Source organism: Ruegeria sp. HKCCA5763 (assembly GCF_013034545.1).
Lineage (GTDB): Bacteria > Pseudomonadota > Alphaproteobacteria > Rhodobacterales > Rhodobacteraceae > Ruegeria.
Genome location: NZ_WQGF01000002.1, coordinates 338,070 through 393,468, shown reverse-complemented (window position 1 = coordinate 393,468; position 55,399 = coordinate 338,070). Strand labels below are relative to the sequence as shown.

The following is a 55,399-nucleotide window of genomic DNA, read 5'->3' as shown; positions in this document are numbered from 1 at the left end:
AAGCACGATCCGCCCTGCCTTGGAAAAGGCTGCGGGTGGCTAAATACCTGCAAGCGGCTGTACTGGTTATTACAATCGATAGCCTCCGGTGACGCCGAGGACTTCACCCGTTATGAAACCCGCCGCGTCAGAGGTCAGAAACCGAACGACCTGCGCGATATCCTCTGGTACGCCGACACGCCCAAGGGCGGTGTCTTTGACGAACAATTCTGTCAGATCATCCGGGCGTGGGGCCTCGGGGATGTTGATCGCGCCAGGGGCAATCGCATTGACGCGAATACCCTGCGGGCCCAGTTCCTTAGCCATGGCACGGGTCCATAGGTTGAGCGCAGCCTTGCTGGCCCCATAGGTCGCGGCATCGCGCGGCGGAAGGGTCGCATTCATGGAAGAGATATTCACGATGGATGCCCCAGCTTGCAGTTGGGGCAGGGCGGCGGTCAGAAGGGCCACGGGCACAAGCAAATTCAGGTCAAGAATGTCCCTGTGGTCCTGTTGATTGAACGCCTCTTTGGGTGTCGCGCGCACAAGCCCCGCATTGTTCACAAGAACGTCCAGCCGTCCGAATTGTGCGATGACCTGTTCAATAACCTGAGCCGGTTGATCTGGCTGAGTCAGGTCTGAACGGATCGCCAAAACATCGCTGTCCAACACATCCAGCTCAGGCGCGCTGTTTAACCACGTGAACGCAATTTTGTGATCTCGACCAAGGTCTTCGACGATTGCCCGGCCAATCCCTCGGGCGCCGCCGGTTATCAATGCAACTTTGTCCATAGGCACACCAAATCTGTAAAGTGGATGTGTTTCAACGCTTAATCTGATCGCCTTGGAATAGCGTCAGCTGCGCAGCAAAATCCAGATCATCGCCGCGATGAACGCAAAGGTTACCAGGTTCATCAGAGTATCTGTGAGATCACCGATCAGCATCGTGCTGGCCCTCCTCTCTGAGACCGCGGAACAGGCAGACCATCAGCAGGACTGAAATGAAGACAAAGGGCAAAGCACCCAGTGAAATCAGGATCTTGACCGAGTCCACTGACCCAGAAAGGATCATCGCCACGCTCAGCAGCCCCAGCAAGGCCCCCCATATCAGGCGCACGCGCGGAGGAGGGTTCTCGTCTCCTCCGGTCGAGAAGGTGCCCAAAACAAATGCAGCGCTGACGACACTGGTCACAATGAACAGAAACGCAGCCAGTACCGTTGCAAGTGTTGTGATCAAGGACAGCGGCAGCCGGTCGAGCAGAGCAAAGGTCACGCGTTCAATGTTTGTCTGCGTATAGGCCAGAAGTTCGCCTGCGCCGTTGAGTGCCTCGAACAGGCCAATGCCGCCAAAAGCGCCGAACCAGAGTATGGAAAACAAAGTGGGGGCGAACAGTACCCCGATCACGAACTCTCGTATCGTTCGACCACGAGAGATGCGCGCCACGAAGACACCCACAAAAGGCCCCCAGGCGATCCACCAAACCATGTAGGTGAGGGTCCAGTCGCTGAACCACCTGGTGACGTCGTCGCCAAAAAACGTGAAGGTTTGAAAGCCGCGTGGGATGACGTTTGTGACATAGTCGCCAAAGCCCTGAACCACAGTATTCAAAAGGTATTCAGTTGGGCCAAGAATAATGGTGTAGGCCACGAGGCCGATCGCAATCAGCATGGCCGCGTTAGACAAGCGCGCCATGCCTTGCCCCAGATCAATCAAAAGCGCAGGGATGTAAGCCGCGACCATTGCAAGAAACACAACAGCGATCAGAAAGGCACCAACTGTTTCCCGACCTCCCAACACGGCAATTCCGTCTGCGACCTGAAAGACGCCCATAGCCATTGAGCCCCCGACACCAATGGCAATCGCGATGATCGCCATGAAGTCTGAAAGCCATCCGACACGTTCGGCCCAGCGTTCACCGGGAAACAGGCTTTTGATCGGGGCGCTGACCATCATCCCGGTGCCGCGCCGGAAGCTGAAATAGGCGATGGTCAGCGCAGTCGATCCGTAAATGGCCCAGGCGTGTAAACCCCAATGGAAGTTTGTTGCCAGCATTGCCTGTTGTGCGGCGATGAATTCCGGTGCCATGCCTGAGATGAAATTGAAGTGGGTTAACGGTTCGGCCACCGCCCAGAACAACAGACCGACCCCCATCCCAGCTGAGAACAACATCGATATCCAGGTGGCAGTCGAGAATTCTGGTTCTTCGTCATCGCGACCAAGGCGAATGTTCCCATGTTTTGAGAATGCCAGAACCAGACACCCGATCAACATGCCCGAGGCGGCGAGCATCACGAACCATCCCCGGCTGTGGAAGGTCTGTTGGACAATACCACTGGCCCAAGTCACCAAACTCTGGATGTCGATGACACCCCATATCCCGATGACCGCAATGACGCTGAGAGAGCAAACCAGCAAGGCGTTTGGTTTTTGCATGGCGAACGGTTTCCGTGAGTGACTTTACCCAACAGTTTCAGGTTTTCGAATGAATGGCCAGAAAACAAAACCCCCGGCGCTTGGCCGGGGGGTTAATTCGCACGTTATGCTGTCAGGTCACGATGCCTTCGCAAGATTGCGCAGTACATAGTGAAGCACGCCGCCGTTTTCGATGTACTCAATCTCGGGTGCGGTATCGATGCGGCACTTCAGGGTGATGGTCTTCTCACTTCCGTCGCCATAAACGATTGTGCAGGGCACCTCTTGCAGGGGCTCAACCGAATCCAATCCGTGGATTGAGACGATTTCATCCCCTTTCAGGCCAAGGGTCTTGCGTGTGTCACCCCCCGTAAATTCGAACGGAATGACGCCCATTCCAACCAGGTTTGACCGGTGGATACGCTCAAAGCTTTCGGCGATGACGGCTTTCACACCCAGCAACGCGGTGCCTTTGGCCGCCCAGTCGCGCGACGAGCCTGCACCGTATTGTTCGCCACCAAAGACAACCAGCGGTGTGCCCTGTTCCTGATAGGCCATCGATGCGTCGTAGATCGATGTTTGTTCGCCATCCGGGCCTTTGGTGTAGCCGCCTTCGACGCCATCCAGCATCTCGTTCTTGATGCGGATATTGGCGAAGGTGCCACGCATCATGACCTCGTGATTGCCGCGGCGTGAGCCGTAAGAGTTGAACTCGCGCGGCTGCACTTGACGTTCGATCAGATACTGGCCAGCGGGCGAGGTCGACGCAAATGACCCGGCAGGCGAGATATGGTCGGTTGTGACCATGTCGCCCAGAATCGCCAGCACCTTGGCCCCTTCGATATTCGAAATCGTGCCTGGCTCTGCGCCCATACCTTGGAAATAGGGCGGGTTCTGGATGTATGTCGAGGTTGGTGGCCAGTCATAGGTTTCCTGTTGAGGCACCTCAACTTCGCGCCATTTCTCGTCGCCTTTGAACACGTCGGCGTATTTCGATTGGAACGCCTCGCGGGTCACGGTCGCCTCGACCAGTTCCGCGATTTCGCTCTGGCTTGGCCAGATGTCTTTCATGAAGACATCGTTGCCATCCTTGTCTTGACCAATCGGTTCGGATGTCAGGTCGATATCCATTGTTCCCGCCAGTGCGTAGACAACCACCAGCGGCGGTGAGGCCAGATAGTTTGCGCGCACATCCGGCGAGATTCGACCCTCGAAGTTGCGGTTGCCGGACAGAACCGACGTGGCAACCAGATCGCCTTCGGAAATTGCCTCGGATATTTCTTTCTGGATCGGGCCCGAGTTGCCGATACAGGTGGTGCAGCCATATCCCACAAGGTTGAACCCGATCTTGTCTAGATCGTCTTGCAATCCTGCAGCTTCGAGATAGGCCGACACCACTTGCGATCCCGGCGCCAGAGAGGTCTTGACCCAGGGCTTGCGATCCAGTCCCAGTGCCGCGGCCTTGCGGGCCACCAGACCCGCGCTGATCATGACGTAGGGGTTCGACGTGTTGGTGCAGGAGGTGATCGAGGCAATCACGACTTTGCCCGACTCCATGCCATAGTTTTCGCCCTTGACTTCGACCTGCTTGCCCATCGGGCGTTTGAAAGTCTCTGCCATTTCCTGCGTAAAGGCCGCCTTGGCGTCGGTCAGCGCAACATAGTCCTGCGGACGCTTCGGGCCCGAGATCGCCGGAACGATCGTGCCCATGTCTAGCGTCAGGGTATCGGTGTAGATCGGAGCGTAGTCCGCGTCACGCCAGAGGCCGTTTTCTTTGGCATAGGCTTCAACCAATGCCAGACGGTCTTCGTCACGCCCGGTGTTGCGCATGTAGCGTAAGGTTTCTCCGTCAATAGGGAAGAAGCCGCAGGTCGCGCCATATTCCGGGGCCATGTTGGCGATAGTGGCGCGGTCGGCCAATGGCAGGCGGTCCAAACCTTCGCCATAGAATTCAACGAACTTACCGACAACGCCCTTTTCGCGCAGCATCTCCACGACTTTCAGAACAAGGTCGGTGCCGGTGGTGCCTTCGACCATCGAACCCGTCAGTTCAAAACCCACAACCTCGGGGATCAACATCGAGATTGGCTGACCCAGCATCGCGGCCTCGGCCTCGATCCCGCCAACGCCCCAACCCAGAACGGCCATGCCGTTCACCATAGTGGTGTGGCTGTCGGTGCCAACCAGCGTATCGGGATAGGCGACTTCTTCGCCGTTTTGATCCGTGTCGGCCCAGACGGTTTGAGCCAGATATTCCAGGTTCACCTGATGGCAAATCCCAGTGCCGGGAGGCACCACGCGGAAGTTGTTAAAGGCATTCTGACCCCATTTCAGGAACTGGTACCGCTCCATGTTGCGTTCATACTCGCGGTCCACGTTCATCTGGAATGCACGCGGATTGCCAAATTCGTCAATCATGACCGAATGGTCGATGACCAGATCAACCGGGTTCAGCGGGTTGATCTTTTGTGCGTCGCCACCCAGCGCCTTGATACCGTCGCGCATCGCGGCCAGGTCGACGACAGCTGGAACGCCGGTGAAGTCCTGCATCAACACGCGGGCAGGGCGGTATGCGATTTCGCGTGGGTTCTTACCGCCGTTTACACCCCATTCAGCAAAGGCCTTGATGTCGTCGGTTGAGACAGAAAATCCGTCATCCTCGAACCGCAGCATATTTTCCAGAACCACTTTCAGTGCGGCAGGCAGTTTTGAGAAATCCCCCAAACCGGCCTCTTGCGAGGCGGGGATCGAGTAATAGGAAATGGACTTACCATTCACGCTCAGGCTGCGGCGTGTCTTGGCGGTATCCTGTCCGACTTTGATGGGCATCAGTGGCCTCCCTCTCAAATGACTTGGATAATAGGATTTGCTGTCTGTTATCTGCATCACGAAGGCCCTTGGTTCAAGGTTGAACGGGCACAAAGGAGTAAATTTTGTATACCATTGCACACATTTGCGAAGGTAAACATGTATTCCAGCCTCAAGAAACCTTGATTGGTCGTCGAATGCCAAAGCAGCTATTTCTGAAAATCAACCGCCCAAACCGAGAGTCCACATGTTCAGATCCGCCGCTGTAACCGCCCTGATGTCCTGGCTTATGGCTGCCTCTGCTGCGGCTGAGAGCGACCCTGTGGTGGTTGAGTTGTTTACGTCGCAGGGGTGCTCCTCTTGCCCTCCGGCAGACCGGTTGATGCACGACCTGGCCAAGCGGGACGATGTGATTGGCCTGGCGTTGCACGTGGATTATTGGGATTACATCGGTTGGAAGGACGAATATGCCGACCCGGATCATACTTTGCGGCAGCGGGCGTATGCCCGGGAAGGCGGTCGTTCGATGATCTACACGCCACAGATGGTGATAAATGGGCAGCATGATGTTGTGGGCGCGCAGTCCCGTGAGCTCGACCGCTTGATTGACGCTCATCTCAAGGCGGCACCCGAAGCGTCGGTGACTGCAACCCGGACAGCAGATGAAGTAACCGTGAATGTGACGCCCGTAGAATTGCCGGAGGGCGAGACCTACGACGTGCGTATCGTACAGTATTCGCCGATGCGCCACGCCTCGATCCGCCGCGGAGAACTGGCTGGGCACGATCTGGACTATGCCAACGTTGTCGAAACATGGCAGATGGCAGGGCAGTGGGATGGGGCTGCACCACAAACCTTCTCAGCCCAGCTTGGGTCAGACCTGCCGGCGGTTGTTTTGGTGCAACGTGCGGGTCATGGTCCCATTGTCGCCGCAACGCGGGTTAAGTGATCAGGGCATCTCGTCCGGTGCAATGCCAAGCCCGTTCCAATGCTTCCAGCGGCGGTGGATCCAGAACCACTGACCCATATGCTGACGTACCATCTTCTCAAGGTCGTCATTGGTGAATTGCGTCATCGTTTTCGGGTCAGTGTGCGGAACCGGATCGTGCAGTATGATTTCGAAATCGATGCCGTTTGGCTGGCGCACGGCATAACATGGGATCAGTTCCGCGTTGTATTTCATCGCCAGTTCCGCGTTCAGCACAGATGTGACAGCGGGTTTGCCGAAGAATACAAGCTCTTCCCCGCCCATCGCATGGAGATCGGACACAATTGCAATGATCCCGCCCTTTTTCAGCGTGCGCACCATCTCAACCATTCCGCGCCGCCCCTGCTCGAACATGGGCGCACCGGTCTTATAAAAGGCCTCGACATAGGCGTCGTTGAAGTAAGGATTCGCCATGCGGCGGTACAGGCAGCCAATCGGTTGGCCGCTGTGTTTTTGCAGGGCAATGCGCGCGGCCAGATAGTGCCCAAAATGCGCAGTGATCATCATGACCGGACGCCCTGCAGCAATGGCCGCATCAAATGCTGCAATACCAGGGCCGGAAATTTTCGCTGTACTTTGACGCTCAGTAAATCCTTCTGGCGAGAAATGCTCCATGATCGCCCGACCTGCGTTGTCGGGCACGTCACGGCAAATCTTTTTGACCTCGGCGTCGGACAGGTCAGGGCAGGTGAGCTTCAGGTTCCGCCGGATGCGTGTACGAAACCCCACGACCGGGGCCAAAACGCGCATAATCGCGCCCATGGTTGAGATGCGCCGCTCATACGGGAGAAGGCGCATAGCACCGATAACCCCCTGAAGGAACAGATTGGCGACATAGTATTTTCCAAGCTCAAACTTGCTGAGCTCCGACTTTTCGACGGGCATGGAGGCGTCTCACCGCGTGATGGGTATTTCCGTGCCAGACATACAGGCCGATCTTGGCAAGCTCAAGCGTTCAGCAAGATGATGGGCAAACTGAGCATGTTAAGGGGCAAATCTGCTAACCTGATGCTACTCAGTCTCTTCCTCAGTTTCGACCAGAGCAATTGTTCCTGCATCAACCAGTGTTCGAATGGCGCCAACGACCTGAGTCATCGCTTCTTCGGCCTCGGATTGTTTGACTCGTCCGCGTTCACCCATTTCCTCACGCAGGTTTTCCGCCATGCGTGACGAGATATTTGTCAGCAGAAATTCAACCGATGCCTTGTCGTCATCTGCCGCAGCTCCGGCCAGGGCTGTTACAAGCACGGCTTGGTCCACTTCGCGCAGGATGGCCGGAACATCGCGGGCTGTAATGCGGTTCGAAATATGCGCAAAGGTGAAGATCGACTGACGTACGAGTTCTGCAAAGGCGGCATCGTCTTCATCCAATGCGTTCAACAAGTCGTCGCGGGTGGCCGCGGCTGACTGGTTTAAGATCGCGCCAACGCGTGCGCTGGGGCCGTCATCAAACGCCTGCACCGGGCGCTGATCCAGTTGCGCGGCCAGAGACCAGCCGATCCGCTCGACCGCCTCTGGGGTAACGTTCGCTGTTTTCGAGACAGCAAAGGTGATCCTACGCGCCACCGGGCCGGGCATTTGTCCAAGCATCTGAGCGGCTTGCGCGGTATCCATCTTTGACAACATCACTGCGGCCACTTCGGTGCTTTCCGCTTGGGCCATGGCTGCAAGATCTTCGACAGGGATGTCGCGCAGCCTTTGCCACGGGTCACCAACCTGTCGTATCCCGGCCACCTTGCGCAGGCGTGCCGCTGTTTTCGGGGCAATCTTGCCGGTTACCGCATCCAACGCCCCAGCCAAGCCATGCGGAAAGGCCAGGCCGATGTTATCCAGTGCTTCGCCGAACTCCTGCGCCACGGCATCCAGTGTCACGCGGTCCACAAGACCCATTTCGCCAAGCTGATGGGTTAATTTTTCTTGCAGATCGTCAGGGAGTTCCTCAAGCGGAAGATCCGCGCCTTCGCTCAGCAGAAGGCGGACGACAACCGCTGCTTTTTGTCGGTTGCTCAATGTCCGGGGAACAAGCCGTGGTTTATCGTCATTCCCCTTGGCAAGCGGAGCAGCTGCTCCGGGTGCCGTGTGTATCAACGCGTTTGTGTCCTGCATCTGCCTGTGGTGCCAAAATTTCTGAACCACAGGCAGATTACGGAGAATCGGGTTAAATAACCTTGAAGTTTAGTAGTTATAGGTCAGCCCGGTGCGAATGGCTTCGCGCAGGGATGCCTCGGCCCAGGTTCCTTCGCCGCCACGAGCTTTGATCTCGCGCCATTGCTCGATCGCCAGATCGGTTCTGCCTTCGGCGACAAAGCCCTGTCCCATATAACTGCGGGCGAGGATGTTGTCGGGGTTGGACTCGATGGCGTTGGTGTAGAAGGCGTTTGCCAGCTCAAGCTCACCCATTTTGCGGTATGTAAAACCCCAATATGTCAGGACGCGATCATCGTTCTGATCCATGATGCGCAGAATGTTCTGAGCGTTCTCGAATTGCCCATCATAAGCCAACTCGCGCACGGCGTCATACAGTTCATCATCGGTGAAATTGGTCTTGTTCGGTTTGACACAACGCCCCGCGTCCTTGTCGTAGACGCGGCCAAAAAGGCACCTCTTGGTCGTGTTCGTTGGTTTTGGTGGGGTCGTGGTGCTGCCACCGTCGCCGGCTGCATACAAAGCCGGCGCAAAGGCAAAAGCCTGAAGGGCAATAGCTGAAACTAAAACAAGGCGCATTTTCCTACTCCGTTCTCTGGGCTGCTCTGATCAAGCATAGCGCGATTTGATAAAAGGCTAACAATTGCGCTGCCTCTTTTATTCACAAGTAGGAAAGAAAAACCTCAGCTATTGACAGTTTTTACGCAGCTATGGGCTTCGGCGTCCCATTGTGTTCCCGGCGCGCAGGACTGCGTTTGTTCAGTATGGGCGCTGCAGGCCAAGGCGACAGACGCTGAGCAGCCAAGGGCCAATGCGCAAATCAAAGTCCGGATCATCAAGCTTCTCCTGTTCGGGAATGCGCGGACAAGATAACCGATTTTTGATGATCTGGCAAAAGAACAAGGCCCGGATCGCTGCGTACGAACCGGGCCCCTGAACTGTTTGATCTGCTTGATTTTTACTCGCCAAACACACGGGCAAAGATCGTATCGACATGCTTGGTGTGATAGCCAAGGTCGAATTTTTCTTCGATTTCTTCAGGGCTGAGCGCAGCGGTGACATCCGCATCTGCCAGCAACTCTTGCTTGAAGTCGGTCCGGTGTTCCCAGACCTTCAGCGCGTTGCGTTGGACCATGGCGTATGCGTCTTCACGGCTGACACCGGCTTGGGTCAGTGCCAACAAAACCCTCTGGCTCATGACAAGGCCGGGGAACTTGTTCATGTTCTCGAGCATGTTCTCGGGGAAGATCAGCATCTTGTCGATCACACCTGTCAGTCGTGCCAGCGCAAAGTCCAGGGTGATTGTCGCGTCCGGTCCGATCATGCGTTCGACTGAAGAGTGCGAGATGTCGCGCTCGTGCCAGAGCGCCACGTTTTCCATCGCCGGGATCACGGCCGCGCGCACCATGCGCGCCAGACCTGTCAGGTTCTCGGTCAGAACAGGGTTTTTCTTGTGGGGCATGGCCGAGGAGCCTTTCTGACCCATCGAGAAGAACTCGGCACCCTCCAGCACTTCGGTCCGCTGCATGTGGCGGATTTCTATGGCGATATTCTCGATGCTGCTGGCGATCACACCTAGCGTAGCAAAGAAGGCCGCGTGGCGGTCGCGCGGGATGACTTGTGTGCTGATCGGTTCCGGCACAAGCCCCATCTGGTCGCAGACATGTTCCTCAACACGCGGATCGATATTGGCGAAGGTGCCAACTGCGCCGCTGATCGCGCCGGTGGCGATTTCCGCGCGAGCGTCACGCATCCGAGACAGGTTGCGATCCATCTCGGCATAGAACCGGGCAAAGGTCAGGCCCATGGTGGTAGGCTCTGCGTGGATGCCATGGCTGCGACCGATGCGAACGGTGTTTTTGTGTTCAATCGCGCGACGCTTGAGCGCGGCCAGAAGGCCTTCGAGATCGGCGATCAGCAGGTCCGCAGCACGGGTCAGCTGTACGTTCAAACAGGTATCCAGCACGTCCGAGCTGGTCATTCCCTGATGCACAAAACGGGCTTCTTCGCTGCCCACATGCTCGGCCAGATGGGTCAGGAAGGCGATGACATCGTGTTTGGTGACGGCCTCAATCTCATCAATACGGGCTACGTCGAACTCCACATCCTTGGCTTTCCACACGGCCTCGGCATTTTCGCGCGGGATGACGCCCAGATCGGCCATGGCGTCGCAGGCATGTGCCTCGATCTCGTACCAGATGCGAAACTTGGTCTGAGGCGACCAGATGGCGACCATGTCAGGGCGGGAATAACGGGGAATCATTGGCGGCAGCACCTTTATGTGGTTGGGATGAGGCGTTGGCGCGGGGTTTAGCCCCGAGCGCGTTAGGGAACAAGACGTGAGAGCGGGTATGAGACGGTTTGCCCTGATTTTGGCCCTTTGGCCGGGTGTTTTGGCCGCAGATGGCTTCCAGAAATTGTCCGGCTAGGAAATCCTTGCAGCTTTGACGGGCCAGAAATTGGAATATGGCAGCGGGGTCTGGCAAACTTTCGACTCCAGTATGGTCACGCAATATTTCTCGGGTGGGCCGAGTGCAGGTCGCTGGGTGGTGCGCGAAGACCAGTATTGCTCGATCTGGCCACCTTCGGACCTTTGGGCTTGCTACGACGTTTTTCGGAACGAGGATACGATCCGTTTCGTCGACGATGCCGGGGGGCGGACAGATGGCACATTTGCCCAATAAGCGGGCGTGCTGACCTAACGCGTTCAAGACCTGTTGGCACTGGCCGCAGCGCCAGGAAAGTGGATATGCGCGGGTTCAATCCACCTGATCACGACGCGCCAGCACTGGACAAACCGCGCCTTGAAAGTTCAAGCTGTGCGTGAGGAAACTATCAGGTTATTGAGATATGCGTTTATTTTCAGGTCCATTGCTTGCTGCATGCGCTGCCATTTTGTTGGGTGGGGTAGGGTCCGCAGCAGCTGATACCCCGGTGACTTATACTCAGGATGGCCGCGCACTGTTCGGCTTTCATGTTCCAGACTTTTGGGCGCTGCGTACAGGTGGCCCGCGCGAAATCGAAGATACCGAGTTGGGGGATACGCGTGCCGTGTCCCGCGTCATGGGGATGCGCCCGGTTACTGATGATACTGTCTGGATGGGCTTTGTCTCGCCCGCTGGTGTCGCGACCATTGAGGATGGTGTCCGCTATTTGCAGGATATCGACAAGTTTCTGGTCAAGGACCCGACCATCACCAGCACCAGCGACACCCGCATCGGTGGATTGCCGGCGCGTGTTTTTCGGGGAACCGGGCGTCGGGAAAGCAAAGGAGTCAGCTTTACCGCGGCCCTAATTGATCTGCCAAAAAACCGCGTTGCAGTTGCCGTGGCCATCCTTCGTGACGGCGCTAATCCAGATTATGCCGACGATCTGAACGCGGTTTTCGCGTCGTTCCGGTCGTTCCAGTAAGGGGAGGGTGCTATGAGTTTGCGAAACATCAGACGGATTTCTCTTGCGCTGGGGCTGGGGGCTGCGACGTTTTCACTGTCGGCCTGTGATGGTGTCTCGGTCGGGGTCGGTTATGGGTATGACCCGTTTTATGACTCGATGCTCTGGAACGATTACTACCGTCGTGACGTCAATATCGACATCGATCGGCCAGATCGACCAAACCGTCCAGATCGGCCAACGCGCCCTGATCGGCCACAGCCGCCGGTTGCCAAACCGCCTGCACGGCCAAGGCCGCCAACGGCGCGCCCGCCCGCTGCACGGCCGCCTATTCACCGGCCATCGCCGCGTCGTTGATCGCAAAGGCCGCACAGGGGCGGCCTTTTTCTATGGCAGAAGCTCAGTTGTTATATGGGCTGAACCCTCAAGCGTCCGGTGCACAGGGCACTTGTCCGCAATTTCCAGCAAGCGTTGCTTTTGCGCTTGATCCAGCGGGCCTATCAATCGGATTTTGCGACGGAACTGATCCACCTTTCCTTCATTCGCCAGCCCGGCGTCCTGAGCGTGAACCTTGTCGTGACAGACATCCACGCTCACCTTTTTCAACGGCCAGTTCTTTCGGCGCGCATACATGCGTATGGTCATGGATGTACAGGCACCCAGACCGGATGAGACAAAGCCGTAAGGCGACATGCCCTTATCCGTACCGCCGTAAGAAGCTGGTTCATCCGCGACCGCGTGGTGATGCGGACCGGCCTGAATATCCTGCATATAACCGCTTGGGTCTGCTTCGGTCACACGGACGACGCCTTCCGGGGCGCCTGGCGGCGGGGCGGGCGGGCACAGTTTCACATACCGCGAAACCCAAGCTGATATCACATCGGCTGCGTATTCGGCATCGGCCGCGCGCGTGATCAGATGATCGGCATCATCAAGGGTCACAAAGCTTTTTGGATGCTTCGCCGCCAAAAAGATGGTGCTGGCATTGTCTATGCTGACCGTTTCGTCGCGTGGCGCGTGCAGGATCAATAAAGCGGCTTTTAGGTCGGTGATCGCTGCGGTCAGGGCGGATTGGGCAATGTCATCCACAAAGGCCTTGCCGATGCGGAACGGGCGCCCACCCAAAGTCACCTCGGCGCTTCCGTCCTGTTCGATCTGAGGCAGCGCCTCTTCGAAGTGATGTGAGACGTGACCGGGATCTGCTGGCGCGCCCAGTGTCACAACAGCCTTTACCGTTGGAATGCCAGCGCGTGCACGCAAAACCGCCGCACCGCCCAGCGAATGGCCGATCAACAAGGACGGTGCCATGTTCCGCCCCGCCAGAAATTGCGCAGCAGCGATCAAATCCTGGACATTCGAGGTGAAGGTCGTATTGGCAAACTCGCCCTCAGAATGGCCCAGCCCCGTAAAGTCAAAGCGCAGTACTGCAATCCCCATCGCTGCCAAGCGCGCCGAAATGCGCCGGGCTGCGGGGATGTCTTTGGAGCAGGTAAAACAATGGGCAAAGAGCGCTGTCGCCAGCACCGGGCCGTCAGGCAGATCCAGTCGTGCGGCCAATTGGCTGCCGTCATGTCCGGCAAAGGTAATGCGTTCCGTGGGCATGTCGGCTCCTTGAATGGGTTGGGGGAACACGAACAATACTGTGTTCATGTTGCTCTGGTCTCAACCCTTATGTCAGTCGCGTCACGGGAAGGTGAGAACTGAGCACGTGTCGTTTCACCCGAATATCATCACTACGCTGAAGGTTTGAAAGGCGATTTGCATTTCTGGGAGTCACATCAAGTATTGTGAAGTAATGTCGGCCAAACATTCATTTCACTTATTCTCGGTGTGAACACAACTATGCAGCGAAGATGTTGCATTAGGAGATATACATGTCACACGCAGAATTCACCGCCCGCCCGAGACGCGCCCGCTGTGGGTCATCGCGCGGCTGCTGGCCGGTCTCATTGGATTTGCAATCGGACAGTCCTGGCCCGCAAATCTAACAGGGCCACAGGTTCAAGACGAACCAGTTCTTGAAGACTGGCACGGAAATGTCCGCAGATCGCACTGGTCAGAGTGAGGCTTAGGTCTCACTCCAACCCCATCAAGCGGGGATCAAATGGGTACTTGGTCAGGTTCTCGTACCCGTCTTCGGTAATGAGAACCTGATCTTCTAGCTTGATGCTAAAGTCACCACCGACCTCGCCAACGCAAGCTTCGACACACAAAACCATTCCCGGTTCCAGCGCATAGTCATAGGATCCTTCGACGGCCTTATCCGGATAAGCCACAAGCGGCCATTCGTCACAAAGGCCAACGCCGTGCATCAGGCAGCCGTATTTCTGCGCCTGAAACTTGTCGTCCAACCTGTGAGAGTTTGCTGTCAGTTCCGGAATCATCACGCCGGGTTTGAGCATTTCCATGTTGGTCATGATGTGTTCATGCGCGTGCTGCATGGCATAGATCATGTCTTCACGCGGCTTCTGATCGCCAATCCACCAACTGCGGGAAATGTCGATGCAAATCCCGTATGACCCAATCAAGTCGGTGTCGAACGAGATGATCTCGTTCTGCTGGGTGATCCGAGGGCCGCATTCCTGAAACCAAGGATTGGTCCGCTGGCCTGAGGCCAGAAGGCGCGTTTCGATCCATTCTCCGCCACGTTTGATGTTTTCTGCATGCAGGACAGCCCAGATGTCGTCTTCCGAGGTTTTCCCGTCGCCCACATTGGCACGCGCGAACTTTTCCATTTCAGCAACGGCCGTCTCGCAGGCATGGCTGGCACAGCGCATGGCGAGGATTTCGTCAGGCCCTTTGATGGCGCGGGTCTTTTCGGTCACCTCTTCGCCTTCCATGATCTCGAACCCTTGCGCCTCAAGTGCGCGCAGGCCGTGCAGCATGATCTTGTCGACGGCCAGTCGCTTGTTGCCGCCACTGTGTTCTTCGATCAGCACCCGGACTTCGTTCGAGAACACATCCGCAGCCACGTCGACCTTGTCACCCCGGTCAAAGTAAAACAGATCGGCGCCCGAACGTTGTTCACGCACCAGCGGGTTGAATGTGCTGAGGAAGGGCGAATTCTTGTAGTCCCAAATCACCATATAGCCATCAGCGCACAGCAGAACCGCGCGAAACGGGTTATGCGTGTTCCAAAGCTGCATGTTGGTGCTGTCGGTGGCATAGCGAATGTTCAACGGGTCAAACATCAGCAAGCCGTCATAGCCGCGATCTGCAATGGCCCGTGTCAGTCGCTTCCAGCGGTGTTCCCGCATCCGCGTCAGGTTGGGCAGCTCAAGCCCCGCAGCGGCCCATTCGTCAAAGGCCAACTGCGTTGGTCCGATCTCAATCCGATCATTGTCGTTCGGAGTACCGTCACCCAACGTCGCGCCTTTGCTGGGGTCAATCTTGCGCGTGTCTCGGTAGTGTTGATTCATGGCGGGCCTCTTTAAATGCTGCGGCAAAACTAAAGAGCCGACCCGTATCGTCTGACAAAATTGCGACGGCGAGGCTGTCGTTTTCGACCGACACGTGGCTCCGTGCGTGCTAAGTCTTTGTCATGAGGCAGATTCTACAAAACACAATCCCGTATGATGTTGGTAATCCACGTGCTCTGCCCGGGATACAGCCCACAACACTTGAAGGTTGGCTGCATCAGGACGAGGCGTTTTCCGGTCAAATGCAGCGCCGTGAAGAGCTGCTTTGTGATCACCGAGATGACGTTCTGGCCCTTGATCCGCAAGCCGAACATGCCGCCCAAGAGCTGCTGGATATGGTCTTGGCGCGCGTTTACCCGTCAGCAGCTGAGGCAGTTGTCCGACCCGATGGCGCGACGGTCCTCATTGATCGCAGCCAGCCGTTGGATACGTTGTGCAAATTGGTGCAGGAAGACTTCTGCATTCTCCAAAAACTCGGTGAAGAGCATGTTTTGACCGGGGCGATCCTGTGCTTTCCGGCCAGTTGGCGCTTGTCGGAAAAATTCATGCGGCCTCTGGTCGATATTCATGTGCCGGTTCAGAGTTACGACGCCAATATTGCAAAGCGTGTGCAAAGACTGTTCGACGGAATTCAGCCCGGTCGTCCGTTGTGGCGTTTCAATGCTCTTTGGTACGAGGATCCCGAGCTGTTCCAGCCCCGCAGAGCCCATGCCCGACGAGAAATCCCGGATCGGCGCGAGAACTCGTTTTTGCGGAGCGAGCGGCAAACTTTATTGCGTCTGCCCGAAACAAACGCGGTCGTGTTTTCCATCCACACTTATGTGCTGGCCGCGCACGCAGTTGCAGACATGGAAAACCCCGCCTGACGGCGGGGCCTCCAAGGAGGGTCTTGGTAATTCAGTTACATGCCCAACGCATCTGCAACATCGGCAAACGCATTGCTGGCGTTCAGTGCTACAATGGCAAAAGTGAACACAAGCACCTGGGTATTCAGGCGGAAATCTTCGCCTCGGATCAGGTTGACGGCGGCCATTGACACAGCGATTGGCGCTGAAACGCTGGCCAGAACACCTGTCATGCACCAGCTGCTCAGCCGCAAGACATCGCTTGGGCGTTCACCATCTTCTGTTATTTTGGCTCCAGGCGCGGTCTGGTCAAACGGGGGCGTGTCTTCGCTGCGGAACGCGATGCTGAGCAATTGCTCATCTGTAAGCTGGATCGGACGTGCCGTCGGGGCGTGAAGTGCACTAACAGTGTCGTCCAGCTCGGGCAGGTTGACGCCGGTGAACTGACCGGTCAGTGACTGAAAAATCTGTTTTCGGTCGCGCGTTGCGGGATTAGGCGCCAGGGTGTCGAAGGCGCTCATGAATTGTTCGACCGTTAGCACCGTGCTCGGCGAAAGCCATTCGACTCGCCGGGTCGAGCAGATATCGACCATGCGATACAAAATGACCACCAGCATCAGTTCCGAAATCTCAGTATCATCCAATAACGGGGACACGGGGGTGACTGATAGCACGAGCCGGTTTTGAGGATGTGACACGCGGGGTTTTGTTATGGTTTTTAACCCCGCGGCACGGTCCATACGCTCGTAACGGTCTTCCTGCTCGGGTGTGCCTGTATCCAGCGTAAGGCGAACCAAGTATTGGCTCGATACGATGCTAGATTCGGAATAACTGAGCAACGCTTTGCGTTCGACCAGATGGCCATAATCTTCAAGCGTTGTGGCAACGATGGTTCCAAAGCGCTCAAGAGCGCCGTTTGCGTCACCATCAAATTGCAGGCCGCCATGGTAGCTGTGCTTCCGAGCCACTGCTTTGTCCTTATTCAAGCTTTGTTCGAAAGACACTTTAGCAACCGTTCTGGGGGAGAATTTGGCGAAAAATGCAAAAAACCGAAATTTTCCCGCGATTGATTACGCTTTGGAAACCAAGAAACTAAAGGCTTTTGTTTGTCACTGTGGCGGAAATGTGGCGAAAACGGGTGCTGCGCATGTTTTCCGTGCGGCGACGTTATTGATCGATTCGGGAGGCCATGATCGCGATGGATTGCTGATACACTGAGGCTGCGTTCCACTGCTGCAATACACGGAAATTTGGCTCTCCTGGCTGATAGCCGCGCCCCGGTTTCCAGCCCTTCTTGCGAAGAAAATTTGCGGTTGAAGCCAGTGCGTCCGTCATGTTGTAGAAATCCACACGCCTGTCGCCGGTGGCATCGACCCCATAGGTCAGAGCATTGCCTGGCAGGAATTGCGTGTGGCCCAACTCGCCATGTTTTGCCCCTTTTGTCGCCATTGTGATACTCCCCTTGTCCACCAATTTCAGCGCCCCAATTGCGTGCGGAATAAAGAACTCGGATCGGCGACAATCATAGGCCAAAGTGGTTATTGCGGACACAACCTGGCTGTCGCCCATGAAGTTTCCAAATCCGGTTTCCATGCCATGAATGGCGATCAGCACGCCTGCTGGTACACCGTATTGGCGCTCAAACGCAGCATAATAGTTGGGGTTGGCGGCTTTGCGTTTGCGCCCTTGAGCGACGATAGTGTCGGCCCCTCGGACCCGCATGAATTTGTCCAGTGAGTATTTAAAGCTTTTCTGATTGCGGTCCGCCGCGATGGTGCGCGTTGCGTATTGCGTTTGCGACAGCGCACGTAATCCCTTTTTTTTCACCCCGGCCTTTCGTGCCTGTTTCGCAAAATCGGTTTTCCACGCCTCAAAGCCAGCGCTGGTATTCCCGCATGGGGCGGCCAAAGCGGGGGCGGTTAGAGACAAGGCAAGGATAGCAGCGAGGCGAAACATAGGTTAAATCCAACGAAGAAGAAATCTGACTTCAGCGTAGCGCGGGTGTCGAGATCGGAAAAGAAGCTAGTAGAGATCTAGCTCTCCTTTTTCCTTTAGCGTCTCAAACCATTCATCCGGGGTGGCCTTGATGCGGGCATGTTTTACCATCATGGCGTTCATGTTTGGCAGGTTGGACGCATCTGGCCAATCCTCTGGTTGCCAAAGGTTCGCGCGGATAACGCATTTGGGGCAATGCGCAAAAGCGGTTTCAACATGAATCAGCAGCGCCAGTTTTGGGGGGTGGCCACCTACAGCCATTTCTGCCAGCAGGTGAGGGTCTGCGCAGATCCGGGCCTCGCCCCTAAGTCTGAGTGTCTCCATCTTGCCAGGCACAAAGAAGATCACGCTGACACGCGGGTCCTTTAGAACGTTGTGAAAGGTATCCACCCGTTTGTTGCCCGGCCTGTCCGGGATGGCGATCAGTGTGTCAGACACTACCTGAACAAAACCAGCCGGGTCCCCCCTTGGTGAGATGTCCAGGTATCCGTCAGGGTTGGCCGAGGCGATCAAGCAGAACGGTGACGTTGCGATGAAGTCGCGGCACATCCGGTCCAGCGCGTTCAGTTCTTTGGCGAGGATCTGAGGCAGAGGGGAGCCTGTGATACGCTCAAGGTCCTCTGCCGTGGTCACAATGTTGGAAAACTTTGAAAAAGCGTTCATGCGATCTCTCCTGCATTGGGATCGATGGGCAGAAGTGTGAAAGATCAGCACTAACGAAACAAGGGCGCCCGATTGGACGCCCCTGCAGATTTAAACCCAAGCCCAGCTTAGCAGCTGTAATACATGCCGTATTCAACCGGGTGCGGGGTGTGCTCGTAGGTTTCGACCTCTTCCATCTTCAGTGCGATATAGCCGTCGATCTGGTCTTTGGTGAAAACGTCGCCCTGCAGCAGGAAGTCGTGATCAGATGCCAGAGCTTCCAGAGCTTCGCGCAGGCTGCCGCAAACGGTCGGAATATCGGCCAGTTCTTCGGCAGGCAGATCGTACAGGTTCTTGTCCATGGCTTCGCCCGGATCGATCTTGTTCTTGATGCCGTCCAGACCAGCCATCAGCAGTGCGGCAAACGCCAGATAGGGGTTCGCAGCCGGATCCGGGAAGCGGGCCTCAACGCGCTTGGCTTTGGGGCTTTCGGTCCATGGAATACGGACACAACCCGAACGGTTACGGGCCGAGTAGGCGCGCAGAACGGGCGCTTCGAAGCCGGGGATCAGACGCTTGTAGCTGTTGGTCGCCGGGTTGGTGAAGGCGTTCAGGGTCTTGGCGTGCTTCAGGATGCCGCCGATGAAGTAGAGTGCTTCGTCTGACAGGTCGGCGTATTTGTCACCTGCGAACAACGGCTTGCCGTCTTTCCAGATCGACATGTTCACGTGCATACCAGTGCCGTTGTCACCCGCGATCGGCTTCGGCATGAAGGTCGCCGATTTGCCGTAAGCATGCGCAACGTTGTGGATAACGTATTTGTACTTCTGCAGCTCGTCCGCTTGTTTGGTCAGGCTGTCGAAGATCAGGCCCAGTTCGTGCTGGCACGAGGCAACCTCGTGGTGGTGCTTGTCGACCTTCATGCCTAGACGCTTCATGGTCGACAGCATTTCCGAACGCAGATCCTGCGCTTCGTCAACCGGGTTCACCGGGAAGTAGCCACCCTTGACGCCCGGACGGTGGCCCATGTTGCCCATCTCGTACTCGGTGTCGGTGTTCCACGACGCGTCGGTCGCATCAACTTCGTAGGATACTTTGTTGATACTGTTCGAGAAACGAACATCGTCGAACAGGAAGAACTCGGCTTCCGGACCCATATAGGCAACGTCGCCGATGCCGGATGCTTTCAGGTAAGCTTCGGCTTTCTGAGCAGTACCGCGCGGGTCACGCTCGTATGCTTCGCCAGTGTCGGGTTCAACAACCGAGCAGTGCAGGCAGATGGTCTTTTCCGCGTAGAACGGATCGACATAGGCGCTGCCTGTGTCGGGCATCAGTTTCATGTCCGAAGCTTCGATCGATTTCCATCCCGCGATGGACGAACCGTCGAACATAAAGCCTTCTTCCAAGAAGTCCTCGTCGACCTGATCGGCCATGATCGTCACGTGCTGAAGCTTACCGCGCGGGTCGGTGAAGCGGATGTCGACGTATTCTGCGTCTTCTTCCTTGATCAGCTGAAGAACTGCGTCCTTGCTCATTCTCTTGTTTCCTCTGACTTGAAGATTTGAGTTTTACAGCGCGTCCGAACCGGTCTCGCCGGTACGGATACGGATGGCTTGTTCAATTGGTGAGACAAAAATTTTGCCATCACCGATTTTGTCGGTTTTTGCGGCCGAAACGATGGCTTCGATGGCGGCATCGACCTGATCATCGTCCAACACGACCTCGACCTTCACCTTGGGCAGAAAGTCGACGACATATTCTGCGCCACGGTAGAGTTCCGTGTGTCCTTTCTGGCGGCCGAAGCCTTTGACTTCGATCACGCTGAGGCCCTGGACGCCGACGTCCTGTAATGCCTCTTTCACTTCGTCCAGTTTGAACGGCTTGATGATCGCTTCGATCTTTTTCATCCCGGCTCACCTCGCATGGTTGTCAGACCCGCAGTGATCACGTCTAAGATCAGGCGGCAATGTGATTGCGGAATTGTTGTGCGGCGGGCAGGGCGAATTTCGAGGCTGGGTGAGATTTTGGGCATGTTGCACAAAAAGTAATCGAAATTGAATCGCGGAAAGGATTGAGATGACAGAGTTGCTGACAGCGGCCCAAATGCGGGCGATTGAGCGGGCCGCCATCGAGTCCGGTAAAGTGACAGGTCTGGAACTGATGGAACTGGCCGGGCTGGGCGTTGTCGACGCGATCTTCGAGGAATGGCCGGAGTTGCGGGATCGAGGGGCCAGCCCCTCGAGCTCCCCGAGGTATTTGGGGCCAGATGAAGGGGATCCCTGGCGCGCGGTGGTTTTGTGCGGGCCTGGGAACAATGGTGGCGACGGGTTTGTTGTTGCGCGTCTTCTGCGAGAGTTAGGATGGGAGGTTGAGGTTTTTCTGTATGGGGAACCAGAAAAGCTGCCTCCGGATGCGCGGGTGAATTATGAGCGGTGGGCCAAGCTTGGCGAAACGCATTCCAGGGTGATCGATCCTGCGCCGTTTCATGACGATTATTTGCGCTTTCCCGACAGATTTGACCTGATTGTTGATGGGCTGTTCGGAACCGGGTTGACGCGTCCCTTTAGCGGCGTGTTTGCTCTCTTGGCTCTCGAAGAAACAAGATCTCTAGTTCGAAAGAAGGGCGCGCGCATCGTCTCGATCGACACCCCAAGTGGTCTGTGTGCAGACAGCGGTCATGTGATCGGGAATGCGATTGAAGCCGATCTGACGGTCACCTTCCATGCAAGAAAGATTGGGCATGTGGTGGCCGATGGACCGTTGAAGTGCGGCAATGTCAGAAACAAGTCCATCGGTCTTGCTCATTCTGAGCTCGACCGAGTCGTACGCTTGATGTCTTCACAGGATGTTTTGGTCGCGAAAGATGTCTCTGATCACAAATACACCCACGGTCACGCCCTAATCCTTTCGGGCGGTTCCGGAAAAACAGGCGCGGCGCGGTTAGCGGCGCGGGGGGCGCTACGAATTGGGGCCGGGTTGGTAACATTGGGGGTACCGCCCTCGGCACAGATGGAAGTGGCCAGTCAGATCACGGCTTTGATGATGCAACGGGTTGAGGGGGCGGAGAGTTTGGCTGAGGTCCTGAGCGACACGCGCCTGAATGCGCTTTGTCTGGGGCCAGCGCTTGGATTGCAGCGAGCTCGTACGTTGGTTTCTGTGGCTTTGGCGGCGAGACGGGCGACAGTGTTGGATGCCGATGCCTTGTCAGCTTTTGCAGACGATCCGGGCGTCTTATTTGAGCAGATTCACGAGAAATGCGTTCTGACACCGCATGGTGGAGAGTTTGCGAGGCTTTTCCCGGACATTGCAGAGAAGCTGAATGCGGTGCCAACCAAAGGCCCGGCTTATTCCAAGGTTGACGCTACGCGGGCCGCGGCGAAACGGGCGGGGTGTGTGGTTCTCTTCAAAGGGCAGGATACGGTGATTGCGTCACCAGATGGACAATGCTCGATCAATGCGGCGTGTTACGAAAGGGCGGCCCCTTGGCTGGCAACCGCTGGGTCCGGCGACGTGTTGGCGGGTTTCATCACGGGTTTGCTGGCTCGTGGGTTTGCACCGATGCAAGCAGCCGATACGGCGGCGTGGCTGCATGTGGAATGCGCGCGCCAATTCGGGCCCGGTTTGATCGCCGAAGATATTCCAGAGCAACTGCCCGAAGTGTTTAGAAAGATGAATATTTGAGTGTGTTGGCGGGGAATGGCTCAATCCACACAAAACCGGCAAAATTCCGCCGATCGCGTCTGTATGATTACAGAGCGAGTGTTTGCCAGACACACATTCGGACGGCACAGTTTTTCTGAGCACCTCCGAAACGGATTGGCGGTGATGTGTTTAAGTTAATGAAATACATTGTAAAACTTTCACGACCGCTGTGCCCAGTGTTGCGAATTTGCAATTCCTTTACAAAACAGCGCGCTGTTATCTGGAACGTCGATGCTCGGTAATCAATTAGACGGGGTGAAAGACCCGAACCATTCATGGTGAGTGAAATGACTTTTAAATTCAAAACCCTATCCGTTGCCGCCACGTTGACAGCGACGACGGTCATCCCGGCTGCGGCAGAACTGAAATATGAAAACAACACTGGTGGTTATGTTCTGCTGTACGGGCAACTGCACCCTGCGCTGATCTCGGTCGATGACGGACAAGATACCGAGACCCGCGTTTTGGACAACGATTTGTCGAACAGCCGCGTGGGCCTGCGCCTGATGCAGCCATATGGCAGCAATGAGTTCCAGTTTTGGTTTGAAACGGGTCTTGGTTTGCCGGGGTCCGCGTCGGCCGATCAATTTGGAACCAACGCTGATGGCTGGAATCGCGAAGACATTCGCCACGTGGATTTCTCGCTCAAGGGCGGCTATGGCAAGTTCTCAGCCGGTCAGGGCAGTATGGTCGCTGATGGTGCCGCTGAGGTCGATCTGTCTTATGTCGGAACTGCGCTTTATTCGTTTACCAATGATGAAAACGCAGGCTTCTTTTATCGCGATACGACCGGTTTGCTGAGCGGAATTACTGTCGGAGACAGCGCAAGCAACTTTGACGGCGGGCGCCGTGGGCGTGTGCGGTATGATACGCCATCGTTGAATGGGTTTTCGGCTGGTTTTGCGTACGGTCAGAATATCCTGTCCAGCAGCGACGATGATGACTATTACGACATTGGCCTGTTCTATGAAAACACCTTTGCCGGTGGTGTGAAATTCGCAGCAGCCATTGCTTATGCGGTGAGAGATCGGGATGACAATTCCGGGGATAGCAAAGACACGATAGGCTCTGCGTCGGTTCTGCTGCCGAGCGGTCTGGGATTTACGATCGCGGGTGGTACGCGTGACGATGATCAGGCTGGTGCAACGGATCCGAATTACTGGTACGGCAAAATTTCGTACGAAGGAAACTGGATTTCATGGGGAAAGACGGGTGTCGGTATTGATTACTATGACGGTTCGGATTTCGACAGCAACGGGTCGGACACCAAGGCCTGGGGTATCGCGGTGGTTCAGAAAGTCGACGCGATCGATACAGACGTTTACCTGAAATACCGCAACCACGACTTTGATGACGGATCATCCTTTGACAACAACGAAGCCTGGGTTCTGGGTGCGCGTTGGAAGTTCTGATCGACGTGACAGCGCCAAACGTAAACGCCCCGGTTTCCGGGGCGTTCTTTTTTGCGGTTTAGGCGATCAAATGCTGTTGGATTCCGCCTTTGCCCCTTGCACGTAAGCTGCTGGCCAAATAGAAGGCGTCAAATTTGCCCGGCGCGCCCTTTTTGCGCGCCCCGAATCCTATGGGGACTACCATAATGCAGGTTACCGAGACGCTGAACGAAGGTCTGAAACGTGGCTACAACATCGTTGTGACCGCAGCCGAGCTGGACGACAAGGTCAATGAAAAGCTGACCGAAGCGCAGCCGGAAATCGAAATGAAAGGTTTCCGCAAGGGCAAGGTGCCGATGGCGCTGCTTAAGAAGCAGTTTGGCCAGCGCCTGCTGGGTGAAGCGATGCAGGAAAGCATCGACGGTGCGATGAACCAGCACTTTGAAGACAGCGGTGACCGCCCTGCGCTGCAGCCCGAGGTCAAGATGACCAACGAGGATTGGAAAGAAGGCGACGACGTTGAAGTGGCGATGTCTTATGAGGCACTGCCTGCAATTCCCGAGGTTGACCTGAAGTCGGTCGAGCTTGAGAAGCTGGTTGTCAAAGCTGACGATGCTGCTGTGGAAGAAGCACTGAACAACCTGGCCGAAACTGCGCAGGATTTCAAAGCGCGTCGCAAAGGTTCGAAAGCCAAAGATGGCGATCAGATCGTATTCGACTTTGTCGGCAAGGTTGACGGCGAAGAGTTCGAGGGTGGATCGGCCGAAGATTATCCTTTGGTTCTGGGCTCGAACAGCTTCATCCCTGGCTTTGAAGAGCAGTTGGTTGGTGTGAAGGCTGAAGAAGAAAAGGACGTCAACGTCACTTTCCCCGAAGAATACGGTGCCGAGCACCTGGCTGGAAAAGATGCCGTTTTCACTTGCACCATCAAAGAAGTGAAGGAGCCGGTGGCCGCAGAAGTAAACGACGAACTGGCCATGAAATTCGGCGCCGAAGATCTGGACGCCCTGAAAGCGCAGATTTCCGAACGTCTGGAAGCAGAATACGCCGGTGCATCGCGTGCGGTCATGAAGCGCACTCTGCTGGATGTGCTGGACGAGAAAGTCTCGTTCGACCTGCCGCCGTCGCTGGTGGAAGCCGAAGCCAAGCAGATCGCGCACCAGCTGTTCCACGAGGAAAACCCGGACGTGGAAGGCCATGACCACGGCGAAGTGGAGCCCACGGAAGAGCACACCAAGCTTGCAGAGCGCCGTGTACGTCTCGGTCTGCTGCTGGCCGAGTTGGGCCAGAAGGCCGAGGTTGAAGTGACCGACGCGGAAATGACACAGGCGATCATGAACCAGGCGCGTCAGTACCCGGGTCAAGAGCGTCAGTTCTTTGAGTTCGTTCAGCAGAACGCTCAGATGCAGCAGCAAATGCGTGCGCCGATCTTTGAAGACAAGGTTGTCGACTATGTGTTCGAGCTGGCTCAGGTCAGCGAAAAGGACGTGAGCAAAGACGATCTGCAAAAAGCCGTAGAGGCTCTGGAAGAGGAGTAATCCTCTTCCGCCCATTCCCAATGGGCACAAAGCAACGGAGCCGCCTGTTGATCAGACGGCTCCGCATGGGTGGCTTTTGTATCTATGAGGTGAGGGGGTCAGGCCTCATGAGCAAAAGCGCGGGGGGTTTCTAACAGAGCGGTTCTCTGCTCTGGGGTGAACGTGTCCATCAGCGTCTCTATCAGCTTAAGGACATCCTGCCGCTCAGCTTCGGTTTTTGCGGCGTTCATCTGTTCCACAAAATACTTCTCAAGATCGGTGAGCGGTTGGTGGTTGGTGTTGGCTGGCGCTTCAGTTTTGCCCTGAGCAAACAGTTCCAGCGCCTGTTCATCGGACATAAAGACATCGTGATCGATGCCAGCATAGTCGCGGATGCCCGAAATACGCTCGTCTGAGCAATCCATCAGAGCTGCCATTGCCACCACTTTACCCATAGGTTTGGCTGAGCCAAGGTAGTCATATGGAGCGTTTCCTGATCGCTGGAGAACGCGGTTCATGACCGGGTCGATGACGGCGATCGAATCCAGCACGCCAGCGGTTTTTGCATATTCGAACGATCCGATCATGACCTCGCTGGTGACATAGGACACAGAGTTTTTGCCGCGGCCGCGGCCCAGTTTCTTGGTGTCGACGCAGAAACGGGTTGCTTCCCAAACCTGCGAACTGCGGAGTGGTGGCTCTCCGTCCAAGATCGAGTTGAATACGTCCGACAACATGTGTGGACCAGTTGTCTGCAACAGGCGCATACAACCGACGACTTCCCCCTCGTCGTCGATGCTGACCACATACGCAGGATTTAGGTCGTCGAACATGTCGCGCTCGCGACCGTCCACGATATTAACTTCCCAGCCCAAACGATCCCCGAACACACGAGCCCGAAGCTTGAACATATCGTCCAGGACGTCTTTGAATTTATGTTGGTTGATACCATCAATTACGATGATCATTTCCATCCCCCTGCAGTCTGGTTACCGTGACACAACATTTAACCATATTGTGATCGGGGACTATTGGGGATTTCCCGTATTTTTGCGATTTTTTACTTAACCCGGTGCTATTAAGCCCAGACCTATTGCCCGTCCGATGGCTTGGGGAGTGGTCAGCGCGCCCAGTTTTTCCCGACCCGACCGCATGTGAACCTCAACCGTTCGGTGCGAGATAGACAAAATATCGCCGACATCTTGTTGGGATTTGCCTTCGGCAACCCATTGCAAAATCTCTTTTTCGCGCGTGGACAGGGCAGGGAGGTAAAGCGCTTTGGCCAGAACGCCAGACTGCATAACCATGTCATGAGCATGCACAGCCGCCATTTGCAGATCGCCCATAACATGCTTTTTCAGCTTTTCCCACTCACCGTCTGAACAATCGCGTGTCACGCTGAGAATCCCGCACTCGCCATAAGGACCACGAACAGGGACAGTCAACCCGCGTGGGGTAATGCCAAAGTCATGCGCGTCGCGAAAAACAGCGTTGAAGTTTTCGTCCTGATTAAAGCGGCTCCAATCGACCGGGGCGATGCTTAGAACGGATTGATAGATTGTGGGATCGAAATGGTGATACCCGTGGCTGCCATAATGAATCTTCCACTCGTCAGGATAGTTTGCATATCCTTGCACATCCCCTTTGACAGGGTTCATCGTGGCATAGGACGCGTAGTCGAATCCAAGCTCCTCGCAGACAGAATTTATAACGTCTGCGGTCGACTTTTCCTCGTGGTCAAGCGCGGCCAAGTCTATCAGTTTCACCTGTCCAACCTTTGTTTAGCCCTTCCCATCCCTCAAGAAGTGCCAAGTTTGTCCGTATTCAACGCTACGTTGCGTCAACCGATGCGCAAAGCGCAAGGGAAGTGTTCATATCTCGCAGTTTGGTGCGTGTTTTGCGCAACATTAAACCTCGAATGCGGCTGAATATGGTGATATTGCGGGGGATTTGACGTGAATTCGCGTCGAATGTCCATAGTTAATCGCTAGATTGTGCAGACTGCTACTGCGATTTCAATCCAGTTTCTACCAGCAATCCGCGAGCTTTGGCCTCGGGCCAATACCCTTTGGCATACAGAAAGATCGCGCGTTGCTGGTCTCCATCAGACAGCAACCATGCCCCGCGCAGGTATTTGCCTGCGAATTCTAGGTTGGTATCCGCGTCCAGCAATCCTTCGGCATTGCCTTTGTATCCCATGGACCGTGCTGTGGCTGGGAGGATCTGCAATAGCCCATAATATGGGCGGTTCACTGCCCATGGGCGGTGTGTGCTTTCGCGGATGGCCAGTTTATGCACAAGCTCACGGGGCAGCTCGTAATGGTCTGCCCATTTGTTGATCGACGCTCTGAGTTCAGGGGTTTCGTTTGGATATAGCGGTGGGTTGTATAGGGACGTGTCCGCTTTGGAGACTTCTCCGCCACCACAGGCAAGCAGTGGCGTTGCGAACAAAAGAGCAAGAATGCTGCGGCGAGGGTAAACAGGCATCATGAATCTCCGGTCAATAGGGCGCTATGATATGGAACGTTTGTCCGGTCGCAACACTAGCGATCAATTTGGGCCGAAATTTGCTGGTGTGACTGCGGCGCCCAAAAAAGGCCGCACAAATTGCGCGGCCTTTGGATTGGTAGGTTCGAAACCTGATCAGGCTTTCGCTTCGTCTTCCTCAGCAGGAGGGACTTCGGCAACCAGGTCATCATCATCTGACGCAGCCGAGCCGATGTCGTCGAACAGTTCGGCGATTTCGAATTCAGCAGCGGCTTCTTCTTCAGCAGCCAGTTCCTGGATCGATTTACCCGATGCCTGAAGTTCAGCTTCTTCTTCCGAACGAGCAACGTTCATCTTGATCGCGACTTCGACCTCGGGGTGGAGACGAACACCAACGGTGTGCAGACCCAGTTCCTTGATCGGAGCAAGCAGGACGACCTGTTTCTTGTCGACGGTGAAACCGGCCTCAGTCGCAGCGTCTGCCGCGTCACGCGGGGTGACAGAGCCGTACAGAGCGCCAGCATCGGATGCCGAGCGAATCACGATGAACTGCTGACCGTCCAGCTTTTCAGCCAGTGCTTCAGCTTCTTTCTTGGTTTCCAGGTTGCGGGCTTCCAGCTGCGCTTTCTGGGCTTCGAACGAGGCGATGTTCGCATCGGACGCGCTCAGCGCTTTGCCTTGGGGCAGCAGGAAGTTGCGGGCATAGCCGGGCTTGACGTCAACGACGTCGCCCATCTGACCCAGTTTCGCAACGCGTTCCAGCAGGATAACTTGCATGTCAGTGTCTCCTTACTTCACGGCGTAGGGCAGCAGGGCGAGGAAGCGGGCGCGTTTGATAGCACGGGCCAGTTCACGCTGCTTTTTCGCCGAAACGGCGGTGATGCGCGAAGGAACAATCTTGCCACGCTCAGAGATGTAGCGCTGCAGCAGACGGGTGTCCTTGTAGTCGATTTTCGGCGCGTTCTCACCCGAGAACGGGCAGACCTTACGACGGCGGAAAAATGGTTTTGCGGCCATGGTTTAGTGTCCTTTCCTCAGGCGGTGATCAACGACGCTCGCGGCGGTCGCCACGTTCGTCACGCTTCTGCATCTGAATCGACGGGCCGTCTTCGTGGCCGTCGACCTTGATGGTCAGAACACGCATGACATCGTCATGCAGGCGCATCAGGCGTTCCATTTCCTGAACCGCACCCGAGGGGGCATCGGTCTTCAGGAAGGCATAGTGGCCTTTGCGGTTTTTGTTGATCTTGTAGGCCATCGTCTTGACGCCCCAGTACTCGCTGTCGACGAGGCTGCCGCCATTGTCGGCCAGTACGGTGCCAAAGTGTTCGACGAGGCTTTCCGCCTGCGCGTTGGACAGGTCCTGACGCGCGATCATTACATGCTCATACAGTGGCATGTGCACTCCTGTTTATATCAAGGCGCATTTCATAGGCGGGGCCATCTGGTCCTTCGCGACCCTGCCACGAGAGGCTGCGCGATTCATATGACTGCGAAGGATGGCCCCGTATACACGTTTGAGCGGGCGGGGCAAGCCCTGCCACATATGCCTTTGAGACGCCGCCCAATTTCCTTTGGGGTGCCCAATTGCTGACGCTTTTCGGCTCAAAGTTGTTTTGCATACCGGACGATACCCGGAGCCAATTTTTATTCGACAGTAACCTGACAAAAGGTGAAATGTTATGACCGCGATGAACACAAACACATACCGGGAAGATGCGGCGGGATCGCGTTTTGAGCACTCGGTCCCGGTACTGATCACTTTCGCGCCGAATTGGAAGGCGCGTTTGATCCTGGCGCGGATGGTTGGCGCTTTTCTGATCGTATCGGCGTTTTCCATGTGGCTGATGCCGGGGTCCGTCATTGGGGCTGAAGTCTGGCCCATCAAGATGGCCGCTTCGATGCTGTTTTTGATCGTTGGTGTCAGCCTGCTGACAATCGAGGTTCTTGATCCTCGTCCTGATGCCTATTTCGACCCAATTCGCCGCGAAGTACGAGTGCTGCAGAAGAACGAGGACGGGCGTCCGCAGACTGTTTTGCGCCGCAGCTATGACTCTTTGGGTGGTGCGCGTTTTGAAGAGAATGAAGTTCATCTGTTTGACGTGGACGGAAGCTTGTTGATGAAGCTGCCGCTTGAATCGGCGGATGTCAGCCGAGCCCTGAAAGGACAGCTGAGCAAAAGCGTAACAATTTTCGGCTGATATTTATTCTGTTCAAAAAGGAACAGAAATTGTTAGCCAACAGAGGTTGTGTGCCGCCCTAGGGCGGCACATCTTGTTTTTGAGCAACCCCATCGGCTTGCATTCACAAAAACGCGGAGATTGTTATGAAATCCACCCTTCTTGCTGCTGCTTTGGCCGTTTCGGCGACTGCTTCGTTTGCCAGCGCTGAGAAATACGTGCTGGACCCCAGCCACAGCCAGGTTCTTTTCAGCTATGACCACCTTGGGTTTTCGACCACCTATGGCATGTTCTCGGGCTTTGAGGGCGAGATCATGTTTGATCAGGAAAACCCTGCGGCGTCCAGCGTCAGCGTTTCGATGCCAGTCATGGAGATGTTCACCGGCTGGAAGCCGCGCGAAGATCACTTTATGACCGAGGATTTCTTCGGCGCTGCCGAGGGCGATCTGATCACTTTCACTTCGACCGGTATCGAGGTGACGGGCGACGACACCGCCAACATCACCGGCGATTTGACCATGAATGGCGTCACCAAATCCGTTGTTCTGGACGCCAAGCTGAACAAAGCGGACAGCCACCCGATGGCCAACAAGCCTTGGGCCGGCTTCAACGCAACGACAACTTTGGTTCGCAGCGATTTCGATCTGGGTCAGTTTGCACCGTTTGTCGGTGACGAAGTTCAGGTTCAAATCTCGATAGAGGCCCAAAAGGCCGACTAAAGCCCACATTGCTAAAGACGAAGCCGCCGGTGAGCATTTCACCGGCGGTTTTTTGTTGAACCGTCCTTATTCCGCGTGGATAGCCCTAGGATCATTCCGCGCGGGTAGCTGTAAGGTCGACGGAAACAGAGACGGCAAAACCCAGGGATTCCTCGGTGGGCTGTGACGTGCCGACATCAAATTCCAAGCGGTTCAAATCAACCGAGCCAGACATTACGGCTGTTTCACCCTCAACATCCAGCGAGAAGGGCAGCACGATATCAATCGTTTTGTCGCGAATTGTCAGGGGGCCGCGAGCTTCAAACCCGGTTTCGGTCCTGAAGAGGTCAGCAGTGAATTGAGCAGTGGGGAATTGCGCCGTATTGAAGAAATCGGCACCCATGGCCTGCTCGGTAACTGTACCAAGATTGAGCGAGCCAATGGCAATGGTGACGTCCACTGATCCCGCAGGTCCGACTTGCGCCGGGTCGTCGAATGTGATGGCCGCCGTCCAGTCTGTAAAGGAACCGGTGACGGGGCTGCCCAGTTGCGAGATCGTAATCGACAGAGTGCCTGTCTGAACTTGCCAGTCCGATTGAACCTCGGCCAGTTCGATGTCGGCGTCTCCAGCTTCCCGAGCGAATTCACCCGTGACCCAACCGCCCGTCAAAACCATAGCCCAGACCGCCAAAGCGGCAACTGCGGGAACGAGAGAATGGTGTTGTCGCGGGGGTTCAGGCGCATCCGAACGTCCTGGCAGCATTCTGCGCAACGTGCTGTCTTTATCGACGACATGGTGTTTCAACGCGCCAGCGATGTGCAGAATCAGAGAACCGACCAAAACCCACATGAACAGCCAATGAAGCACGCCTGTAACCTCGGCCAGTACGTCGGACTTGGGAACAAAGGGCAAGTTTTGCCCAAAAGGCCATAGGATCGGAGCAAAGCCTTCTGTTGCGGCGTGGTGAACCCACCCGCTGAGAGGAACAAGAACCAAGGATCCATAAAGAAGCCAGTGAACGGTCTCTGCGGCGAAGGCCTCGGGCTTGTTTTCGGCATTCAAAAGGCCGGGCTTTGTTTGGGTGAGGGCCCACAGGATACGCGCCAATGCGACGAAGAACACTGCGATCCCGACTGTTTTGTGCAGCGAAAAGACGCGCGCTGCGCGGGCGATCTCGGCTTCGGTTGGTGCGGTGTCTGCGTGAAGAACCGCATATGCAAGGTTGTCTGCGACCCAGCCGAGCGGCAAGGCCGTCAGGATCAGCAGGGCTGTGAGCCAGTGAAACGTCTTTGCAACGCTTCCGTAGCTGGAAAAGGAATTGGTCGCGGCCATGGGTCGTGGACTCCGAGATTCTTGATCTTGTCCAACGTAAAGCTGACAGAATGAGACACAAGTAAGCGCGGGCGCACAGCAACAGTGCCAGAATGCAGAACGCAGGCAGCGCTTGTGCCAGACGAGCAGTCAGTTTACACCCCGCCGCAACCTAACAGCATGCATGAGGTTGCAATGACACTCGCGTTCGTTTTTCCGGGGCAGGGCGCCCAGACAATCGGTATGGGCAAAGCGCTGGCCGAGGCTTACCCGGCGGCGCAAGCCATCTTTGATGAGGTGGACGACGCTCTGGGTGAGAAACTGAGCAGCCTGATCTGGGATGGCGATATCGCTGAGTTGACGCTGACACAGAATGCGCAACCCGCGTTAATGGCAACGTCAATGGCCGCAATGCGTGCCTTGGAGGCCGAGGGTGTTTCAATCAGCAAGACCGCTTTTGTGGCGGGGCACTCGCTTGGTGAATATTCCGCTTTGGCCGCTGCTGGAGCGTTGTCGGTTGCCGACACCGCGCGCCTGTTGCGCACGCGCGGGCAAGCCATGCAAAGCGCCGTGCCCGTAGGCGAGGGAGCCATGGCCGCTGTTCTCGGGTTGGACCTTGAAGCGGTTCGCGCCGTTGCCGAAGAGGCCGCGCAGGGCGAGGTATGTCAGGCGGCCAATGACAACGACCCAACCCAGGTTGTTGTGTCCGGTTCAAAAGCCGCCGTTGAGCGTGCAGCTGAGATCGCCAAAGAAAAAGGGGCTAAACGTGCAGTTATGTTGCCTGTAAGTGCTCCATTTCACTGTGCGCTGATGCAACCTGCTGCAGATGTAATGGCGGAAGCCCTTGCTGCAGTCGAAATTAAGGCACCTGCAGTGCCGTTGGTCGCCAATGTACGCGCTGAGGCGGTCAGTGACCCTGATTTGATCCGTCAGTTGCTTGTCGAACAAGTGACGGGCTCGGTGCGCTGGCGCGAAAGCGTGCAGTACATGGCTGCGCAGGGTGTGACTGAGACATGGGAGATTGGCGCCGGTAAAGCACTCTCTGGAATGATCCGTAAAATCGACCGTGCCATCGCCGGCAAAGCTGTGGGTGCGCCGGAAGATGTTCATAAGGCCCTTCAGGCCGAATCGTAAGCTGAATGCGCGTCTTTGCCGACGCACCAAGAGGGAAACTGTATGTTTGATTTGACAGGTAAAAACGCACTGATCACTGGTGCGTCAGGGGGCATCGGTGGCGACATTGCACGTGCACTGCACGGCGCGGGTGCAACGGTTGGGTTGTCCGGTACACGGGTCGAACCGCTGCAAGCCCTTGCTGATGAGCTTGGCGAGCGTGCACATGTACTGCCTTGTAATCTGAGTGATCCCGAAGCTGTGGAGGCGCTGCCGAAGCAAGCGGCCGAGGTGATGGGATCGGTCGACATTCTGGTCAACAACGCCGGTATAACGCGCGACAATCTGTTTATGCGTATGTCAGACGAGGAATGGCAGAGCGTCATTGACGTGAACATGACCTCGACCATGAAACTGTGTAAAGGCGTGATCCGGGGCATGATGAAGGCCCGATGGGGGCGCATCGTGAATGTCTCGTCCATCGTGGCGGCTATCGGTAATCCGGGGCAAACTAACTACGCCGCTTCAAAGGCCGGAATGATTGGTTTTTCCAAGGCCTTGGCCCATGAAGTTGCAACGCGCGGTATCACCGTAAATGCCGTGGCGCCGGGTTTCATCACAACGGCAATGACAGAAAAGCTGAGCGAGGATCAGAAAAAGGGTTTGTTGACCAAGGTTCCGGCGGGCCGCATGGGCGATCCCAGAGAAATTGCTGCGGCGGTTCTGTACCTCGCAAGCCCCGAAGCAGGCTATGTCACCGGAAGCACCTTGCATGTGAACGGCGGTATGGTCATGTTGTGATCGCATCAGGGGCGAGCGCGAAAGCGTTTGCCTCTTGCGTCGACTATGCTATAGGCGGCGCATCTATGCGGGGCCGGTCTTTCAGGTCGGCCTTCTACTTTCCCGGTTTCCCGGGACCCAAACCGCCCGAAACGGGCAAATCAAAGCCAACCCGTGCGGGCAAGGGCAGAATCGGGCAGACCGCCCTGTAAAGGAATGAGGAATAGATATGAGCGACGTCGCAGATCGCGTTAAGAAGATCGTTGTTGAGCACCTGGGTGTTGAAGAAGATAAGGTCGTTGAAAACGCGTCCTTCATCGACGATCTGGGCGCAGACAGCCTGGACACTGTTGAGCTGGTTATGGCCTTCGAAGAAGAGTTCGGCATCGAGATCCCCGATGACGCAGCCGAAACCATTCAAACATTCGGCGACGCGGTTAAGTTCATCAGCGAAGCGTCCTAAGCGTTTCTATCTGATCAAAAGCGGCGCTTCCGAGCAACGGAGGCGCCGTTTTTTTGTGCCCGATCAAATTTCGGTCTTGCGTGGTCATTTTCCACTGCGCACTGTTTCCATTGAGGCAAAACTCAAAGTGGACAGGGCATGATAAGATCCACTCCAATGATAAATACCGCGCGTTTGACGCTTTGCGCCATGCGCCCCGAGGATTTTGAGCGGTTCGCCGAAATCTGGCGTGACCCTTGCGTCGTTCAGAATATTGGCGGGACGCCACGGTCACGTGGCGAAGCGTGGGATTCGTTTCTGCGAAATGCTGGGCATTGGCAAATGGCCGGATTCGGCCAGTGGGGCGTAATGCAGCAGTCAACGCGTACGCTGATAGGGCAGGCAGGGTTCTTCTACGGCAACCGACGTATGGGGGAGGATTTTGACGGTTTCCCCGAAGCCGGTTGGATCCTAGCCCCCGAAGCTCAGGGCCAAGGGTTGGGATATGAAGCGGCCAAGGCCGCCCATGATTGGTTTGATCGGGTGATTCCCGGACCTTTGGTTGCAATGGTGAACGCGTCGAATACGTCTTCGCAGAAGCTCGCGAAAAAGCTGGGCTATGTTCTGATCCGTGAAGGGGTATATAATGAAACCCCGGTGCATTTGTTGCGGCGCAACGGACCACCCGCCCGCGCGTAATTCCGCCAGTTCGCCTATATGCCGCAAAATGGCCAAACTGTGCCGATCCCGGTAAATCGGGTTTGGAATGTGTGATCTATGCTGCCGGGGATTTTCAGAGCGATTGAGCGGAGGAGCAAGCTCATGAGGATTTACCCCACGATGGAACTGCAGAACGGCCGGTGTGTCACGCTGGATAAAGGCCGTCTGGATAACGCGATGATCTGGCATGTGAATCCGGTTGAAACCGCGCGGGGCTGGGCCGAGGCAGGTGCCGAATGGATGCATCTGACTGATTTCGACGCGATTGAAGGCAAGGACACCAACGCCCAGCTGATTGAGGAAATCATTCGAGGAGCAGAGATTCCCGTGCAACTGGCCGGCGGTATGCGCACACGTGAACAGGTCGAATACTGGATCGACAAAGGGGTGGGGCGTGTCGTTATCGGCACGTTGGCCGCGCTGGAGCCGAATCTGGTCAAAGAACTGGCCAAGCTCTATCCGGATCAGATCGTGCTGTCTGTCGACGTCTGGCAGGGATTTGTCATGACGGATGGCTGGCGTAACCAGAGCGCCTTTACACCCGAGGCATTTATTGACGCGTTTGAGGGCGTTCCGTTTGCAGCGATTGTCGTCACGGATATCGATAGCGACATGGAAGATGTAGACGCGCAGCTTGGTTTGATTTCCGGGATCGCCGGGCATTCCCGGACCCCGGTGATTGCAAGCGGAGTCGTGCGCACGGCGGACGATATATCCCGTCTGGCCTATATCCCGAACATTTCGGGCGCAATTGTCGGGCGGGCGCTGTTCCGCAAGTCGCTGGAATTATCAGATGCTCTGGAGATGGCTAAGGCCGCACATGAGCCAGTGGCGCAGTTCCAATAAGCCGAATAAACAAACCATCCCGCCCTTTCTGCTGCGCGCGTGAAAGGGCGGGTACTGTGTTTTCCTTAAAATACGCGTTTCTCTGGGTGATCGGCGGCTGGATGCCGGTTCGGAAATCGCCCTTGCTCTTGCCCCCGGACCCCGGGCCGGGGTATGAGCGGTTCTCATAACAGGAAGCAGGCAAGAGGCACTTCATGCGCAGAGTCGTTGTAACCGGTCTTGGATTGGTCACTCCTTTGGCCAGCGGGGTCGAGGAAACATGGTCGCGGTTGCTGGACGGGGAATCCGGCGCAGGCCCCATCACGCATTTCGACGCTGAGGCAAGCGGGGTCACGACGACCTATGCCTGCGAGGTGCCGCGCGGGGATGGTACCAACGGAACGTTCAATCCTGACGATTGGATGCCGCCGAAAGAACAGCGCAAGATCGAAGACTTCATCCTGTATTCGATTGCGGCCGCGGAAATGGCCTGCAAGGACGCCAACTGGTTGCCGGAGGATGAGGAAGACCGTCTGCGAACAGGTGTTCTGATTGGTTCGGGTATCGGCGGGTTGGGCTCGATTGCCAACACCGCTAATCTGATCCGCGACAAGGGTCCGCGACGGGTGTCACCGTTCTTTATTCCGGGTGCTCTGATCAATCTGGCCTCGGGTCAGGTGTCGATCCGCCACGGTTTCAAAGGGCCGAACCACTCTGTTGTGACCGCATGTTCGACTGGTGCCCATGCGATTGGCGATGCCAGCCGTATTATCCGCGCGGGTGATGCGGACGTCATGGTTGCAGGTGGCGGCGAAGGCTGCATCTGCGAGATCGGGATTGCAGGTTTCAATGCCTGTAAGGCGCTGTCGACGAAATATGCAGACGACCCGAAGAAAGCCAGCCGTCCCTATGACGTCGACCGCGACGGGTTCGTCATGGGCGAGGGTGCGGGCATCGTGGTGTTGGAAGACTACGAACACGCAAAAGCACGTGGAGCCAAGATTTATGCCGAAGTTCTGGGTTATGGCATGTCGGGTGATGCGTATCACATCACCGCGCCGTCAGAGGATGGCGATGGGGCCGAACGTTCGATGAAGGCCGCGCTGCGCAGTGCCGGGCTGGAGCCGAAAGATCTGGACTATATCAACGCGCATGGCACCTCGACCATGGCGGATACGATTGAGTTGGGTGCTGTGGAACGCCTGCTGGGCGATCATGCGTCAAACGCCACAATGACATCGACAAAGTCAGCCACTGGGCACTTGCTGGGGGCTGCGGGCGCGATTGAGGCAATTTTCTCGATTCTGGCAATCCGTGATCAGGTTGCGCCGCCGACGATCAACTTGGACAACCCGGCGGTCGAAACACCGATTGATCTGGCACCGAATGCCAAGCGCGAGCGTGAGATCAACGTGGCTCTGTCAAACTCGTTCGGGTTTGGCGGTACCAATGCCAGCGTGATCTTTGGAAAGGTCAGCTAAATGTGGCGGGCCATTGCTTCGAATGCTCTGACCATGTTGGTGGTCGGCTTGTTCCTGATGGGCGGACTGATCCTTTGGGGGCAATCTCAATACAAAGCGGAAGGCCCGCTGGAAACCGCGATCTGCCTACAAGTCAGAAGCGGATCGAACATGACGCGTGTCAGTCAGGAACTGCAAGAGCAAGGCGCGATTAGCAATGCGACGCTGTTCCGGATGGCAGCGGACTACACCGACCGCGCGCAGCAGCTGAAAGCCGGTAGCTTTCTGGTGCGCGAAGGCGCGTCGATGGAGCAGATCATCGCTGAGATTACCAGCAGCGGTGCCAGCACCTGCGGATCCGAGATCGAATACCGCATCGGCGTGAACCGTGCCCAGACACGGGTGCGCGAGCTGAACCCCGCGACGTTGGAGTTTGATGAAATCGCGTCTTTCGATGCGTTGGAGGAAGAGGCGCCAGAAACCTATACCGAAAAACGCAACGAGGCCGATACCAGGTATCGTGTGTCGTTGGCCGAAGGCGTGACCTCGTGGCAGGTGGTTGAGGCGTTGAAGTCCTTCGAGGCGCTGGCCGGAGAAGTGACTGAGATTCCGGCCGAGGGGATGTTGGCCCCAGACAGCTATGACATTGTGGCCGGTCAGGACCGCAATGATGTCCTGCAAGCCATGCAAGATAAACAGCAGCTTCGGATCAATGCGGCCTGGGAAAACCGTCAGGATGGCTTGCCGCTGGAAAGCCCCGAAGAGATGCTGATCCTTGCTTCGATCATCGAAAAGGAAACCGGAGTTCCCGAAGAGCGTGGTCAAGTAGCCAGCGTGTTCGTGAACCGCCTGAATCAAGGGATGCGGTTGCAGACGGACCCGACGGTCATCTACGGCGTGACCAAGGGTCAGGGCACTTTGGGTCGCGGTTTGCGTCGCAGCGAGTTGAATCGCCCAACGCCCTGGAACACGTATCAAATCGATGGGTTGCCGCCGACCCCGATTGCGAACCCAGGTTTGGCAAGTCTTGAGGCTGCTGTTGCGCCGGATGACACCAGCTTTGTGTTCTTTGTGGCCGATGGTACCGGTGGTCATGCGTTTGCAGAGACGTTGCAGGAGCACAATCGTAACGTAGCCAAGTGGCGCGAGATTGAAGCCGAGCGGAACTCGGGGAATTAATCCGAACCTTAAACGCTTTCAAAAGAAACGCCGACGTCAGAGGGTTGTCTGACGTCGGCGTTTCATTTTGAATTCGGTGTGGGCGCTACGCAGCAGGACGCCTGCGGCGGGGACGTCGACCTTTTGACCCTGAAGGTTTGCCAGCACCATTTGCCGGTTTGGGCTTGAACCCCCGGCGGCGGTTGTTCTGGCGACGCGCCGGTTTTTGAGTTTCTATCCTTTCGGGCATGGAGCCGCTTGCCACTGGAATTTCGATCTTCATCAGCTTCTGAATCTGAAGCAACAAATCGACTTCTTCCGGAGAGCAGAAGGCAATAGCCTCACCTTCGCGCCCGGCACGGGCTGTGCGGCCGATACGGTGGACATAATTATCTGGCACTTCGGGCAGGTCGAAATTGATGACATAGGCAACACCGGGGATATCGATACCACGGGCTGCGACGTCGGTGGCCACCAGGACATTGACCTCGCCTGCGCGAAACGCCTTGATCGCGCGGTCGCGTTGCCCCTGGCTTTTGTTGCCATGGATCGAAGCGGCGTTGTAGCCGTCGGCCACCAGTCCCTTCATCAACCGCTCGGCCCCGTGTTTAGTGCGCGAAAACACCAGCGTTAGGGCATTGCTGTCTCGTGAGAGAATCTCGCGCAGTTTGGCTGGTTTTTCGGGTTTTGAGACGAAATGCACGGACTGAGTAATTTTATCGGCGGCCTTGCCCGGAGGCGAAACCTGCACCCGTTGTGGGTTATTCAGATAGGCTCGGCTGAGTTCTTCCATTTGCTTGGGCATGGTCGCGGAAAACAGCATGGTTTGACGCGGCGTTCCCAAAGCGGGTGCAATGCGACGCAATGCGTGAATAAAGCCAAGATCAAGCATCTGGTCTGCCTCGTCCAGCACGAGATGCCGGACTGCGCCGAGGTCAACCGCGCCTCGGTCCATTAGGTCAATCAAGCGACCGGGGGTTGCGACCAGAATATCAGTGCCACGGGACAGGAACATGATCTGCTTGTTGATCGATTGTCCGCCCACAACGGTCGCCACACGCAGCTTGGAGCCTTTGGTTAGGACGCGCAGGCTGTCGGCGATTTGGTTCACCAGTTCGCGGGTCGGTGCAAGGATCAGCGCTTTGGCTGTCTTTGGATCAGGTTTTCCCGGCTGAGCCAGCAGGTGGTCGATCAGAGGTAGGCCAAAGGCCAGTGTCTTGCCTGTACCAGTTTGGGCCAGTCCGAGGATATCGTGCCCATTCAGCGCCAGCGGAATGGCTTGATTCTGGATCGGGGTGGGTTGTGTGAAATTGGCGCTTTTCAGTGCTTTGTTGAGTGTGGGGGCAAGGCCCAGCATGTCGAAGTCGAACAAAAAATTATCCTTATTGTCCGGAGCTATCGCCCACGGACAGATCGTGACGGGTCGCATGTGGCGACCAGCAGGGTTGTGCGAGACCTCGGGACGGGCAGGCGCACCCTGCGCTATCCGGTCGTCGCGTCAAGAACCCTGCGTGATGGGGAACTGTAATGTGGATCGGGCGCTGTAGGGCGGAAGAGGTCCGCGCAAGCTCACGCAGCAGCGCTTTGATTGGCGGCAAATGGGGGTTGAGGGAAGGATTGTCAAGCTAGCATTTGTAAATGGAGCCATGCGTTGGCAGCGAGGGTGTCAAATTTAACGCGTTTCTTAGCCCGGTTTTGAGTGACGTCCTGAAGCAAGAGGGTGGTTTTGATGGTTTTTCAACGAGAGCAGTATTCGCGAAGCAGCTATGCTGGGGGCTGAAAGTCTTACTTCTGCGTACGCTCCCTGTTGCGTTCGTGTTGCGTAACTAATTGACATTGCGAACTTAAATCCATATAAGTTGTGTCATGCTAGAAGAAGTGGGCAACGGCCACGGGGAAACCCAGCGGCCGTTTTTCGTTTCTCTCGTGCGGAGAAAACTCACGCATGAGGTCACAGGCAAACATGACTTTGATTACCCCGGAAGAGCGGATTTCCCAGACGGCTGATTTGTTGCAGTCGCTTGAGAGGTCCATTCGCGATCTGCGGCAAGCGGCGGAAGACCTGCGCAAACAGATCGGTGCCGGGGAGGATGCAGATCTTGCTGGTTCAGCCAGGCAACTCGGGCAGTTAGAGGGGCTGATCCGAAGTTGTCAGAAAGTGGAGACAAGCTTTGTCGAACAACATCACAGACAAGCCGGAATTGCCCAAGGGGGGTACGCGCTCGACCTTGAGCGCGCTCGATTTGAAATCGGGTGCAGGTTGGCTCGCCTCCGCCGATGCTGCGGTGCGGGAGAGATTTCTGAGTGAGATCGGGGAGGGGGGGCTGTGTGCCCTCCCTTTCCTGTTCGAGTTCTGGGCGCTGCCGCATCAGTTGCCGCCCGAGGGCGATTGGCGGTCATGGGTGATCATGGGCGGGCGCGGCGCGGGCAAGACGCGCGCCGGGTCTGAATGGGTGCGGGCGATGGTTGAGGGGGCCAAGCCGTTGGATCGTGGCGAGGCCAGTCGCGTGGCGTTGGTTGGCGAGACCTTCGATCAGGTGCGCGATGTGATGATCTTTGGCGACAGTGGAATTTTGCAATGCTCGCCGCCGGACCGGCGGCCTGTGTGGAAGGCATCGGAGCGCAAGTTGATCTGGCCCAACGGGGCCGAGGCGCAGGCGTTTTCGGCGCATGACCCGGAGGGGTTGAGGGGACCACAGTTTGATGCGGCCTGGGTGGATGAGCTGTCCAAGTGGAAAAAAGCCGGGGAAACCTGGGATATGTTGCAATTTGCGTTGCGGTTGGGAGAGCGGCCTCGGGTCTGTGTGACCACGACGCCGCGCAATGTGAAGGTTTTGAAGGATTTGTTGGCCTCGCCGTCCACGGTGCAGACCCATGCGCCGACGGAGGCAAACCGTGCCAATCTGGCGGAGTCGTTCTTGCAGGAAGTGCGCGCGCGATATGCGGGCACGCGGCTGGGGCGGCAGGAATTGGACGGGGTGTTGTTGTCGGATGCTGAGGGTGCGTTGTGGACGGGATCGATGCTGGATGCTGCGCGGTGTGCGCAGGTGCCCGAGCTGGACCGTGTGGTGGTGGCGCTGGACCCGGCGGTGACATCCGGTTCAGGCGCGGATGCCTGCGGGATCGTGGTTGTTGGCGCTCAGGTGCAGGGAACGCCTGAGGAGTGGCGCGCCTATGTGCTGGCTGACCGGACGGTGCAGGGCGTTGGTCCGGCGGGCTGGGCGCAGGCGGCGATTGACGCGATGGACGAGTTTGGGGCCGAGCGGCTGGTGGCCGAGGTCAATCAGGGTGGGCAACTGGTAGAGGAAGTCGTGCGGCAGGTGGACCCTCTGGTCCCTTATCGCGCAGTACGGGCGTCACGCGGCAAGGCGGCGCGGGCCGAGCCTGTGGCGGCGTTGTACGAGCAGGGACGGGTGCGCCATGTGGCCGGTCTGGACGCGCTGGAGGAGCAGATGTGCCAGATGACCGCGCGCGGGTTCGAGGGGCAGGGCTCGCCCGACCGGGTCGACGCGCTGGTCTGGGCGCTGCATGAACTTGTGGTGGGGCCTGCCGGGGCTTATCGGCGGCCTCGGGTGCGGGCGCTCTAGCGTTCCGCAGCCCAGAGTAGATGCCATAAATTGGCGAAACGTGGTTCTATCGAGCGGGTACAGATAGAATTGTCCAGTGTCGCGCGTGAGCTATCACTTGCGCGCCTTCGCTTTGCCTGTCGCTGAGAGCGCCGCGTTCATGCTTTGGGCAAGCAATCAAAATAGATCCGTCATTGACTGGTTCGCGGATTTCTCGATTTTCGCTTATGATTTGGCAAACGTCTTCCGGTGTGGGGTAGGGTCTGACCGGATTTAAGCCTGACGTGCCCGCTTCGGTATAATTGAAAGTTGTTGGCTCCGCGTCGTAGTCCAGATTTGGTCCGAAACACCCAGACGTTGTAAAAAGCAAGACTGGTACCATTGCTTTGGTCAAATTCATAAAACCTCACTGTATTCTAAAAACTATTACATTGTAAATTCAGGAGTATTCGAGCGGATTCTTTGCGTCTAGATTGAAAGATAAGAGTAATTTGGTTTTTTGGTGAGCTTCCTGGGTGCCCCCAAATCCATTTGTGTCTAGTCAACTATCTGTTGCCCCACCCCCGTACGCACCATTCCCAAGCCTTAAACTTCTTTCCGTCATAAATCCTTTCAACAAGCCGGGCAGAGCGGCGGCAGAAAGGAGCACAGATGGTATTCGATTTCTTGCGTCGTGGATCGGCTGGTGAGACACCCGAGGCGAAGGCGAGCGCGGCGGGCCCGGTGGTGGCGTGGCAGACGGGCGGGCGCGTGGCGTGGAGCCCCAGGGATGCGGTATCGCTGACGCGGACGGGGTTTTCGGGGAACCCGGTGGGGTTTCGATCCGTCAAGCTGATTGCCGAGGCGGCGGCGGCGTTGCCCTTGGTGTTGCAGGATCAGGCGCAGCGGTATGAGACACATCCGATCCTGTCGTTGATGCGCCGTCCGAATGCGGCTCAGGGACGGGCGGAGTTGATGGAGGCGCTGTTCGGACAGTTGCTGCTATCGGGCAATGCTTACGTTGAGGCGGTGCAGGCCGATGAGAGCCTGCCGGTTGAGCTGCATGTGTTGCGATCCGACCGGATGAGCGTTGTTCCGGGGGCGGATGGCTGGCCCAAAGCGTATGATTATGCGGTGGGTGGCAAGAAGCACCGGTTTGCTGCGGAAAGTATCTGCCATATCAAGTCGTTCCATCCGCAGGATGATCATTATGGGTTCTCGCCGATGCAGGCGGCGGCGATGGCGGTTGATGTGCATAACAGCGCGTCGCGGTGGTCGAAATCGCTGTTAGACAATGCGGCGCGGCCCTCGGGGGCGCTGGTGTGGAAGGGCGATGGCCATGGGGTGATGGCCGAGGATCAGTTCCGGCGTTTGTCGGATGAGATCGAGCAGAACTATCGCGGGGCGCGCAATGCTGGTCGTCCGATGGTTCTGGAAGGGGGGCTGGATTGGAAGCCGATGGGGTTCTCTCCGTCCGATATGGAGTTTCAAAAGACCAAGGAAGCCGCTGCCCGCGAGATCGCGTTGGCCTTTGGGGTCCCGCCGATGTTGCTGGGGATCCAGGGCGACGCGACCTATTCGAACTATCAGGAGGCCAACCGGGCGTTCTATCGTCTGACCGTGCTGCCCCTAGTGACGCGGGTGGCGGCGGCGGTGTCAGAGTGGCTGGCGGGGTTTACCGGCGAGGAGCTGGTGCTGAAACCCGATTTGGATCAGGTGCCTGCACTTTCGGTGGAGCGTGACGCGCAATGGGCGCGGGTCAACGGGGCTGATTTCCTGACAGATGCCGAGAAACGCGCGTTGTTGGGGTTGCCGGAGCGTGCTGATGACTGACGGGTATCCCTCGTTTGAATGCGCGCCGGGCCTGCGTTTGGCCGCGCATGAGCGGGTGGCCGAAATCCAGCACGCGCATCTTTGTCGGCGGTTGGATCAGATTGAAGAAATGATGGAGCGGCTGGAGCGTCGGTTGTGGCTGACGGTCTACGGGGTGGCCGCCGTGATCTTGGCGCAGGCGTTTCAGTCATTCCTTGCGGTAACACCTTAAGATCAGTTTGTTACATGGAGAAGTTCATGGATTTGGAACATAAATTCGCGCGGTTCGGAGACGGGTTGTCGGTGTCCGAGGACGCGATGATCGAGGGCTATGCGAGCCTTTTCGGTCAGGTCGATCAAGGCAGTGACGTCGTGCAGCGCGGGGCGTATCGGGCTTCGCTTGAGGGGCTCAAGGTTGCGGGTCAGCGGGTCAAGATGCTGTGGCAACACGACCCAGCGCAGCCCATCGGTGTCTGGGACGAGGTACGCGAGGACGACAAGGGCCTGTGGGTCAAGGGGCGCCTGCTGGAAAGCACCCAGAAGGGCCGCGAAGCGGCGGAGTTGATCCGGGCGGGCGCGATGGATGGCCTGTCGATTGGCTATCGCACCAAGCGGGCTTTAAAGAATGACAAGGGCCAGCGGGTCCTGACCGAACTGGAGCTTTGGGAGGTGTCGCTGGTGACATTCCCGATGCTGCCCAGTGCGCGGGTGTCGGCCAAGGGGAGCGACCCTGAGGCTGAGAGCACCTGGCGCAGAATTGCCGAAGTGTTCGACAGCGCTCGGCAGGAGCTGGCGCGGACCTAGCGCGCCTCAAAACCCATCCAAAAACAGGACATGCTGATGAGCAAGACCGAGACCCCGGCCTTGACCGGAGAGGGTGCGCCCCTGGTTCAGGAGGTGAAGCAGGCGATGGCTGGCTTCGTGAATGAATTCAAGGGCCTGAAAGCTGAAGTTAAGACAAAATTGCAACAGACAGAAGAGCGACTGACCATGCTGGATCGTAAATCAACCATCGCGGCACGCCCGCACCTTGCGGCCTCGAACGAAGACGGTGCCCCACACCAAAAGGCATTTGACGCCTATGTGCGGTCTGGCGAGGATGACGGCCTGCGCGGGCTGGAGATGGAAGCCAAGTCGCTTTCGACGGCTGTTAACAGCGACGGTGGGTATCTTGTTGATCCACAAACCGCGGAGACCATCAAATCGGTTCTAAACTCGACGGCTTCGATCCGCTCGATTGCGTCAGTGGTGAACGTTGAGGCGAACTCGTTTGACGTGCTGATCGATCACACGGATGTCGGTGCGGGCTGGGCGGATGAAAACGCGGCCGCGGCGGAAACCGGCTCCCCTTCCATCGACCGCATCTCGATTCCGCTGCACGAGCTGAGCGCGTTACCCAAAGCGTCACAACGTCTGTTGGATGACAGCGCGTTTGACGTCGAGGGCTGGCTGGCCGGTCGTATCGCGGACAAGTTTGCCCGTGCCGAGGCTTCGGCATTTATAAATGGAGACGGTGTCGACAAGCCGAAGGGCATCATGATTCACCGAGCTGTGTCCAACGACAGCTGGTCCTGGGGCAGCCTTGGTTATGTCGCGACCGGGATCGATGGGGGCATTGACGCTGATGCGATTGTCGATGTGGTTTATGCGTTGGGCGCGCAATACCGGGTCAACGGCACTTTCGTTATGAACTCGAAAACCGCTGGGGTGATCCGCAAGTTGAAAGACGGCGATGGCCGTTTCTTGTGGTCGGATGGTCTGGCGGCCGGTGAACCTGCACGACTGATGGGGTACCCGGTGCTGATTGCCGAGGATATGCCGGATGCGGCGTCCGATAGTTTCTCGATCGCCTTTGGCGACTTCCAGGCCGGTTACACCATTGCCGAACGCCCCGATATGCGCGTGCTGCGTGATCCGTTCAGCGCCAAGCCGCATGTCTTGTTCTATGCGACCAAACGTGTGGGCGGCGACGTAAGCGATTTTGCTGCAATCAAGCTGGTGAAATTCGGCACTGCCTAAGCGGTGGCGGATCCGGGGGGCCGCCGGCCCCTCGGGCGGCGGGCGCGGGCCGGGGTGAGATCCCCCGCGTTGTCTAGCTGCTCCCCTCCGTCCGAGCAACGTGGGGCGGCGCGTGCCCGTCATTTTCCAGGAATGCGGCCCCGGAGGGGTCCGAGATTGCGGAGTGAATGGATGATATTGATCGAAGAAACCGCCATCGCGGATGCGGCGCTGCCGGTGGATCAGTTCAAAGCGCATCTGAGGCTGGGTACAGGCTTTGCTGAAGGCGATGTGCAGGATGAAGTACTCAAGGGGTTCTTGCGTGCGGCGATCGCGGCGATTGAGGCGCGTACCGGCAAGGTTCTGATTGCGCGGGATTTTTCGTGGAGCCTGAATGGTTGGCGGGATTCGTCGGGTGAAGTTTTGCCGGTTGCACCGGTGATCTCGGTGCAGGCGGTGACAGTGACTGACACACAGGGTACTGAAGCGGCCGTCGATGCGGGTACCTATCAATTGGAACGAGACGGTTAGCGACCGCGCGTGCGTCCTAGGGGTTCAAGCTTGCCTGCAATTGCAACGGGCGGTTCTGCAAAGATCAGCTTTGTTGCGGGGATGGCGCAAGATTGGGGCGGGCTGCCTGCCGATTTGGGTCAGGCGGTTCTGCTGTTGGCTGCGCATTACTACGAGTACCGCGATGAAACTGCATTGAGCGCGGGTTGTATGCCTTTTGGCGTCACAAGTTTGATCCAGCGCTATCGCATGGTGCGTTTCGGTGCGGGAGTGGCGCAATGAATCTACCGCATCTGAACCGCAGATTGATGCTGGAAGCCCCGATACGAAGCGCGGATGGATCGGGCGGTTACATCCAGACCTGGGCTGCACTGGGAACGTTATGGGCAGAGGTCACAGCGCGCAGCGGGACAGAGCGCCAAATCGCTGGGGTGTCAGTTTCGAGGGTTGGGTATCGCATTGTCGTGCGTGGTGCCCCGGAGGGATCTTCCATGCGTCCTGCGCCTGATCAACGGTTTCGGGAAGGCAATCGCCGCTTTGTGATCCGTGCTGTGGCAGAGCGCGATCCACGCGGACAGTACCTGACCTGTTTCGCGGATGAAGAGGTGGCAGCATGAGCTATGGCGTGTCAGCAGCCCTGCAAGCGGCCGTGTATCAACAGTTGTTGGGGGACATCGCGGTCAGCAATCAGTCTGGCGGCGCAATCTATGACGCGGTGCCCGCCGGTGTTGTGCCGCAGACCTATGTGACCCTTGGACCGGAAGAGGTGCGCGACGCGTCCGACCGCTCGGGTGCGGGCGCGATTCATCGATTTACGGTTTCGGTCGTGTCCGAAGCGGCTGGGTTTGGCGTAGCGAAGACCCTGGCGGGCGCGGTTTGCGACGCTTTGGAAGGTGCGCCATTGACGTTGGATCGCGGCCATTTGGTGGGCTTGTGGTTCGAACGCGCCCGCGCACGGCGCACAGGAACTGGCGGCACGATCCGCCAGATCGACCTGAGATTCCGCGCCCGCGTGGAAGACGATTAAGCAATCAACGGAGAGAACACATGGCTGCCCAGAACGGAAAAGACCTTTTGGTCAAAGTGGATATGAACGGAACGGGACTGTTCCAGACGATCGCTGGTTTGCGCGCAACGCGGATCAGCTTCAACGCCGAAAGTGTGGATGTCACCAGCCTGGAAAGCCAGGGCGGGTGGCGCGAGCTGTTGTCGGGCGCGGGGGTCAAGTCGGCCTCGATTTCGGGCTCGGGGGTTTTCAAGGACGCGGGGACAGATGAGCGCGCGCGACAGTTGTTCTTTGATGGTGAGACGCCCGGCTTCCAGGTGATCATTCCTGATTTCGGCGTCGTTGAGGGGCCCTTCCAAGTAACCAGCATCGAGTATGCAGGGTCGCACAATGGTGAAGCGACTTATGAGATGAGCATGGCAAGTGCCGGCGCTCTAACCTTTACGGCGCTTTGATCAGATGGCCAATCCGTGGACGGGCGAGGTGACGTTGACCATCGATGGAGAGCGGCGGGTGCTCAAACTGACGCTGGGTGCTTTGGCGGAACTGGAGCAAGAATTGAACGCGGGGTCGTTGGTCGAATTGGTGCAGCGGTTTGAAGGTGGGGCCTATTCCAGCACGGATGTCTTGGCCCTGATCGTCGCCGGTTTGCGGGGTGGAGGCTGGGACATTTCCCGCACTGATCTGCTTCATGCCGAAATAGAAGGCGGCCCCATGGCTGCGGCGAGAACCGCAGCCGAGCTGCTGGCGCGGGCCTTCATGGTACCGGAGGGCGCATGAGTGGCTTCGACTGGCCCGCCCTGATGCGTGCCGGGTTTCTGGGCTTGCGTCTGACCCCGGAACAGTTCTGGCGTCTGACCCCGGCCGAGTTGCGGCTGATGCTGGGGCAGGGTGCCGGAATGTCCGCAATGAACCGGGCGGGGTTGGACGCGCTGCTGGCGGCCTATCCGGACAAGACACAAGGAGAGCGTAATGACGGATCGTGACGGGTTTGATGACCTGCAAGAACGGGGAGAGGCGCTGGGCGACTCTCTGGTCGATGCTGCAACCATGGCAGCAGCGTTCGATAGCCAGATGAAGCGCATAAGCGCCGCGTTTGAGGAAACCGGCAAGGATGTCGCGACACTGGAACGTGGGATGTCCAGCGGACTGCGCAAGGCATTCGACGGCGTTGTGTTGGATGGAATGAACCTGTCGGATGCGTTGGATGTTCTGAAGAACTCTTTGATCCAAACGGCTTATGCGGCTGCGATCAAGCCTGTCACGGACCATTTCGGTGGAATGTTGGCGAATACAGTCGGTGGATTGGTGAAGGGCATCCTGCCCTTTGCTGATGGTGGCAGTTTCAGCCAGGGCCGGGTGATGCCTTTTGCCAATGGTGGTGTCGTCAGCAGCCCGACCATGTTTCCCATGCGTGGTGGCACCGGACTGATGGGCGAGGCGGGGCCCGAGGCGATCATGCCGCTGGCAAGGGGTGCCGACGGCAAGCTGGGCGTCCGCACACAGGGCGGAGGGCGTGCCGTGAATGTGGTGATGAATATCACGACGCCCGACGTACAGGGGTTCCGCAGATCTCAGGGGCAGATCGCCTCGCAGATGAGCCGTGCTTTGGGGCGTGGCAATCGAAACAGATAAAACAGGGAGCATGTCATGAATTTCCACGAGGTAAGGTTTCCCGCCAGTTTGAGCTTTGGCTCGGTCGGCGGTCCCGAACGGCGCACGGACATCGTGACGTTGGCCAACGGGTTCGAAGAACGCAACACCCCTTGGGCTCATTCCCGTCGCCGTTATGATGCGGGGCTGGGAATGCGATCATTGGACGATATCGAAACGCTGATTTCGTTCTTCGAGGCGCGGCAGGGGCAGATGTTCGGCTTCCGGTGGAAGGATTGGTCGGATTTCAAGTCCGGCAAGGTCACGCTGGATGTCGATTTTTCGGATCAGGTGATCGCCCAGGGCGATGGCGTCACCACCGAGTTCCAACTGATCAAAACCTACAGCTCGGGCGGGGTCAGCTATGCGCGCCCCATTGTCAAACCAGTTCTGGGCACCGTGCGTTTGGGGGTGGATCAGGATGAAATCCGCGAGGGCGTGGATTTCGATGTGGATCTGGCGACCGGCAAGATCACTTTTGCGGATCCACCTCCGGAAGAAGTTGATATCACCGCCGGGTTTGAATTTGACGTGCCGGATCGGTTTGACACCGACAAAATCCAGACCAGCGTTGCCAGTTTTCAGGCCGGCGATGTTCCAAATGTTCCTGTGGTCGAGGTGCGTGTCTGATGGTCGGGGATATTCAGGGCCTGCATGCGCATTTGCAAAGTGGGATGACAACAGTGTGCCGGTGCTGGGCGATAAAACGCTTGGATGGGCAAGAATACGGTTTCACCGATCATGACATGGAGCTGGTGTTTGAAGGATTGACCTTCAAAGCCAGTTCAGGGCTGACCGCGACGGCCATTGAACAGGCCACAGGCCTTTCAATTGACAATACCGAAGCCATGGGTGCGCTGTCGGATGCTTCTATTCGAGAAGAGGATATCGACGCCGGGCGTTTCGACGGGGCCGAGGTTCGGGCCTGGTTGGTAAATTGGGCCAATCTGGAACAGCGTGTATTGCAGTTCCGAGGCTCTATGGGCGAACTGCGGCGCGCGGGTGGCGCGTTTCATGCTGAATTGCGCGGACTGACTGATTTGCTGAACCGGCCTTTGGGACGGATTTACCAGAAGCCCTGCACGGCTGTTCTGGGGGATCAGAATTGCCGGTTCAACATGGACTCGCCCGGGTACTGGATTGATGGCGCAGTCATCGGCTTTGATGGCGGAACTGTATTGTTGGTGAACGGCGGAGAAACCATCGCAAACGGTTGGTTCGACCGCGGCCGGGTCGATGTGGTGTCGGGTCCTGCAAAAGGGCTGTGGGCCTCGATCAAGCGAGACCGGCAAACAGGACGCGGGCGCGAGATCACGCTGTGGTCAGGGTTTGGCGAAAACCTGGTCGCGGGCGACTTGGTCCGACTGCGGGCAGGGTGTGACAAACGCATGAAGACCTGTCGGTCGAAATTCAACAACATTCTGAACTTTCAAGGTTTCCCGGATCTTCCTGGGGAGGATTGGGTGATGGCTGTTCCCAAGAAAGGCAAAGCCAACAACGGAGGAAGCCTACGGTGACACTCAAGAAACAGGACATTGTCGCTGAGGCACGCAGCTGGGTTGGAACGCCATATGTCCATCAGGCTTCAACCAAAGGAGCAGGTACGGATTGCCTGGGTTTGCTGCGTGGTGTGTGGCGTGCCCTGATCGGGCAAGAGCCCGAAGCCGTTCCGATCTACAGCCTGGATTGGTCCGAGCCGCAAGGGGAAGAACGCATGTGGGCGGCCGCGCAGCGGCATCTGGTCGAAAAACCGGTCTCCCGGTTCGCACCCGGAGATGTGCTGTTGTTTCGGATGCGCGAGGGTAGCGTGGCCAAGCATCTGGGCATTGTCAGCGCGACGCAGCCCACCCCGCGTTTCATTCACGCGTATTCCCGTCGCGGTGTTGTCGAGAACGCTCTGAGCGTCCCGTGGCAGCGCCGGGTCGTTTCCTGTTTTGAATTTCCGTTGGAGGAGCTCTGATGGCTACCATTCTTCTTTCTGCAGCCGGCGCCGCACTGGGCGGTTCGATCGGTGGTACGATTGCTGGCTTGTCGACGGCCATCATTGGGCGGGCCGTGGGCGCCACGATCGGACGGGTGATTGACCAGCGTTTCTTCAGCCAATCTGTCATGGGAAGCGGCAGCGAAGTTGTCGAAACCGGGCGGATGGACCGCTTTAGGCTCACTGAAACGGGCGAGGGCGCACCGGTCAGCACGGTGTTCGGGCGCATGCGCGTAGGCGGTCAGGTTATCTGGGCCTCGGATTTCCTGGAAACGCAAACATCGACGACCGAGGGGGGCGGTGGCGGTGGTAAAGGAACGCCCAGCACACCCGAAGTCACAACCATCTCATACAGCTACTCGGTTTCGTTGGCTATCGCGGTCAGCGCGGGCGAAATTGCGGATGTGGGACGTGTGTGGGCGGATGGTGAAGAACAAGAACGATCCGGCCTAAATATGCGGGTCTACCATGGTACGCAAAATCAATTGCCCGACCCGCTGATTGAAGCCATTGAGGGCGCAGGTACTGTACCGGCGTATCGGGGAACGGCCTATGTGGTCATCGAAGATTTCCCGCTTGCCGCCTTTGGTAACCGCGTGCCGCAGTTTTCATTTGAAGTCGTACGGCATGCACAGCGTGACATGCCCGATCATGACAGTGCGGTCTCGCAGCTCGTACGGGGGGTCGCAATGATCCCCGGAACCGGTGAATACACATTGGCGACGTCACAGGTGAACTTTAAGAACAAAGGGAAAAGTTGGGCCACCAACGCGCATTCAGCGTCTGGAATGACCGATTTTCTGGCTTCGACGCGCGCTTTGCGAACTGAACTTCCCAATTGCGATGCCGCATCTTTGGTTGTGTCTTGGTTCGGCGACGATCTGCGGTGCAACGCTTGCCAGATACGTCCCAAGATTGAGCAAAACAGCCTAGATAGCAGAGACATGCCGTGGGCTGTGTCGGACCGGAATCGAGGCAATGCGGGCGTTGTGGCCAAGGAAAATGGCCGCCCGGTCTATGGTGGAACACCCGCGGATGCAGCAGTGGTTGAGGCGATCCGCCATCTGAACAAGACCGGCAAAAGGGTCATGTTCTATCCATTTATTTTGATGGAGCAATTGAAGGATAACGGGTTGCCGGATCCATGGTCTGACGCGACAAACCAGCCACATTTGCCGTGGCGGGGGCGGATCACGCTGGACGTGGCGCCTGGGCGTGCCGGGTCACCGGATCAGACAGCCGCAGCAGATGCTCAGGTGGCTGCGTTCTTTGGAACAGCGCGGGCGCAGGACTTTACGATCAACCCCGAAGCACTTGACCCGGACAATGACTCTGATCGCGACACACTTACGCCGCCATTGCTTGGAGGGCGTGCGGATGATCAAGGGCGAGGAGAGCTGATTTGGTTCGGCGAAAACGGTTTGTTAGCGGGGCTTGGCGTTGGCGAAGAACCTATTATTGCAAAGGAAATCATCTCGTATTCAGGCCCACAGGAATGGAGCCTGCGCCGCTTCATTCTGCACTATGCCATGTTGTGCAAAGCCGCGGGTGGTGTGTCGTCTTTTTGCATATCCTCAGAAATGCGTGGTCTGACGCAAATACGCGGGGCATCTGGCTTTCCCGCCGTTGCGCAACTGCGAGCCCTGGCGGCAGAAGTCCGTCAGATTCTGGGCCCGAATACGAAGATCAGTTATGCAGCGGATTGGTCCGAGTATTTTGGCTATCAGCCTGAAGGCAGTGATGACAGGCATTTTCACCTCGATCCACTGTGGGCAGACGACAACATCGACTTCATAGGCATTGACAATTACATGCCGTTGTCCGATTGGCGCGATGGTGAGAACCATCTGGACGCCCAGGCCGGTGCCCCGTCTATCTACGACCTGGATTATTTGCGCAGCAACATCGAGGGCGGGGAAGGGTATGACTGGTATTACGCCTCGCCCGAAGAGGCCAATGCACAGATCAGAACTCCCATCGAAGACGCAGCGCATGGCGAGGCATGGGTGTGGCGTTACAAGGATCTGCGCAACTGGTGGTCGAACCCCCATCACGAGAGGATCGATGGGGTGTGCCAACCCAACCCAACGGTTTGGGTGCCGGGTTCAAAGCCGATCTGGTTCACCGAACTAGGCTGTGCAGCAATTGACAAAGGTACCAACCAGCCCAACAAGTTCCTGGACCCTAAGTCTTCGGAATCGCTGTTGCCTGCGTATTCGAACGGATTGCGGGATGATTTCATTCAGGCGCAATACCTGACGGCGACTCTTGGGTATTGGAACGATCCCGCAGTCAATCCTGTGTCACATATCTATGGCTCTCGGATGCTGGACTTGGCGAACGCTTACGTCTGGGCCTGGGACACTCGTCCATTTCCTACGTTCCCCAATCTGCAAAGACAGTGGGATGATGGTAAGAACTATGCCCGTGGGCATTGGCTGAACGGGCGGTCCGGATCGCGCACGCTTGCATCTGTCGTGACCGAAATATGCCATGGGGCAGGTGTGACGGATATTGACGTCTCGCGGCTTTATGGCGTGGTTCGGGGATATGTCATCGAAGATGTGACCAATGCGCGATCTGCGTTGCAGCCTTTGATGCTGCGGTATGGTTTCGACGCGATCGAACGGGACGGTCAATTACGGTTCCAGATGCGCGACGGCTACGGTGCGGTCACGCTGGACTCCGATCATCTGGCTGTAAGCAGCGATCTGGAGGGTACGCTGGAACACAGGCGCGAGGCCGAAGCCGAAATGACCGGGCGGGTTCGTCTGCGATTTGTGCAGTCAGATTCCGACCATGAACTGGTTGCCGAAGAAGCCGTGCTGCCCGAAGATAAAACCCATGCTGTGTCCGTGAACGAAATGCCCTTGTCGATGACACGCACGGAAGGCCGTCAGACAGCCGAAAGATGGCTCAGCGAAGCTCGGGTTGCGCGTGATACTCTCAGGTTTGCATTGCCACCTTCGCAATTGCATCTGGGGGCGGGGGACCTGGTTCGGTTATCGGATGCTGAAAACAGCCCTATCTATCGCATCGACCGTCTGGAAACATCTGACTTGCAATTGGCCGAGGCGGTCCGGGTTGAACAAGGCGTCTATAAAGCGTCGGAATTGAAAGATGACAGGCCGACAGTCAAACCCTATGCCGCGCCAACGCCTGTATTGCCGATCTTTCTGGATCTGCCGTTGATCACCAGGGCGGAAACGCCGCATGCTCCGTATCTTGCCGTGTCGGGCGATCCTTGGCCTGGTGCCGCTGTTGTTTACTCTTCGTCCAGTGACGAATCGTACACTTTAAGCGACATCATCCAAAGGCAGGCAGTTGTTGGCACCACGGAAACACCACTGCACCGCGCCAAAACGGGGGTTTGGGACGAAGGCCCCGCGCTGCGGGTCAAGCTTGTCTCGGGTCAATTGGAATCGCGTACGCGCGGATCGGTTCTGAATGGCGTTAACCTGGCGGCCATCGGTGATGGGTCGCCCGGTAATTGGGAGGTATTCCAGTTCTCTGACGCGACCCTGGAAGCGCCCGGTGTTTATGCCCTGAGCGGCCGTCTCAGGGGGCAACTGGGTACGGATGCGCTGATGCCGGATGTCTGGCCGGATGGGTCCGTGTTTGTGTTGTTGAACACGCAGATCCAACAGATCAACTTGCGACGCAATGAACGTCGAATGGCCAAGCACTATAGGATCGGCCCGGCAAACCGACGCTATGATGACCCGTCTTTCCAACATCTGATCGCCTCGTTTGATGGTAACGGACTGCGCCCTTACGCTCCGGCGCACTTGAGTGTGCAATCCAGCTTATCCGGTGATGCATTTAGCTGGATACGGCGCGCGCGTCTTGACGCTGACGATTGGTCGGGATTTGAGATTCCATTGGGCGAGGAAAGCGAATCTTACCTTGTGCGCATCCGTGCCAATGGCACCTTGATGCGCGAAGAACTCATCGCCGAGCCGTACTGGACTTATTCTGCGTCCATGAAGGCGGCGGATGGGGTCACTGGCGCGTACGAGCTTAATGTGGCGCAGGTGTCGGCGATCTATGGCCCCGGTTTGTCGTCGCGTTTGACAGTGGGGCTGGTGATCTGATGCGCCCAGTCCTGCACGGAGATGTCAGCGCAGCGGCGCGCGCGTTGCTGACCGTGCCGCAAGCGGAACGGACCCGTCTATGTGTTCGGATGATCCATGAGGCGGAACTGGCCGACGAGCATCTTAAAAACACCGGGCGGCTTCATCCCATTCACGGCAACGGCTCTCTCATGGCCGTTGCTCGCAACAGAGCCCTGGCAGATGAGCCAGGGTTCGACAACTTGCAATATTGCCAGTGTTTTGAAACGGTTTTGCACCATCTGTCCAGATTTCTGATCACCCGGCAGCGCAGCTAACGCATTTGCTGGCAGCCAAGTCCAAAGACAACCGCCCATCCGGGATACGATCGCCGCAATCTTCGCAATACCCGTACTCTTCCTCCTCAATCCGT

General features: G+C 57.0%; 57 protein-coding genes and 1 pseudogene (2 of these 58 only partly in view). 35 read left to right on the top strand and 23 right to left on the bottom strand.

Translation table 11 applies throughout. From position 1 onward, the window contains the following. Nucleotides 1-43, top strand: partial view of a DsbE family thiol:disulfide interchange protein gene (locus GOV89_RS06350; RefSeq protein WP_171237811.1) — the final stretch only. The gene continues 497 nt to the left of window position 1, outside the view; the window shows 43 of its 540 coding nt (coding positions 498-540); its start codon lies off the left edge, out of view; its stop codon occupies nt 41-43. Nucleotides 44-69: 26 nt separating this feature from the next. On the opposite strand, the gene GOV89_RS06345 is transcribed toward GOV89_RS06350, so the two are convergent. From GOV89_RS06345 to acnA, 3 genes are all read right to left on the bottom strand, one after another. Further along, nucleotides 70-771 carry an SDR family NAD(P)-dependent oxidoreductase gene (locus tag GOV89_RS06345; protein ID WP_171237810.1) on the bottom strand — a complete coding sequence of 234 codons (702 nt, stop codon included), beginning with the start codon at nt 769-771 and terminating at the stop codon, nt 70-72. A gap of 139 nt (nt 772-910) precedes the next feature. Beyond that, the gene (locus GOV89_RS06340; protein WP_171237809.1) at nt 911-2,413 is read right to left on the bottom strand and encodes a BCCT family transporter; all 1,503 of its coding nucleotides are present in this window, start codon (nt 2,411-2,413) and stop codon (nt 911-913) included. 117 nt (nt 2,414-2,530) lie between these two features. Then, nucleotides 2,531-5,221: an aconitate hydratase AcnA gene (acnA, locus tag GOV89_RS06335; protein WP_171237808.1), complete on the bottom strand. Its 2,691-nt coding sequence runs from the start codon at nt 5,219-5,221 to the stop codon at nt 2,531-2,533. Between the two features lie 226 nt (nt 5,222-5,447). Here acnA and GOV89_RS06330 point away from each other — a divergent pair, with 226 nt between their 5' ends. Beyond that, entirely contained in the window at nt 5,448-6,149 is a 702-nt protein-coding gene (locus tag GOV89_RS06330; RefSeq protein ID WP_171237807.1) for a thioredoxin family protein, read from the top strand. Here GOV89_RS06330 and GOV89_RS06325 read toward each other — a convergent pair whose 3' ends face one another. The 4 genes from GOV89_RS06325 to purB all read right to left on the bottom strand — a co-directional run bounded on the left by GOV89_RS06325 (nt 6,150) and on the right by purB (nt 10,596). Beyond that, nucleotides 6,150-7,073, bottom strand: a complete 924-nt coding sequence (locus GOV89_RS06325; RefSeq protein ID WP_171237806.1) for a lysophospholipid acyltransferase family protein — start codon at nt 7,071-7,073, stop codon at nt 6,150-6,152. 126 nt (nt 7,074-7,199) lie between these two features. Beyond that, nucleotides 7,200-8,294, bottom strand: a complete 1,095-nt coding sequence (locus GOV89_RS06320; protein ID WP_171237805.1) for a flagellar motor switch protein FliG — start codon at nt 8,292-8,294, stop codon at nt 7,200-7,202. Between the two features lie 69 nt (nt 8,295-8,363). After that, nucleotides 8,364-8,912 (bottom strand): hypothetical protein, encoded by a 549-nt coding sequence (locus GOV89_RS06315; protein WP_171234524.1) that lies wholly within the window; start codon nt 8,910-8,912, stop codon nt 8,364-8,366. A gap of 379 nt (nt 8,913-9,291) precedes the next feature. Next, nucleotides 9,292-10,596: an adenylosuccinate lyase gene (gene purB, locus GOV89_RS06310; protein WP_171237804.1), complete on the bottom strand. Its 1,305-nt coding sequence runs from the start codon at nt 10,594-10,596 to the stop codon at nt 9,292-9,294. 181 nt (nt 10,597-10,777) lie between these two features. On the opposite strand from purB, the gene GOV89_RS06305 reads away from it, so the two are divergent. The 3 genes from GOV89_RS06305 to GOV89_RS06295 all read left to right on the top strand — a co-directional run bounded on the left by GOV89_RS06305 (nt 10,778) and on the right by GOV89_RS06295 (nt 12,080). Further along, on the top strand, nt 10,778-11,017 hold the full coding sequence (locus tag GOV89_RS06305) for a hypothetical protein (RefSeq protein WP_171237803.1): 240 nt from the start codon (nt 10,778-10,780) through the stop codon (nt 11,015-11,017). 166 nt (nt 11,018-11,183) lie between these two features. Beyond that, nucleotides 11,184-11,744 (top strand): hypothetical protein, encoded by a 561-nt coding sequence (locus GOV89_RS06300; RefSeq protein ID WP_171237802.1) that lies wholly within the window; start codon nt 11,184-11,186, stop codon nt 11,742-11,744. Nucleotides 11,745-11,756: 12 nt separating this feature from the next. After that, nucleotides 11,757-12,080, top strand: a complete 324-nt coding sequence (locus GOV89_RS06295; protein WP_171179562.1) for a hypothetical protein — start codon at nt 11,757-11,759, stop codon at nt 12,078-12,080. A gap of 30 nt (nt 12,081-12,110) precedes the next feature. On the opposite strand, the gene GOV89_RS06290 is transcribed toward GOV89_RS06295, so the two are convergent. Continuing rightward, nucleotides 12,111-13,325: a bifunctional alpha/beta hydrolase/OsmC family protein gene (locus GOV89_RS06290; RefSeq protein ID WP_171179564.1), complete on the bottom strand. Its 1,215-nt coding sequence runs from the start codon at nt 13,323-13,325 to the stop codon at nt 12,111-12,113. A gap of 473 nt (nt 13,326-13,798) precedes the next feature. After that, nucleotides 13,799-15,142, bottom strand: a complete 1,344-nt coding sequence (dddP, locus tag GOV89_RS06285) for a dimethylsulfonioproprionate lyase DddP (RefSeq protein WP_171237801.1) — start codon at nt 15,140-15,142, stop codon at nt 13,799-13,801. 122 nt (nt 15,143-15,264) lie between these two features. On the opposite strand from dddP, the gene GOV89_RS06280 reads away from it, so the two are divergent. Further along, a complete protein-coding gene (locus GOV89_RS06280) occupies nt 15,265-16,008 on the top strand; it encodes a DUF3445 domain-containing protein (RefSeq protein WP_171237800.1) in 744 nt (247 codons plus the stop codon). 35 nt (nt 16,009-16,043) lie between these two features. Here GOV89_RS06280 and GOV89_RS06275 read toward each other — a convergent pair whose 3' ends face one another. The 5 genes from GOV89_RS06275 to GOV89_RS06255 form a co-directional block, all read right to left on the bottom strand. After that, nucleotides 16,044-16,955, bottom strand: coding sequence for a hypothetical protein (locus GOV89_RS06275; RefSeq protein ID WP_371809969.1), 912 nt, complete (start codon nt 16,953-16,955; stop codon nt 16,044-16,046). Between the two features lie 199 nt (nt 16,956-17,154). Beyond that, a complete protein-coding gene (locus GOV89_RS06270) occupies nt 17,155-17,943 on the bottom strand; it encodes a lytic transglycosylase domain-containing protein (RefSeq protein ID WP_171237798.1) in 789 nt (262 codons plus the stop codon). A 66-nt stretch (nt 17,944-18,009) separates the two neighbouring features. Further along, the gene (locus tag GOV89_RS06265; RefSeq protein ID WP_171237797.1) at nt 18,010-18,645 is read right to left on the bottom strand and encodes an MSMEG_1061 family FMN-dependent PPOX-type flavoprotein; all 636 of its coding nucleotides are present in this window, start codon (nt 18,643-18,645) and stop codon (nt 18,010-18,012) included. A gap of 107 nt (nt 18,646-18,752) precedes the next feature. After that, complete coding sequence (gene glnA, locus GOV89_RS06260) at nt 18,753-20,159, bottom strand: type I glutamate--ammonia ligase (RefSeq protein WP_171179577.1); 1,407 nt, start codon at nt 20,157-20,159, stop codon at nt 18,753-18,755. A gap of 33 nt (nt 20,160-20,192) precedes the next feature. Further along, on the bottom strand, nt 20,193-20,531 hold the full coding sequence (locus GOV89_RS06255; protein WP_171179579.1) for a P-II family nitrogen regulator: 339 nt from the start codon (nt 20,529-20,531) through the stop codon (nt 20,193-20,195). 169 nt (nt 20,532-20,700) lie between these two features. Here GOV89_RS06255 and GOV89_RS06250 point away from each other — a divergent pair, with 169 nt between their 5' ends. The 3 genes from GOV89_RS06250 to tig all read left to right on the top strand — a co-directional run bounded on the left by GOV89_RS06250 (nt 20,701) and on the right by tig (nt 25,255). Then, nucleotides 20,701-22,305, top strand: a complete 1,605-nt coding sequence (locus GOV89_RS06250; protein ID WP_171237796.1) for an NAD(P)H-hydrate dehydratase — start codon at nt 20,701-20,703, stop codon at nt 22,303-22,305. 308 nt (nt 22,306-22,613) lie between these two features. Beyond that, nucleotides 22,614-23,738, top strand: a complete 1,125-nt coding sequence (locus tag GOV89_RS06245; protein WP_171234512.1) for a porin — start codon at nt 22,614-22,616, stop codon at nt 23,736-23,738. A gap of 185 nt (nt 23,739-23,923) precedes the next feature. Then, entirely contained in the window at nt 23,924-25,255 is a 1,332-nt protein-coding gene (tig, locus tag GOV89_RS06240; protein ID WP_171179584.1) for a trigger factor, read from the top strand. A gap of 98 nt (nt 25,256-25,353) precedes the next feature. Here tig and GOV89_RS06235 read toward each other — a convergent pair whose 3' ends face one another. From GOV89_RS06235 to rpsF, 6 genes are all read right to left on the bottom strand, one after another. Beyond that, on the bottom strand, nt 25,354-26,202 hold the full coding sequence (locus tag GOV89_RS06235; RefSeq protein WP_171237795.1) for an acyl-homoserine-lactone synthase: 849 nt from the start codon (nt 26,200-26,202) through the stop codon (nt 25,354-25,356). A gap of 96 nt (nt 26,203-26,298) precedes the next feature. Continuing rightward, entirely contained in the window at nt 26,299-27,000 is a 702-nt protein-coding gene (locus GOV89_RS06230; protein ID WP_171179589.1) for a LuxR family transcriptional regulator, read from the bottom strand. 238 nt (nt 27,001-27,238) lie between these two features. Next, nucleotides 27,239-27,721 carry a transglycosylase SLT domain-containing protein gene (locus GOV89_RS06225; protein WP_371732260.1) on the bottom strand — a complete coding sequence of 161 codons (483 nt, stop codon included), beginning with the start codon at nt 27,719-27,721 and terminating at the stop codon, nt 27,239-27,241. 156 nt (nt 27,722-27,877) lie between these two features. Next, nucleotides 27,878-28,498 (bottom strand): 50S ribosomal protein L9, encoded by a 621-nt coding sequence (rplI, locus tag GOV89_RS06220; RefSeq protein ID WP_171237794.1) that lies wholly within the window; start codon nt 28,496-28,498, stop codon nt 27,878-27,880. A gap of 12 nt (nt 28,499-28,510) precedes the next feature. Continuing rightward, nucleotides 28,511-28,738, bottom strand: coding sequence for a 30S ribosomal protein S18 (gene rpsR / locus GOV89_RS06215; RefSeq protein ID WP_005608650.1), 228 nt, complete (start codon nt 28,736-28,738; stop codon nt 28,511-28,513). A 28-nt stretch (nt 28,739-28,766) separates the two neighbouring features. Next, nucleotides 28,767-29,120 carry a 30S ribosomal protein S6 gene (gene rpsF, locus GOV89_RS06210; protein WP_171179594.1) on the bottom strand — a complete coding sequence of 118 codons (354 nt, stop codon included), beginning with the start codon at nt 29,118-29,120 and terminating at the stop codon, nt 28,767-28,769. 283 nt (nt 29,121-29,403) lie between these two features. Here rpsF and GOV89_RS06205 point away from each other — a divergent pair, with 283 nt between their 5' ends. Beyond that, entirely contained in the window at nt 29,404-29,922 is a 519-nt protein-coding gene (locus GOV89_RS06205) for a hypothetical protein (RefSeq protein ID WP_171237793.1), read from the top strand. 125 nt (nt 29,923-30,047) lie between these two features. Continuing rightward, the gene (locus GOV89_RS06200) at nt 30,048-30,620 is read left to right on the top strand and encodes a YceI family protein (RefSeq protein ID WP_171234510.1); all 573 of its coding nucleotides are present in this window, start codon (nt 30,048-30,050) and stop codon (nt 30,618-30,620) included. Between the two features lie 91 nt (nt 30,621-30,711). Here GOV89_RS06200 and GOV89_RS06195 read toward each other — a convergent pair whose 3' ends face one another. Continuing rightward, complete coding sequence (locus tag GOV89_RS06195) at nt 30,712-31,932, bottom strand: cytochrome b/b6 domain-containing protein (RefSeq protein ID WP_171237792.1); 1,221 nt, start codon at nt 31,930-31,932, stop codon at nt 30,712-30,714. A gap of 174 nt (nt 31,933-32,106) precedes the next feature. On the opposite strand from GOV89_RS06195, the gene fabD reads away from it, so the two are divergent. From fabD to mltG, 7 genes are all read left to right on the top strand, one after another. Next, entirely contained in the window at nt 32,107-33,045 is a 939-nt protein-coding gene (gene fabD, locus GOV89_RS06190; protein WP_171237791.1) for an ACP S-malonyltransferase, read from the top strand. A 42-nt stretch (nt 33,046-33,087) separates the two neighbouring features. Beyond that, nucleotides 33,088-33,825, top strand: coding sequence for a 3-oxoacyl-[acyl-carrier-protein] reductase (gene fabG, locus GOV89_RS06185; RefSeq protein ID WP_171234507.1), 738 nt, complete (start codon nt 33,088-33,090; stop codon nt 33,823-33,825). Between the two features lie 208 nt (nt 33,826-34,033). Beyond that, nucleotides 34,034-34,267, top strand: coding sequence for an acyl carrier protein (locus GOV89_RS06180; RefSeq protein ID WP_050602116.1), 234 nt, complete (start codon nt 34,034-34,036; stop codon nt 34,265-34,267). A gap of 138 nt (nt 34,268-34,405) precedes the next feature. Next, nucleotides 34,406-34,945, top strand: a complete 540-nt coding sequence (locus tag GOV89_RS06175) for a GNAT family N-acetyltransferase (protein ID WP_171179607.1) — start codon at nt 34,406-34,408, stop codon at nt 34,943-34,945. Nucleotides 34,946-35,068: 123 nt separating this feature from the next. Next, complete coding sequence (locus GOV89_RS06170) at nt 35,069-35,812, top strand: HisA/HisF-related TIM barrel protein (RefSeq protein WP_171237790.1); 744 nt, start codon at nt 35,069-35,071, stop codon at nt 35,810-35,812. A gap of 194 nt (nt 35,813-36,006) precedes the next feature. Next, nucleotides 36,007-37,272, top strand: coding sequence for a beta-ketoacyl-ACP synthase II (fabF, locus tag GOV89_RS06165; protein ID WP_171237789.1), 1,266 nt, complete (start codon nt 36,007-36,009; stop codon nt 37,270-37,272). After that, the gene (mltG, locus tag GOV89_RS06160) at nt 37,273-38,430 is read left to right on the top strand and encodes an endolytic transglycosylase MltG (protein ID WP_171237788.1); all 1,158 of its coding nucleotides are present in this window, start codon (nt 37,273-37,275) and stop codon (nt 38,428-38,430) included. Nucleotides 38,431-38,515: 85 nt separating this feature from the next. Here mltG and GOV89_RS06155 read toward each other — a convergent pair whose 3' ends face one another. After that, nucleotides 38,516-39,781, bottom strand: coding sequence for a DEAD/DEAH box helicase (locus GOV89_RS06155; RefSeq protein ID WP_171237787.1), 1,266 nt, complete (start codon nt 39,779-39,781; stop codon nt 38,516-38,518). Between the two features lie 871 nt (nt 39,782-40,652). On the opposite strand from GOV89_RS06155, the gene GOV89_RS06150 reads away from it, so the two are divergent. The 17 genes and pseudogenes from GOV89_RS06150 to GOV89_RS06065 all read left to right on the top strand — a co-directional run bounded on the left by GOV89_RS06150 (nt 40,653) and on the right by GOV89_RS06065 (nt 55,304). Then, nucleotides 40,653-41,996 carry a DNA-packaging protein gene (locus GOV89_RS06150; protein ID WP_253284440.1) on the top strand — a complete coding sequence of 448 codons (1,344 nt, stop codon included), beginning with the start codon at nt 40,653-40,655 and terminating at the stop codon, nt 41,994-41,996. A 630-nt stretch (nt 41,997-42,626) separates the two neighbouring features. Further along, nucleotides 42,627-43,787 carry a phage portal protein gene (locus tag GOV89_RS06145; protein WP_171237786.1) on the top strand — a complete coding sequence of 387 codons (1,161 nt, stop codon included), beginning with the start codon at nt 42,627-42,629 and terminating at the stop codon, nt 43,785-43,787. Beyond that, nucleotides 43,780-43,998 carry a hypothetical protein gene (locus GOV89_RS06140; protein ID WP_171237785.1) on the top strand — a complete coding sequence of 73 codons (219 nt, stop codon included), beginning with the start codon at nt 43,780-43,782 and terminating at the stop codon, nt 43,996-43,998. The genes GOV89_RS06145 and GOV89_RS06140 overlap by 8 nt, the downstream gene beginning before the upstream one ends. A gap of 26 nt (nt 43,999-44,024) precedes the next feature. Next, on the top strand, nt 44,025-44,570 hold the full coding sequence (locus tag GOV89_RS06135; RefSeq protein WP_253284436.1) for an HK97 family phage prohead protease: 546 nt from the start codon (nt 44,025-44,027) through the stop codon (nt 44,568-44,570). A gap of 36 nt (nt 44,571-44,606) precedes the next feature. Beyond that, nucleotides 44,607-45,785: a phage major capsid protein gene (locus GOV89_RS06130; RefSeq protein WP_171237783.1), complete on the top strand. Its 1,179-nt coding sequence runs from the start codon at nt 44,607-44,609 to the stop codon at nt 45,783-45,785. Nucleotides 45,786-45,956: 171 nt separating this feature from the next. After that, nucleotides 45,957-46,556 (top strand): annotated as a pseudogene (locus tag GOV89_RS06125) (head-tail connector protein). Further along, complete coding sequence (locus GOV89_RS06120; RefSeq protein ID WP_171237782.1) at nt 46,553-46,891, top strand: phage head closure protein; 339 nt, start codon at nt 46,553-46,555, stop codon at nt 46,889-46,891. The pseudogene GOV89_RS06125 and the gene GOV89_RS06120 overlap by 4 nt, the downstream one beginning before the upstream one ends. Continuing rightward, nucleotides 46,888-47,301, top strand: coding sequence for a DUF3168 domain-containing protein (locus GOV89_RS06115; protein ID WP_171237781.1), 414 nt, complete (start codon nt 46,888-46,890; stop codon nt 47,299-47,301). Before GOV89_RS06120 ends, GOV89_RS06115 begins: the two co-directional genes overlap by 4 nt. Before the next feature lie 20 nt (nt 47,302-47,321). Further along, nucleotides 47,322-47,735, top strand: coding sequence for a phage major tail protein, TP901-1 family (locus tag GOV89_RS06110; protein ID WP_171237780.1), 414 nt, complete (start codon nt 47,322-47,324; stop codon nt 47,733-47,735). Nucleotides 47,736-47,739: 4 nt separating this feature from the next. Next, entirely contained in the window at nt 47,740-48,060 is a 321-nt protein-coding gene (locus GOV89_RS06105) for a gene transfer agent family protein (RefSeq protein WP_171237779.1), read from the top strand. Then, complete coding sequence (locus GOV89_RS06100; protein WP_171237778.1) at nt 48,057-48,266, top strand: rcc01693 family protein; 210 nt, start codon at nt 48,057-48,059, stop codon at nt 48,264-48,266. The genes GOV89_RS06105 and GOV89_RS06100 overlap by 4 nt, the downstream gene beginning before the upstream one ends. Next, entirely contained in the window at nt 48,253-48,915 is a 663-nt protein-coding gene (locus GOV89_RS06095) for a phage tail tape measure protein (protein ID WP_171237777.1), read from the top strand. Before GOV89_RS06100 ends, GOV89_RS06095 begins: the two co-directional genes overlap by 14 nt. A gap of 15 nt (nt 48,916-48,930) precedes the next feature. Continuing rightward, nucleotides 48,931-49,563 (top strand): DUF2460 domain-containing protein, encoded by a 633-nt coding sequence (locus GOV89_RS06090; RefSeq protein WP_171237776.1) that lies wholly within the window; start codon nt 48,931-48,933, stop codon nt 49,561-49,563. After that, a complete protein-coding gene (locus GOV89_RS06085) occupies nt 49,563-50,450 on the top strand; it encodes a DUF2163 domain-containing protein (protein ID WP_171237775.1) in 888 nt (295 codons plus the stop codon). The genes GOV89_RS06090 and GOV89_RS06085 overlap by 1 nt, the downstream gene beginning before the upstream one ends. Beyond that, nucleotides 50,447-50,893 carry an NlpC/P60 family protein gene (locus GOV89_RS06080; RefSeq protein WP_171237774.1) on the top strand — a complete coding sequence of 149 codons (447 nt, stop codon included), beginning with the start codon at nt 50,447-50,449 and terminating at the stop codon, nt 50,891-50,893. The genes GOV89_RS06085 and GOV89_RS06080 overlap by 4 nt, the downstream gene beginning before the upstream one ends. Next, the gene (locus GOV89_RS22765; protein ID WP_254451499.1) at nt 50,893-55,008 is read left to right on the top strand and encodes a glycoside hydrolase/phage tail family protein; all 4,116 of its coding nucleotides are present in this window, start codon (nt 50,893-50,895) and stop codon (nt 55,006-55,008) included. The genes GOV89_RS06080 and GOV89_RS22765 overlap by 1 nt, the downstream gene beginning before the upstream one ends. Beyond that, nucleotides 55,008-55,304 carry a hypothetical protein gene (locus GOV89_RS06065; protein ID WP_171179643.1) on the top strand — a complete coding sequence of 99 codons (297 nt, stop codon included), beginning with the start codon at nt 55,008-55,010 and terminating at the stop codon, nt 55,302-55,304. Before GOV89_RS22765 ends, GOV89_RS06065 begins: the two co-directional genes overlap by 1 nt. On the opposite strand, the gene GOV89_RS06060 is transcribed toward GOV89_RS06065, so the two are convergent. Next, nucleotides 55,285-55,399, bottom strand: partial view of a TraR/DksA C4-type zinc finger protein gene (locus GOV89_RS06060; RefSeq protein WP_171237773.1) — the 3' portion only. The gene runs 224 nt beyond the window's last position; the window shows 115 of its 339 coding nt (coding positions 225-339); its start codon lies off the right edge, out of view; it ends in the stop codon at nt 55,285-55,287. The genes GOV89_RS06065 and GOV89_RS06060 overlap by 20 nt on opposite strands.

Coding starts and splice junctions, on each gene's coding strand:
- GOV89_RS06290 (WP_171179564.1), bottom strand. CDS start 13,325: ATGCCCACGGAACGCATTACCTTTGCCGGACATGACGGCAGCCAATTG.
- GOV89_RS06280 (WP_171237800.1), top strand. CDS start 15,265: ATGAGGCAGATTCTACAAAACACAATCCCGTATGATGTTGGTAATCCA.
- GOV89_RS06300 (WP_171237802.1), top strand. CDS start 11,184: ATGCGTTTATTTTCAGGTCCATTGCTTGCTGCATGCGCTGCCATTTTG.
- GOV89_RS06100 (WP_171237778.1), top strand. CDS start 48,057: ATGAGTGGCTTCGACTGGCCCGCCCTGATGCGTGCCGGGTTTCTGGGC.
- GOV89_RS06065 (WP_171179643.1), top strand. CDS start 55,008: ATGCGCCCAGTCCTGCACGGAGATGTCAGCGCAGCGGCGCGCGCGTTG.
- fabG (WP_171234507.1), top strand. CDS start 33,088: ATGTTTGATTTGACAGGTAAAAACGCACTGATCACTGGTGCGTCAGGG.
- GOV89_RS06175 (WP_171179607.1), top strand. CDS start 34,406: ATGATAAGATCCACTCCAATGATAAATACCGCGCGTTTGACGCTTTGC.
- GOV89_RS06095 (WP_171237777.1), top strand. CDS start 48,253: ATGACGGATCGTGACGGGTTTGATGACCTGCAAGAACGGGGAGAGGCG.
- purB (WP_171237804.1), bottom strand. CDS start 10,596: ATGATTCCCCGTTATTCCCGCCCTGACATGGTCGCCATCTGGTCGCCT.
- GOV89_RS06170 (WP_171237790.1), top strand. CDS start 35,069: ATGAGGATTTACCCCACGATGGAACTGCAGAACGGCCGGTGTGTCACG.
- GOV89_RS22765 (WP_254451499.1), top strand. CDS start 50,893: ATGGCTACCATTCTTCTTTCTGCAGCCGGCGCCGCACTGGGCGGTTCG.
- fabD (WP_171237791.1), top strand. CDS start 32,107: ATGACACTCGCGTTCGTTTTTCCGGGGCAGGGCGCCCAGACAATCGGT.
- rpsR (WP_005608650.1), bottom strand. CDS start 28,738: ATGGCCGCAAAACCATTTTTCCGCCGTCGTAAGGTCTGCCCGTTCTCG.
- acnA (WP_171237808.1), bottom strand. CDS start 5,221: ATGCCCATCAAAGTCGGACAGGATACCGCCAAGACACGCCGCAGCCTG.
- rplI (WP_171237794.1), bottom strand. CDS start 28,498: ATGCAAGTTATCCTGCTGGAACGCGTTGCGAAACTGGGTCAGATGGGC.
- GOV89_RS06205 (WP_171237793.1), top strand. CDS start 29,404: ATGACCGCGATGAACACAAACACATACCGGGAAGATGCGGCGGGATCG.
- GOV89_RS06115 (WP_171237781.1), top strand. CDS start 46,888: ATGAGCTATGGCGTGTCAGCAGCCCTGCAAGCGGCCGTGTATCAACAG.
- GOV89_RS06320 (WP_171237805.1), bottom strand. CDS start 8,294: ATGCAGGACACAAACGCGTTGATACACACGGCACCCGGAGCAGCTGCT.
- GOV89_RS06145 (WP_171237786.1), top strand. CDS start 42,627: ATGGTATTCGATTTCTTGCGTCGTGGATCGGCTGGTGAGACACCCGAG.
- glnA (WP_171179577.1), bottom strand. CDS start 20,159: ATGAGCAAGGACGCAGTTCTTCAGCTGATCAAGGAAGAAGACGCAGAA.
- GOV89_RS06340 (WP_171237809.1), bottom strand. CDS start 2,413: ATGCAAAAACCAAACGCCTTGCTGGTTTGCTCTCTCAGCGTCATTGCG.
- fabF (WP_171237789.1), top strand. CDS start 36,007: ATGCGCAGAGTCGTTGTAACCGGTCTTGGATTGGTCACTCCTTTGGCC.
- tig (WP_171179584.1), top strand. CDS start 23,924: ATGCAGGTTACCGAGACGCTGAACGAAGGTCTGAAACGTGGCTACAAC.
- GOV89_RS06140 (WP_171237785.1), top strand. CDS start 43,780: ATGACTGACGGGTATCCCTCGTTTGAATGCGCGCCGGGCCTGCGTTTG.
- GOV89_RS06265 (WP_171237797.1), bottom strand. CDS start 18,645: ATGAACGCTTTTTCAAAGTTTTCCAACATTGTGACCACGGCAGAGGAC.
- GOV89_RS06315 (WP_171234524.1), bottom strand. CDS start 8,912: ATGCGCCTTGTTTTAGTTTCAGCTATTGCCCTTCAGGCTTTTGCCTTT.
- GOV89_RS06245 (WP_171234512.1), top strand. CDS start 22,614: ATGACTTTTAAATTCAAAACCCTATCCGTTGCCGCCACGTTGACAGCG.
- GOV89_RS06235 (WP_171237795.1), bottom strand. CDS start 26,202: ATGATCATCGTAATTGATGGTATCAACCAACATAAATTCAAAGACGTC.
- GOV89_RS06195 (WP_171237792.1), bottom strand. CDS start 31,932: ATGGCCGCGACCAATTCCTTTTCCAGCTACGGAAGCGTTGCAAAGACG.
- GOV89_RS06270 (WP_171237798.1), bottom strand. CDS start 17,943: ATGTTTCGCCTCGCTGCTATCCTTGCCTTGTCTCTAACCGCCCCCGCT.
- GOV89_RS06135 (WP_253284436.1), top strand. CDS start 44,025: ATGGATTTGGAACATAAATTCGCGCGGTTCGGAGACGGGTTGTCGGTG.
- GOV89_RS06105 (WP_171237779.1), top strand. CDS start 47,740: ATGGCCAATCCGTGGACGGGCGAGGTGACGTTGACCATCGATGGAGAG.
- GOV89_RS06295 (WP_171179562.1), top strand. CDS start 11,757: ATGAGTTTGCGAAACATCAGACGGATTTCTCTTGCGCTGGGGCTGGGG.
- GOV89_RS06330 (WP_171237807.1), top strand. CDS start 5,448: ATGTTCAGATCCGCCGCTGTAACCGCCCTGATGTCCTGGCTTATGGCT.
- GOV89_RS06180 (WP_050602116.1), top strand. CDS start 34,034: ATGAGCGACGTCGCAGATCGCGTTAAGAAGATCGTTGTTGAGCACCTG.
- GOV89_RS06090 (WP_171237776.1), top strand. CDS start 48,931: ATGAATTTCCACGAGGTAAGGTTTCCCGCCAGTTTGAGCTTTGGCTCG.
- GOV89_RS06225 (WP_371732260.1), bottom strand. CDS start 27,721: ATGCCTGTTTACCCTCGCCGCAGCATTCTTGCTCTTTTGTTCGCAACG.
- rpsF (WP_171179594.1), bottom strand. CDS start 29,120: ATGCCACTGTATGAGCATGTAATGATCGCGCGTCAGGACCTGTCCAAC.
- GOV89_RS06110 (WP_171237780.1), top strand. CDS start 47,322: ATGGCTGCCCAGAACGGAAAAGACCTTTTGGTCAAAGTGGATATGAAC.
- GOV89_RS06130 (WP_171237783.1), top strand. CDS start 44,607: ATGAGCAAGACCGAGACCCCGGCCTTGACCGGAGAGGGTGCGCCCCTG.
- GOV89_RS06345 (WP_171237810.1), bottom strand. CDS start 771: ATGGACAAAGTTGCATTGATAACCGGCGGCGCCCGAGGGATTGGCCGG.
- GOV89_RS06255 (WP_171179579.1), bottom strand. CDS start 20,531: ATGAAAAAGATCGAAGCGATCATCAAGCCGTTCAAACTGGACGAAGTG.
- GOV89_RS06085 (WP_171237775.1), top strand. CDS start 49,563: ATGGTCGGGGATATTCAGGGCCTGCATGCGCATTTGCAAAGTGGGATG.
- GOV89_RS06200 (WP_171234510.1), top strand. CDS start 30,048: ATGAAATCCACCCTTCTTGCTGCTGCTTTGGCCGTTTCGGCGACTGCT.
- mltG (WP_171237788.1), top strand. CDS start 37,273: ATGTGGCGGGCCATTGCTTCGAATGCTCTGACCATGTTGGTGGTCGGC.
- dddP (WP_171237801.1), bottom strand. CDS start 15,142: ATGAATCAACACTACCGAGACACGCGCAAGATTGACCCCAGCAAAGGC.
- GOV89_RS06120 (WP_171237782.1), top strand. CDS start 46,553: ATGAATCTACCGCATCTGAACCGCAGATTGATGCTGGAAGCCCCGATA.
- GOV89_RS06325 (WP_171237806.1), bottom strand. CDS start 7,073: ATGCCCGTCGAAAAGTCGGAGCTCAGCAAGTTTGAGCTTGGAAAATAC.
- GOV89_RS06250 (WP_171237796.1), top strand. CDS start 20,701: ATGACAGAGTTGCTGACAGCGGCCCAAATGCGGGCGATTGAGCGGGCC.